This window comes from Vogesella oryzagri (genome assembly GCF_040148885.1).
GTDB classification, from domain to species: Bacteria; Pseudomonadota; Gammaproteobacteria; order Burkholderiales; family Chromobacteriaceae; genus Vogesella; species Vogesella oryzagri.
In genome coordinates this window covers 303582-357581 of record NZ_JBEFLD010000001.1, presented here as the reverse complement: position 1 = coordinate 357581, position 54000 = coordinate 303582, and the positions used below count along the sequence as shown (strand labels likewise).

The 54000-nt window shown below is 62.1% G+C and carries 63 protein-coding genes and 1 tRNA gene (1 of these 64 cut by a window edge); 20 read left to right on the top strand and 44 right to left on the bottom strand.

Features of this window, described 5'->3' with window-relative positions; translation table 11 throughout:
• Positions 1–158: 158 nt before the first annotated feature.
• Genes ABNW52_RS01810 through ABNW52_RS01795 form a run of 4 tightly spaced genes read left to right on the top strand, consistent with a single transcriptional unit; the run spans position 159 to position 2325 of the window.
• Entirely contained in the window at positions 159–611 is a 453-nt protein-coding gene (locus ABNW52_RS01810) for a MarR family winged helix-turn-helix transcriptional regulator (protein WP_349583188.1), read from the top strand.
• The gene (locus ABNW52_RS01805; RefSeq protein WP_349583185.1) at positions 612–1151 is read left to right on the top strand and encodes a cytochrome b; all 540 of its coding nucleotides are present in this window, start codon (positions 612–614) and stop codon (positions 1149–1151) included. It abuts the gene before it with no gap.
• Between the two features lie 20 nt (positions 1152–1171).
• On the top strand, positions 1172–1711 hold the full coding sequence (locus ABNW52_RS01800; RefSeq protein WP_349583183.1) for a YceI family protein: 540 nt from the start codon (positions 1172–1174) through the stop codon (positions 1709–1711).
• A 26-nt stretch (positions 1712–1737) separates the two neighbouring features.
• Entirely contained in the window at positions 1738–2325 is a 588-nt protein-coding gene (locus ABNW52_RS01795; protein WP_349583180.1) for a YceI family protein, read from the top strand.
• A gap of 85 nt (positions 2326–2410) precedes the next feature.
• On the opposite strand, the gene ABNW52_RS01790 is transcribed toward ABNW52_RS01795, so the two are convergent.
• On the bottom strand, positions 2411–4051 hold the full coding sequence (locus ABNW52_RS01790) for an EAL domain-containing protein (RefSeq protein ID WP_349583178.1): 1641 nt from the start codon (positions 4049–4051) through the stop codon (positions 2411–2413).
• Positions 4052–4131: 80 nt separating this feature from the next.
• Entirely contained in the window at positions 4132–4785 is a 654-nt protein-coding gene (locus ABNW52_RS01785) for a HugZ family pyridoxamine 5'-phosphate oxidase (RefSeq protein ID WP_349583175.1), read from the bottom strand.
• Positions 4786–4917: 132 nt separating this feature from the next.
• On the opposite strand from ABNW52_RS01785, the gene ABNW52_RS01780 reads away from it, so the two are divergent.
• Positions 4918–4993: transfer RNA gene (locus tag ABNW52_RS01780), tRNA-Thr, on the top strand.
• Positions 4994–5221: 228 nt separating this feature from the next.
• Here ABNW52_RS01780 and ABNW52_RS01775 read toward each other — a convergent pair.
• The 3 genes from ABNW52_RS01775 to cysS all read right to left on the bottom strand — a co-directional run bounded on the left by ABNW52_RS01775 (position 5222) and on the right by cysS (position 8716).
• Positions 5222–6868 (bottom strand): ArnT family glycosyltransferase, encoded by a 1647-nt coding sequence (locus tag ABNW52_RS01775; protein ID WP_349583172.1) that lies wholly within the window; start codon positions 6866–6868, stop codon positions 5222–5224.
• A gap of 132 nt (positions 6869–7000) precedes the next feature.
• Entirely contained in the window at positions 7001–7216 is a 216-nt protein-coding gene (gene rpmE / locus ABNW52_RS01770; protein ID WP_349583169.1) for a 50S ribosomal protein L31, read from the bottom strand.
• Positions 7217–7342: 126 nt separating this feature from the next.
• A complete protein-coding gene (cysS, locus tag ABNW52_RS01765; RefSeq protein ID WP_349583166.1) occupies positions 7343–8716 on the bottom strand; it encodes a cysteine--tRNA ligase in 1374 nt (457 codons plus the stop codon).
• 129 nt (positions 8717–8845) lie between these two features.
• Here cysS and ABNW52_RS01760 point away from each other — a divergent pair, with 129 nt between their 5' ends.
• The 6 genes from ABNW52_RS01760 to ABNW52_RS01735 all read left to right on the top strand — a co-directional run bounded on the left by ABNW52_RS01760 (position 8846) and on the right by ABNW52_RS01735 (position 15818).
• Positions 8846–10636: an ABC transporter ATP-binding protein/permease gene (locus ABNW52_RS01760; RefSeq protein ID WP_349583164.1), complete on the top strand. Its 1791-nt coding sequence runs from the start codon at positions 8846–8848 to the stop codon at positions 10634–10636.
• Positions 10637–10932: 296 nt separating this feature from the next.
• Complete coding sequence (locus ABNW52_RS01755; RefSeq protein WP_349583162.1) at positions 10933–12024, top strand: PfkB family carbohydrate kinase; 1092 nt, start codon at positions 10933–10935, stop codon at positions 12022–12024.
• Positions 12025–12039: 15 nt separating this feature from the next.
• Positions 12040–12963 carry a pseudouridine-5'-phosphate glycosidase gene (locus ABNW52_RS01750; protein WP_349583159.1) on the top strand — a complete coding sequence of 308 codons (924 nt, stop codon included), beginning with the start codon at positions 12040–12042 and terminating at the stop codon, positions 12961–12963.
• A 202-nt stretch (positions 12964–13165) separates the two neighbouring features.
• Positions 13166–14026 (top strand): flagellar motor stator protein MotA, encoded by an 861-nt coding sequence (gene motA / locus ABNW52_RS01745; RefSeq protein ID WP_349583156.1) that lies wholly within the window; start codon positions 13166–13168, stop codon positions 14024–14026.
• Positions 14027–14147: 121 nt separating this feature from the next.
• The gene (locus tag ABNW52_RS01740) at positions 14148–14792 is read left to right on the top strand and encodes an HD domain-containing protein (RefSeq protein ID WP_349583153.1); all 645 of its coding nucleotides are present in this window, start codon (positions 14148–14150) and stop codon (positions 14790–14792) included.
• A 111-nt stretch (positions 14793–14903) separates the two neighbouring features.
• A complete protein-coding gene (locus tag ABNW52_RS01735) occupies positions 14904–15818 on the top strand; it encodes a glutaminase (protein WP_349583150.1) in 915 nt (304 codons plus the stop codon).
• A 105-nt stretch (positions 15819–15923) separates the two neighbouring features.
• Here the strand turns inward: ABNW52_RS01735 and ABNW52_RS01730 are convergent, their stop codons facing one another.
• From ABNW52_RS01730 to uvrB, 19 genes are all read right to left on the bottom strand, one after another.
• Positions 15924–16649, bottom strand: coding sequence for a YebC/PmpR family DNA-binding transcriptional regulator (locus ABNW52_RS01730; protein WP_349583147.1), 726 nt, complete (start codon positions 16647–16649; stop codon positions 15924–15926).
• An 80-nt stretch (positions 16650–16729) separates the two neighbouring features.
• Positions 16730–17506 carry a flagellar biosynthetic protein FliR gene (gene fliR / locus ABNW52_RS01725; RefSeq protein ID WP_349583144.1) on the bottom strand — a complete coding sequence of 259 codons (777 nt, stop codon included), beginning with the start codon at positions 17504–17506 and terminating at the stop codon, positions 16730–16732.
• 13 nt (positions 17507–17519) lie between these two features.
• Positions 17520–17789: a flagellar biosynthesis protein FliQ gene (fliQ, locus tag ABNW52_RS01720; protein ID WP_349583141.1), complete on the bottom strand. Its 270-nt coding sequence runs from the start codon at positions 17787–17789 to the stop codon at positions 17520–17522.
• A gap of 9 nt (positions 17790–17798) precedes the next feature.
• Positions 17799–18539 carry a flagellar type III secretion system pore protein FliP gene (fliP, locus tag ABNW52_RS01715; RefSeq protein ID WP_349583139.1) on the bottom strand — a complete coding sequence of 247 codons (741 nt, stop codon included), beginning with the start codon at positions 18537–18539 and terminating at the stop codon, positions 17799–17801.
• Entirely contained in the window at positions 18536–18961 is a 426-nt protein-coding gene (gene fliO / locus ABNW52_RS01710; protein WP_349583136.1) for a flagellar biosynthetic protein FliO, read from the bottom strand. Before fliO ends, fliP begins: the two co-directional genes overlap by 4 nt.
• 2 nt (positions 18962–18963) lie before the next feature.
• A complete protein-coding gene (gene fliN, locus ABNW52_RS01705; protein ID WP_386106709.1) occupies positions 18964–19416 on the bottom strand; it encodes a flagellar motor switch protein FliN in 453 nt (150 codons plus the stop codon).
• Positions 19409–20419 carry a flagellar motor switch protein FliM gene (gene fliM / locus ABNW52_RS01700; RefSeq protein ID WP_349583133.1) on the bottom strand — a complete coding sequence of 337 codons (1011 nt, stop codon included), beginning with the start codon at positions 20417–20419 and terminating at the stop codon, positions 19409–19411. Before fliM ends, fliN begins: the two co-directional genes overlap by 8 nt.
• Before the next feature lie 9 nt (positions 20420–20428).
• On the bottom strand, positions 20429–20965 hold the full coding sequence (locus tag ABNW52_RS01695; protein WP_349583131.1) for a flagellar basal body-associated FliL family protein: 537 nt from the start codon (positions 20963–20965) through the stop codon (positions 20429–20431).
• 86 nt (positions 20966–21051) lie between these two features.
• Positions 21052–22230 (bottom strand): flagellar hook-length control protein FliK, encoded by a 1179-nt coding sequence (locus ABNW52_RS01690; RefSeq protein WP_349583128.1) that lies wholly within the window; start codon positions 22228–22230, stop codon positions 21052–21054.
• 53 nt (positions 22231–22283) lie between these two features.
• Positions 22284–22712 carry a flagellar export protein FliJ gene (fliJ, locus tag ABNW52_RS01685; RefSeq protein ID WP_349583125.1) on the bottom strand — a complete coding sequence of 143 codons (429 nt, stop codon included), beginning with the start codon at positions 22710–22712 and terminating at the stop codon, positions 22284–22286.
• A gap of 17 nt (positions 22713–22729) precedes the next feature.
• Positions 22730–24124 carry a flagellar protein export ATPase FliI gene (gene fliI / locus ABNW52_RS01680; RefSeq protein ID WP_349583123.1) on the bottom strand — a complete coding sequence of 465 codons (1395 nt, stop codon included), beginning with the start codon at positions 24122–24124 and terminating at the stop codon, positions 22730–22732.
• Positions 24117–24761 carry a FliH/SctL family protein gene (locus ABNW52_RS01675; RefSeq protein ID WP_349583120.1) on the bottom strand — a complete coding sequence of 215 codons (645 nt, stop codon included), beginning with the start codon at positions 24759–24761 and terminating at the stop codon, positions 24117–24119. Before ABNW52_RS01675 ends, fliI begins: the two co-directional genes overlap by 8 nt.
• Positions 24762–24894: 133 nt before the next feature.
• Complete coding sequence (gene fliG, locus ABNW52_RS01670) at positions 24895–25893, bottom strand: flagellar motor switch protein FliG (protein WP_349583118.1); 999 nt, start codon at positions 25891–25893, stop codon at positions 24895–24897.
• Entirely contained in the window at positions 25886–27619 is a 1734-nt protein-coding gene (gene fliF, locus ABNW52_RS01665) for a flagellar basal-body MS-ring/collar protein FliF (RefSeq protein WP_349583116.1), read from the bottom strand. The genes fliG and fliF overlap by 8 nt, the downstream gene beginning before the upstream one ends.
• Positions 27620–27673: 54 nt before the next feature.
• Positions 27674–27994 carry a flagellar hook-basal body complex protein FliE gene (gene fliE / locus ABNW52_RS01660; RefSeq protein ID WP_349583114.1) on the bottom strand — a complete coding sequence of 107 codons (321 nt, stop codon included), beginning with the start codon at positions 27992–27994 and terminating at the stop codon, positions 27674–27676.
• A gap of 32 nt (positions 27995–28026) precedes the next feature.
• The gene (locus tag ABNW52_RS01655; RefSeq protein ID WP_349583112.1) at positions 28027–29373 is read right to left on the bottom strand and encodes a sigma-54-dependent transcriptional regulator; all 1347 of its coding nucleotides are present in this window, start codon (positions 29371–29373) and stop codon (positions 28027–28029) included.
• Between the two features lie 20 nt (positions 29374–29393).
• Positions 29394–30089 carry a chemotaxis protein CheB gene (locus ABNW52_RS01650; RefSeq protein WP_349583111.1) on the bottom strand — a complete coding sequence of 232 codons (696 nt, stop codon included), beginning with the start codon at positions 30087–30089 and terminating at the stop codon, positions 29394–29396.
• A gap of 30 nt (positions 30090–30119) precedes the next feature.
• Complete coding sequence (locus tag ABNW52_RS01645) at positions 30120–30590, bottom strand: low molecular weight protein-tyrosine-phosphatase (protein WP_349583108.1); 471 nt, start codon at positions 30588–30590, stop codon at positions 30120–30122.
• 22 nt (positions 30591–30612) lie between these two features.
• Positions 30613–32628 carry an excinuclease ABC subunit UvrB gene (gene uvrB / locus ABNW52_RS01640; RefSeq protein WP_349583105.1) on the bottom strand — a complete coding sequence of 672 codons (2016 nt, stop codon included), beginning with the start codon at positions 32626–32628 and terminating at the stop codon, positions 30613–30615.
• A 143-nt stretch (positions 32629–32771) separates the two neighbouring features.
• Here uvrB and ABNW52_RS01635 point away from each other — a divergent pair, with 143 nt between their 5' ends.
• Complete coding sequence (locus tag ABNW52_RS01635) at positions 32772–33626, top strand: serine hydrolase (RefSeq protein WP_349583102.1); 855 nt, start codon at positions 32772–32774, stop codon at positions 33624–33626.
• 68 nt (positions 33627–33694) lie between these two features.
• Here ABNW52_RS01635 and ABNW52_RS01630 read toward each other — a convergent pair whose 3' ends face one another.
• The 5 genes from ABNW52_RS01630 to ABNW52_RS01610 all read right to left on the bottom strand — a co-directional run bounded on the left by ABNW52_RS01630 (position 33695) and on the right by ABNW52_RS01610 (position 39612).
• A complete protein-coding gene (locus ABNW52_RS01630; RefSeq protein WP_349583099.1) occupies positions 33695–34738 on the bottom strand; it encodes an ABC transporter ATP-binding protein in 1044 nt (347 codons plus the stop codon).
• Positions 34738–36360: an ABC transporter permease gene (locus ABNW52_RS01625; RefSeq protein ID WP_386106810.1), complete on the bottom strand. Its 1623-nt coding sequence runs from the start codon at positions 36358–36360 to the stop codon at positions 34738–34740. Before ABNW52_RS01625 ends, ABNW52_RS01630 begins: the two co-directional genes overlap by 1 nt.
• 144 nt (positions 36361–36504) lie before the next feature.
• Positions 36505–37497, bottom strand: a complete 993-nt coding sequence (locus tag ABNW52_RS01620; RefSeq protein WP_349583093.1) for an extracellular solute-binding protein — start codon at positions 37495–37497, stop codon at positions 36505–36507.
• 81 nt (positions 37498–37578) lie between these two features.
• A complete protein-coding gene (locus tag ABNW52_RS01615; RefSeq protein ID WP_349583090.1) occupies positions 37579–38883 on the bottom strand; it encodes a flagellar assembly protein T N-terminal domain-containing protein in 1305 nt (434 codons plus the stop codon).
• Between the two features lie 6 nt (positions 38884–38889).
• Positions 38890–39612 (bottom strand): LPP20 family lipoprotein, encoded by a 723-nt coding sequence (locus ABNW52_RS01610; RefSeq protein WP_349583087.1) that lies wholly within the window; start codon positions 39610–39612, stop codon positions 38890–38892.
• Positions 39613–39782: 170 nt separating this feature from the next.
• Between ABNW52_RS01610 and ABNW52_RS01605 the strand changes: the two genes are divergently transcribed.
• From ABNW52_RS01605 to mscL, 5 genes are all read left to right on the top strand, one after another.
• The gene (locus ABNW52_RS01605) at positions 39783–40346 is read left to right on the top strand and encodes a peptidylprolyl isomerase (RefSeq protein ID WP_349583084.1); all 564 of its coding nucleotides are present in this window, start codon (positions 39783–39785) and stop codon (positions 40344–40346) included.
• 19 nt (positions 40347–40365) lie between these two features.
• Complete coding sequence (locus ABNW52_RS01600; RefSeq protein WP_349583081.1) at positions 40366–40863, top strand: peptidylprolyl isomerase; 498 nt, start codon at positions 40366–40368, stop codon at positions 40861–40863.
• Between the two features lie 53 nt (positions 40864–40916).
• Positions 40917–41651: a UDP-2,3-diacylglucosamine diphosphatase gene (locus tag ABNW52_RS01595; protein WP_349583078.1), complete on the top strand. Its 735-nt coding sequence runs from the start codon at positions 40917–40919 to the stop codon at positions 41649–41651.
• A gap of 249 nt (positions 41652–41900) precedes the next feature.
• On the top strand, positions 41901–43568 hold the full coding sequence (locus ABNW52_RS01590; RefSeq protein WP_349583075.1) for an L-lactate permease: 1668 nt from the start codon (positions 41901–41903) through the stop codon (positions 43566–43568).
• 207 nt (positions 43569–43775) lie between these two features.
• Positions 43776–44237 carry a large conductance mechanosensitive channel protein MscL gene (mscL, locus tag ABNW52_RS01585; RefSeq protein ID WP_349583072.1) on the top strand — a complete coding sequence of 154 codons (462 nt, stop codon included), beginning with the start codon at positions 43776–43778 and terminating at the stop codon, positions 44235–44237.
• A gap of 83 nt (positions 44238–44320) precedes the next feature.
• Here mscL and bfr read toward each other — a convergent pair whose 3' ends face one another.
• On the bottom strand, positions 44321–44806 hold the full coding sequence (bfr, locus tag ABNW52_RS01580) for a bacterioferritin (protein ID WP_349583069.1): 486 nt from the start codon (positions 44804–44806) through the stop codon (positions 44321–44323).
• Between the two features lie 179 nt (positions 44807–44985).
• On the opposite strand from bfr, the gene dcd reads away from it, so the two are divergent.
• The 3 genes from dcd to ABNW52_RS01565 all read left to right on the top strand — a co-directional run bounded on the left by dcd (position 44986) and on the right by ABNW52_RS01565 (position 46741).
• Positions 44986–45555 (top strand): dCTP deaminase, encoded by a 570-nt coding sequence (gene dcd / locus ABNW52_RS01575; RefSeq protein ID WP_349583067.1) that lies wholly within the window; start codon positions 44986–44988, stop codon positions 45553–45555.
• A 269-nt stretch (positions 45556–45824) separates the two neighbouring features.
• A complete protein-coding gene (locus tag ABNW52_RS01570) occupies positions 45825–46301 on the top strand; it encodes a glutathione peroxidase (RefSeq protein ID WP_349583065.1) in 477 nt (158 codons plus the stop codon).
• Positions 46298–46741, top strand: coding sequence for a MarR family winged helix-turn-helix transcriptional regulator (locus ABNW52_RS01565; RefSeq protein ID WP_349583062.1), 444 nt, complete (start codon positions 46298–46300; stop codon positions 46739–46741). The genes ABNW52_RS01570 and ABNW52_RS01565 overlap by 4 nt, the downstream gene beginning before the upstream one ends.
• Positions 46742–46800: 59 nt before the next feature.
• Here the strand turns inward: ABNW52_RS01565 and ABNW52_RS01560 are convergent, their stop codons facing one another.
• The 14 genes from ABNW52_RS01560 to ABNW52_RS01495 all read right to left on the bottom strand — a co-directional run.
• Positions 46801–47109 (bottom strand): hypothetical protein, encoded by a 309-nt coding sequence (locus ABNW52_RS01560; RefSeq protein WP_349583060.1) that lies wholly within the window; start codon positions 47107–47109, stop codon positions 46801–46803.
• A gap of 91 nt (positions 47110–47200) precedes the next feature.
• Positions 47201–47614 carry a YchJ family protein gene (locus ABNW52_RS01555; RefSeq protein WP_349583058.1) on the bottom strand — a complete coding sequence of 138 codons (414 nt, stop codon included), beginning with the start codon at positions 47612–47614 and terminating at the stop codon, positions 47201–47203.
• Entirely contained in the window at positions 47611–48045 is a 435-nt protein-coding gene (locus ABNW52_RS01550) for a hypothetical protein (RefSeq protein WP_349583056.1), read from the bottom strand. The genes ABNW52_RS01555 and ABNW52_RS01550 overlap by 4 nt, the downstream gene beginning before the upstream one ends.
• 46 nt (positions 48046–48091) lie before the next feature.
• Entirely contained in the window at positions 48092–49024 is a 933-nt protein-coding gene (cysK, locus tag ABNW52_RS01545) for a cysteine synthase A (RefSeq protein ID WP_349583650.1), read from the bottom strand.
• 114 nt (positions 49025–49138) lie between these two features.
• Positions 49139–49675 (bottom strand): O-acetyl-ADP-ribose deacetylase, encoded by a 537-nt coding sequence (locus tag ABNW52_RS01540; protein ID WP_349583053.1) that lies wholly within the window; start codon positions 49673–49675, stop codon positions 49139–49141.
• Complete coding sequence (locus tag ABNW52_RS01535) at positions 49669–50793, bottom strand: glycerate kinase (protein ID WP_349583050.1); 1125 nt, start codon at positions 50791–50793, stop codon at positions 49669–49671. The genes ABNW52_RS01540 and ABNW52_RS01535 overlap by 7 nt, the downstream gene beginning before the upstream one ends.
• Before the next feature lie 87 nt (positions 50794–50880).
• Entirely contained in the window at positions 50881–51063 is a 183-nt protein-coding gene (locus ABNW52_RS01530; RefSeq protein WP_349583047.1) for a hypothetical protein, read from the bottom strand.
• 172 nt (positions 51064–51235) lie between these two features.
• A complete protein-coding gene (gene rplI, locus ABNW52_RS01525) occupies positions 51236–51685 on the bottom strand; it encodes a 50S ribosomal protein L9 (protein WP_349583045.1) in 450 nt (149 codons plus the stop codon).
• A 23-nt stretch (positions 51686–51708) separates the two neighbouring features.
• Positions 51709–51936 carry a 30S ribosomal protein S18 gene (gene rpsR, locus ABNW52_RS01520; protein ID WP_088966962.1) on the bottom strand — a complete coding sequence of 76 codons (228 nt, stop codon included), beginning with the start codon at positions 51934–51936 and terminating at the stop codon, positions 51709–51711.
• Positions 51937–51940: 4 nt separating this feature from the next.
• Entirely contained in the window at positions 51941–52240 is a 300-nt protein-coding gene (gene priB / locus ABNW52_RS01515; RefSeq protein ID WP_349583042.1) for a primosomal replication protein N, read from the bottom strand.
• Between the two features lie 18 nt (positions 52241–52258).
• The gene (rpsF, locus tag ABNW52_RS01510) at positions 52259–52627 is read right to left on the bottom strand and encodes a 30S ribosomal protein S6 (RefSeq protein WP_349583039.1); all 369 of its coding nucleotides are present in this window, start codon (positions 52625–52627) and stop codon (positions 52259–52261) included.
• Between the two features lie 143 nt (positions 52628–52770).
• Entirely contained in the window at positions 52771–52980 is a 210-nt protein-coding gene (locus ABNW52_RS01505) for a heavy-metal-associated domain-containing protein (protein ID WP_349583036.1), read from the bottom strand.
• 29 nt (positions 52981–53009) lie between these two features.
• The gene (locus ABNW52_RS01500) at positions 53010–53312 is read right to left on the bottom strand and encodes a metal-sensitive transcriptional regulator (RefSeq protein WP_349583033.1); all 303 of its coding nucleotides are present in this window, start codon (positions 53310–53312) and stop codon (positions 53010–53012) included.
• Between the two features lie 2 nt (positions 53313–53314).
• A protein-coding gene (locus ABNW52_RS01495) for a multicopper oxidase family protein (protein WP_349583031.1) crosses the window boundary here: on the bottom strand, positions 53315–54000 show its 3' end. 808 nt of this gene lie beyond the right edge of the window; only the last 686 of its 1494 coding nucleotides appear in the window; its start codon lies beyond the right edge, outside the window; it ends in the stop codon at positions 53315–53317.

Sequence of the window (54000 nt, the reverse complement as noted above, 5' to 3'; positions counted from 1 at the left end):
CCTACCTCCCCGTCAGTCCCCTGCACTACCGCTGGCCACACGGCCACCACTTCGTCTTTATTCTGAATTTCTGAATAAGCATCTCAAAAAAGCTTGATTGCCATTAGTTTGAACCAGAACTATTCTTGTCGGAACTAATCAGGCAGCCAGGAATCCATATGCCACAAGCCTCCATGGTGCCGCGTACCCGCGATCTGATTCGCGAACTGGTACGTGCTTACCAGGCGTTCGAGCAGCGCTCCAACAACCGCATCCGCCTGCATGGTCTGACCCATGCCCAGTTCGATGTGATTGCCACCCTGGGCAATACCCAGGGCATGAGCTGCAAGACGCTGTCGGAAAAGACGCTGATCACCAAAGGCACGCTGACCGGCGTACTGGACCGGCTGCTGGAAAAAGCGCTGATCAGCCGCACCGTGGATGCCAATGACCGCCGCAGCCTGTTTGTGGCGCTGACCCCGGCAGGCGAGACCCTGTTCCACACCGCCTTTCCGGATGTGGCCGGCCATCTGCGTGCTGCCTTTGACCACATGAGCGATGCGGAACTGGCGCAGGCCACCGCCCTGCTGCACCAGCTGCGCACTGCGCTTGATAACCACCAGGAATCCTGAATGAGCACCACCCGAACACGCTACAGCACCGCGCAAATTCTGCTGCACTGGCTGATGGCCGCCCTGCTGATCGGCACCTTTCTGTTTGGCAACTACCTCGCCGACCTGCCGCTGTCGCCGGCCAAGTTTCATCTGATCAGCTACCACAAGTGGCTGGGCATCAGCCTGCTGGCTCTGCTGCTGCTGCGCGTACTGGTTCGCCTGAGCAAGCGCGCCCCGGCGCTGCCCGCCGGTATGAGTGCCGCCGCCCGCGCACTGGCGCATATCGGCCACGCCACACTGTATCTGCTGATGCTGCTGATTCCGCTATCCGGCTGGCTGATGAGTTCGGCCTACGGCTTTCCGGTGGTGCTGTTTGGCGTCCTGCCGCTGCCGGACCTGATTGCGGCCAACCCTGCGCTGGCGGAACAACTGAAAGCCGCACATGGTCTGTTGAACAACGTGCTGGTGATCGTGGTGGTGGCGCATGTGCTGGCCGCCCTGAAACACCAGTTCATCGACAAGGACGGCCTGCTCGAACGCATGAGCCTGCGCCGCTGACACCCACAGGAACCCGACTGATGAAACACGCACTACTGCTGCTGCCGTTGCTGGCCACCCCCGCTTTCGCCCAATCGGTAGACCAGGCCAAGAGCCAGATGGTCTTCACCATGAAACAGATGGGCGTGCCGGTTTCCGGCAGCTTCAAGAAATTTGCGGCCAACGTGTCGTTCAACCCGGCACAGCCGGAGACCGGCAAGGCCGATATCAGCATCGACATCAACAGCATCAGCCTGCCCACCGCCGAGGCCAATGCCGAAGCGCGCAAGAAAGACTGGTTCAACAGCGCCCAGTTTCCGCAGGCCCGCTTCGTGTCCAACAGCATCAAGCCACTGGGCAACAACCGCTTCCAGGTAAACGGCAAGCTGACGCTCAAGGGCATCACCCGCGACATCAGCGCCCCGTTCCAGGTAACGGCGCAAGGCAAGTTGCTGACCGTGGATGGCGCCATTCCGCTGTCGCGCCTGGCCTTCAAGATTGGTGAAGGCAGCTGGAGCGACACCAGTACCGTTGCCGACAACGTCGACCTCAAGTTCCGCCTTGTGCTGAACAACGCATGATTATCCTTACCCACTGGAGAAACCCGATGATCCGTACCGCCCTGTTCGCTGCCCTGTTTGCTTCCGCTGGCGTGGCCGTTGCCGCCCCTGCCAACTATGACGTTGACCCGACCCACACCTTCGCCGGCTACGAAGTGAACCACCTGGGCCTGTCGCTGCAGCACGGCACGTTCACCAAGGTCAGCGGCAAGCTGAGCGTGGACGAAGCCGCCAAGAAAGGCAGTGTGGATGTCAGCATCGACGCCAACTCGCTGCAGACCTTCCTCGGCGACCGCGACACCCACCTGAAGAGCGCCGATTTCTTCAACGTGGCCAAGTTCCCGACCCTGACCTACAAGTCCACCGCCGTGGTATTCAAGGGTGACAAGCCGGCCACCGTGCAAGGCAACCTGACCCTGCTGGGCGTGACCAAACCGGTCACCCTGACCCTGGCACGCGTCAGCAAGGGTAAGAACCCGATGACCGGCGTGGAAACCTGGGGTGCCAACGCCGTGGCTACCATCAAGCGCTCCGACTTCGGCATGAAGACCTTCGTACCGGCCATCGGCGACGAAGTGAAGCTGAACATCACGCTGGAAGCCACCGCGGCACAGGGCGCCCAGGCCGCCCAGTAAGCAGCCCGAGTGCCATGAAAAAACTGCAGCACAATGCTGCGGTTTTTTTACATCCGGCACCAAGGTTGGCCGCAAGCGGCAGCGCTCATGGCCCGACCAGGCCCTGCAACAGTTCATCCAGCAGCATCGGCCGGTAGAAATGGTAACCCTGCGCGTACTGGCAGCCCAGCTCGCGCACGCAGTCGGCCTGCTCTGCCGTCTCCACCCCTTCTGCCACCACGCTGCAACCGAGCGCCTGCGCCAGCCCCACCAGGCCCTGCACGATCTGGGCATCAATACCGCGGCGCGCGATGTCGGTAACAAAGCTGCGGTCGATCTTGATCACCCCGGCGCGCAGTCGCTTCAGGTACGACAGCGAGGCATAGCCGACGCCGAAGTCATCCACCGCCAGCCGGGTGCCCATCTCGCGCAACCTGGCAATCGCCTGCTCCACGCCAGCATTGAGCGTGGCCATCGACGTTTCCGTCACCTCGATCTCGATATTGGCGGCCAGATCCGGCTGCTGCTGCAACAACTGGTACAGGTACGCCGGCACATCGGCATCCAGACTCTGGCCGGACAGGTTGAACGACAGCACAAAATCCGGCTGCCGCGTCACCAGCTGCCGCGCGGCGGCCAGCATGCGGCTGATCACCCAGCGATCCAGTTCGGCCGCCAGACCCATGCGCTCGGCGACCGGCACAAAGAATCCGGGCGACAAGGCGCCCACGGTGGCACCGGGCCAGCGCAGCAGTGCCTCGGCTCCCACGATGCGGCCGCTGGCTACCGCCACCCGCGGCTGAAACAACAGCTCCAGCTCGCCGTTGCGGATCACTTCCGCCAGGTTATGCTCGGCATAGCGCGCCGCCTGCAGCGCGGGATAGTCCGCTGCCTGCAACTGCAGCAGGCGACGCGGGTTACCGGCACTGGCAAAATTCAGGTGCAAGGCGCTGGCCTCAAGCAATGTCGCGCCATCCAGCCGATAGAGATCGGCCTGCGCCCAGTCGATCTGCAGTCGCAACACACTGGTGGTGTAGTTAAGGCTGATGCTGCCCAGCGCGATGCTGTAACGCTGTTGCAGCTGGTCGAAATCGCCCTCGCTCAGGTGCGGCAACTCGATCAATGCCCAGCACCCATCCGACCAGCTGTATACCTGCCCGTGCTCCGCCAGTGGCTGCAGGCGGGTATACAGCGCCTGCTGCAGTTGCTGCAGCTCCTGCGGCCGCAGCCGCATGGACAGCGCCAGGTAACTGTCCAGCTTCAACAACGCCACCCGCTCCGGTTTCCCCCCCCGTTGCCCGGCCTGCAGCCTGGCCTGCAACTGCTGGCGGTTGAGCCAGCCGCCAGCGAGCGGCGCCGCCACCGTCTGCCGCGGGTGGCGAATGCACGTTGCCACCGCCGTCAGCAGCCGGTCCAGATCGACCGGTTTGCTCAGCAAATGCTGCGCCGCCAGCTCCCGGCTGCGCAGCTGCTGCCGGCTGTCAGCCTGCGCCGTCAGCAGGATGAAAGGGGTGTCAGCGATGTCGGCATCGGCCCGCACCGCCTCCAGCAAGGCCAGGCCATCCATGTGCGCCAGAGCAATATCGCTGATGACCAGCTCCGGCCGCTCGCCGCGAATCAGCGACAGCGCACTGCGGCCGTTATCCGCCTCCAGCACCCGATAGCCGGCAAACTGCAATTCCTCGCACAGCAGCAGGCGGGTCGTGTCGTCGCCTTCGACGCAGAGCACGGTCTGCAGATCAGACATGGTTTTCTCCCGGCCGGGAAGCCGCGACACAGGTTGGCCGCAGTCCCGGTGGTAACACAATCAGTGGCCAGCTGCCCGTATCAGGTGGCCAGTCCTTCAGCCTGCAGCCTGGCCCGCGCCACGGCACCCACATCATCGACACTGGCCACGGCGGCGAAATCCAGTCGCAGGCGGCTATCGCCCTGACGACAATCCAGGCCGTAGCGGTCGATACCGAGCAATACCAGACTGCTCAGCGGCTGCAATGCGGTTAGCAATTCGGCCTCTCGCGCCGCGGGCAACAGCGCCGCCGCCTGCCAGTCGCCCTCCTCCACCCAGCCCATGCGGCCAAAGCCGCCAATGAAGCGCACCCGGCGCGGCTGCAGGCGGAAAAAATGAAAATCCCCCAGCGCCAGGTAATCGGCAAAGTCGGGACAGTAACGCAATAAACGCGCCAGGGTATCGGCATCCGGCTGTGCCGGCTGCAGATCGCCCAGCAGCGTCATGCGCTCGGCCGCCAGCACATCGGCGCCGTCGGCCCGTTGCAGCAACAAGCTGACACGGCCATCGGCACGCACGTTGCGGCAATGCTCGGCAAGATCGCTCATCAGCAGCCATGGCGCATGATCCGGACCCAGTGCCAGCGGCACGCTGGTCACAAACGGATAGCCTGGCAGCGACAGGGCATGGCTTGCCAGCGCGGCATTAGCGCAGGCATGCAGCAGGGACAGACAGTCGGAAACAGCAATTTTCATGGCAATGGTCACGGCAAGCAGAAGGTGCTTTCACGATAGGGCCAGCGCGCGTCACAGGCAATATCCGCCCGTATTTCCAAAGCCGGCGGCTACCGCTATAATCGCTGCCGCTTCAGCCGATGCTGACGGTGTGCCGGTATAGCTCAGTTGGTAGAGCAGCGCATTCGTAATGCGAAGGTCGGGGGTTCGACTCCTCTTACCGGCACCAAAGAATCAATGGGTTAGGTGACTATCACCTAGCCCATTTCCTTTTGTGCCATATTTGTGCCACCGCCTCTCAGGAGAGCTCGATCTGCCGCGCGCGTGCAATCAAGTCCGAAGGCGCCAAGACGCATACATGCCGACCGTTTTGATGCGCCATTACCGTCTGCAGCACCAAGTGCGGTACTGCAGTGCGTCACACTAGCAAAAGACCACCATGCGGTGGCCTCTGTGTTTATCCCTGTTTCTGCAGCAATACGTACTGCTCATGCCGGTCGCGGGCGCGGTTGCCCTGCCAGCGTTGCTGCCAACCAGCCGGCAGGGCAAGCCCGTGACTCGGGTCGCGCACCTGCAGCCACAAACGGCACGGCAGCGGCTGGCCTGGCTGGAACGGGCGCAATTGCAGATTGGCATAGTAGCTCCAGCTAATGCGTGCCATGGTCTGCCCCCGCTCTACCGCCACACACTGATCACCGGCGGGCAAGGCGCGTACCATGCCCTGCACAACCGGCTGGTAGCTCTTGGCCGCATCCAGGAACGGCAGCCACAGGGTAAGCAGCAGCCCCCAGAACAGGGTCAGCCCGGCCGCCCAGTTGGTCACCGCCTGTCGCCCACGCAGGTGACGACGCGTGACCGCCCACACCCACAGTGCGGTAGCAATCACCGCCAGTATCACCGCCAGGGTGGATACCTGCGGCGTATAGTACGGACTGAAGTATGCCGCGCGACGCGCCAGTCGTTCCGGCCAGCCAAAGTTCATTGCCGCCCAGCCCAGCCACACCAGCAAGGCAAAGAAGCCGAAAGCCATCAAGCCGAACCAGTTGAGGAATGACGACGCCCCCCGCCGCAGGCTGTCCAGTTCCACTGCGGCCAACAGCGCCAGCGGCAACAGCAGCACCATGGCGTCTTCACTCAGACTGCGGCTGGAAAAAGTCAGCAACAGCAGCATCACCGCAAAACACAGCAGTGGCAGCTGCAGCACCGGCTGCTCGTAACGGCGATTCTTCCACAGCGTCCAGGCAGCCAGTGGCCACGCCGGCCAGCCATACCACAGCACCAGCTTGGGGTAGTAACCCAGTTCGTGGAACAAGCCCAGCTTGCCAAAGCCTTGCAGCGGGCCCAGCGCGTAGCTCTGCCACCACAACGCGAAAACCTGCGGGTAGTTCTTGTACAGTGCCCACGGCCACACCAGCAGCAAGGGCAGTGCGAACAGCAGTGCCATGGCGAGGGTGATGGCGTAATTCTTGTTGCGCCAGGCGCTAAAAGCCGGCAACAACAACGCCACACTGCTAATCAGCAACAGCTGCAGCAGGTTGGTGGACAAAAAGATCACCACAATGGCGGCGCCCAGCAAGGCACCGGCGATCGCGGGCGAGCGCCAGGTCAGTACCAGCCCGTACAGGGCGGCGGCAAAGCCAGCAAAACCGGCCACCACCGGGTTCATTTCATGGCCGGTGACAATCAGCCCCAGGCTGCCGATCAGGATCAGCACCACGCTGCGGCCGTGACGCTGCCCCACCAGCTCGCGCCCGAGGCCGCCGGCAAAGGCCAGCGCGATGGCCATGCACAATGGCGTCGCCAGCCGCGCGGCATCGTGTAACGGCAACAACCATGGCGACAGCAGCTTCACCAGCAATGCGGCCAACCAGTAGTACAGCGGCGCGTATTCCAGATAAGGCTGACCGGCCACGGTAGGCAGCATCCAGTGCCCACCGGCAACAAAGTGCTGCACCACGGCGGTGACAAACGGCTCGTCCGGTTTCCACGGCGTGTGGCCAAAGATGCCCGGCCACAGCCAGACAAAAGCCAGCAGCAGGAGCAGCCACGGTTTTTCGGTGGCGACCGGCAGGCGATTGGAATCGTAGGGGGTATAGGTCAGCATGCGGTGCAAACCGGGAAAATCGTTAACGGGAAAGAGACAGCGATCCTCGCGCATGGTGCCGCGATGACAAATCGCAGGCAACAAAAAAGGCAGCCGTAGCTGCCTTTTTCACTAGCATCCTGCAAGCAGCGCTTAGCGCTTGAAGAAGCCGCCGAACTTCTGGTTGAAGCGATCAACGCGACCAGCGGTATCAACGATCTTCTGCTTACCGGTGTAGAACGGGTGGCACTGGGAGCAAACTTCGATATGGAAGTTGTCTTTGCCCATAGTGGACTTGGTCACGAACTGGTTACCGCAGGAGCAGGCAACCTGTACTTCTTTGTAATTCGGCTGGATGTCAGCTTGCATGATTTTTCCTTTACACACGGGTACAGGGGGTTTTGCCTGTACTTCTTTAGAACACGCGATTATCCGACCATTAGCCGGAGTTGGCAAGGGGCAATTGCAGCCATGCCCCCTGCCGCGATGCCTTGCTCAGGCACGGCGCCAGCTGGTACCGGCGGCGCTGTCTTCCAGCACGATGCCGGCGGCGGTCAGCTCGTCACGGATGCGGTCGGACTCGGCCCAGTTCTTGGCCGCGCGCGCGTCCTTGCGCGCCTGGATCAGCGCTTCTACTTGCTCGGCGCTCAGGCCGTCTTCGCCTGCCTCGCCCTGCAGGAACACTTCCGGGTTGCGCTGCAACAGGCCCAGCACCCCGGCCAGATCCTTCAGCAGGCGCGCTTGCGCCAGATCACCACTCTTGTTCACTTCGCCGGCCAGATCGAACAGCACCGCTACTGCCTCAGAGGTGCCGAAATCGTCATCCATCGCCGCCTTGAAGCGCGCCGCGTACGGGTTGCTCCAGTCGATGCCGGTCGATGCCGGCAGCGTCAGGCCGCGCAGCGCGGTATACAGCCGGGTCAGGCCCTGTTTGGCGTCGTTGAGGATACCGTCGGTGAAGTTCACCGGGCTACGGTAGTGGCTGCGCACGATGAAGAAGCGGATCACCTCGCCATCGAAATGGCCCAGCACGTCGCGGATGGTGAAGAAATTGCCCAAACTCTTGGACATCTTTTCGCCATCGACATTGATGAAGCCGTTGTGCAGCCAGTAGTTCACGTACTGCTGCTCGTTTGCCCCTTCGCTCTGCGCGATCTCGTTCTCGTGGTGCGGGAACTGCAGGTCCTCGCCACCGCCATGGATGTCAAAATGCTCGCCCAGGTGATGACAGCTCATCGCCGAGCACTCGATATGCCAGCCCGGACGGCCGGCACCCCAAGGGCTCTGCCACTGCGGCTCGCCCGGTTTGGCGGCTTTCCACAGCACGAAGTCGTGCGCGTCGCGCTTGTTCGGGTCCACCTCGATACGCTCGCCGGCACGCAGGCTTTCCAGCGTCTTGCCGGACAGCTTGCCGTAACCGGTAAACTCGCGCACCGCGTAGTACACGTCACCGTTGGCCGCCGGATAGGCCTTGCCACGCGCGATCAGCTTGCTGATGATGTCCTGCATGCCACCGATGTGCTGGGTGGCGCGCGGCTCAAAGGTTGGCCGCAGCAGACCCAGCGCCCCGGTATCGGCGTGCATGTCGGCGATGGTTTCTTCCACCAGCGCCTCCGGGCTGATGCCGCGCTCGGCGGAGCGCTTGATGATCTTGTCGTCGATATCGGTGATATTGCGCACGTAAGTCACCTCGTAACCGGAGGCGGCAAACCAGCGATAGATAACGTCAAAAGCGGTCAGCATGCGCGCATGACCGATGTGACACAGGTCATAGACAGTCATGCCACACACGTACATCTTTACCTTGCCGGGTGCTATCGGTTTGAATACTTCTTTTTGGCGGGTCAGTGTGTTGTAGAGATTGAGCATGGCGGGGGTATGGCCTGTTGCGTTGTCGACAAAACGCCATTGTAGCAAACCCGTCAAGCCCGCCACAGTCGGCGGCGGAACAGTTTCACGCCGCGGCTATCAATAGACCATTCCACACAATAAGGAGAAATGATGGATTGGAGTCAGGAATTACTCGGCAGCACGATCTGGCTGGGCGAGGCAATGGCGATCACGCTGTTGGCCAGCGCGCTGGCAATCTGGCTGCTGACACGCTTTACCGTGTGGGGGCGTCAGTTCTGGCGCCTGGCCGGCGACTTTTTCCAGCCGGCCAAAAATGGCTGGCGCCCGCTGCTGGCCATTTTGCTGATCCTGCTGATCACCCTGGCCGGCGTGCGCGTCAACGTGCTGTTTTCCAACTGGTACAACGGCATGTACACCGCGCTGCAGAAGTGGGATGCCAAGCTGTTCTGGACCTCGATGTGGATTTTCGCCGCCCTGGCAACGGTACACGTTGGCCGCTCGCTGCTGGAATACTACCTGCAGCAGGCGTTCGTGATCCGCTGGCGCCAGTGGCTGAACGAAAGCATGCTCAAACGCTGGTTGAACCGGCAGGCCTACTATCGCACCGCCCACCTGACCAACCCCAGCGACAACCCGGACCAGCGTATCCAGCAGGACATCGCCAGCTTCGTGTCCAGCTCGCTGTCGCTGTCGATGGGGGTGATCGACGCACTGGTGTCTACCTTCGAATTCACCCTGATCCTGTGGGGGCTGTCCGGCGTGCTGACGCTGCTCGGGGTGGACATCCCGCGCGGCATGGTTTTCATGGTCTACATCTACGTGATCATCGCCACCGTGCTGGCCTTCCGAATCGGTAAGCCATTGATCCGCCTTAACTTCCTCAACGAGAAACTGGGGGCCGATTATCGTTACTCGCTGATTCGCCTGCGCGAGTATGGCGAGAGCGTGGCGTTCTATCGTGGCGAGGCGGTGGAAGGCCGTACCCTGCGCCATCGCTTCGACAACATCATTGATAACGTGTGGCAGATCGTGTTCCGAAGCCTGAAATTCAGCGGCTTCAACCTGATTGTCAGCCAGACCGCAGCGGTGTTCCCGTTCCTGATCCAGGCCAAGCGCTTCTTTGCCAAGCAGATTTCGCTGGGCGACATGGTGCAGACGGCGCAAGCCTTCGGCCAACTACAGGGCAACCTGTCGTTCTTCCGCAGCGCGTATGACAGCTTTGCCGAATACAAGGCGGTGCTGGATCGTCTCACCGGCTTCATGGACGCAGTGGAAGCCGCCGCGCACCTGCCACAGCCCACCCACACTCTGCGCGACAGCGGGCTGACCCTGCACGGGCTGAACGTGCGCCGCCCAGACCAGCAACCGCTGCTGAGCAAGCTGGACCTAACGCTGGATGGCGGACAGGCATTGCTGATCCGCGGCCCATCCGGCAGCGGCAAGACCACGCTGCTGCGTGCCATCGCCGGCCTGTGGCCGTACTGCGACGGCCAGATGCAGCACCCATGGCCCGACCAGCTGCTATTCCTGTCGCAGCGCCCTTACCTACCGCTAGGCACCTTGCGCGATGCGCTGTACTACCCTAACCAGGCCGGCCATGACGACAGCGCCGCCATGGCCACCCTGCAGGCCGTGCACCTTGGGCACCTGACCACCAAGCTGGATGTGGACACAGACTGGAGCCACACGCTGTCGCTGGGCGAGCAGCAGCGGCTGGCCTTTGGCCGCCTGCTGTTGGCCGCACCGCGCGTGGCCTTCCTCGACGAGGCCACCTCGGCCATGGACGAGGGGCTGGAAGACACCCTGTACCGCCTACTGCGCGAACGGCTGCCACACACCACGCTGATCAGTGTTGGCCACCGCAGCTCGCTGCTGGCGCACCACGACCGGCAACTGCTGCTGCAGGGCGGCGGCGGCTGGCAACTACAAGCCTGCTAAGCCCGCTTGCGGATACACCACGGCCGGATGCCATGCCTCCGGCCGTTTTGCATGCAGCGGCAACCGCTACCGCACAAGCTAGCGTGCCGCCCGCAACACGCCACCCGCCGGATGTTGCCCGCCCGGCCGCCGGCCATCGCCGCATCACGTCACCGCCACACAGCAGCAACGGCTCTCGGCTGACCACAGCCATTGCGGCCAACCTTTGCGCGGCCCCGCCCGTGGCACCGCACTTGACAGCACCAGCCACGGCACCCACAATTCAAACTTAAGTTTGTACAACAAACATTTGTTAAATGACCGAACGCGAACAACAAATCCTCGCCATCCTGCGCGACGAGCCGCTGATCCCGCAGCAAGAGCTGGCCGAGCGCCTGGGCATCAGCCGTTCCGCCGTGGCCGGCCACATCATGAACCTGATGCAGAAGGGCCGCATCCTGGGCAAAGGCTACATCCTGGCGCAGCAGCAGTATGTGCTGCTGATCGGCGGCGCCAATATGGACATCTGCGGCAGTACCCAGCGCACGCTGCACAGCGGCGACTCGACCCCAGGACGCATCCGCTGCTCGCCCGGCGGTGTGGCACGCAATATCGCCGAGAACCTGGCACGGCTGGGCAACGACGCCCGCCTGCTCGCCGTGGTCGGCGACGACCTGTACGGCCGCACGCTGCTGGATGCCAGCCACAAGGCCGGCGTGGACGTACGCGACTGCTGGATATTGCCGGACGAAGCCACCTCCACCTATTTGTCGCTGCACGGCCCGGACGGCGATATGGCGGTGGCCGTCAACGATATGGACATCCTGCAACGACTGGGGCCGGAGCGGCTGGCCGACAAGCTGGAGCGGCTGCGCAATGCCGCCGCGCTGGTGATCGACTGCAACCTGCCGGAAGACTCGCTGCAGTGGATTTTTGCCCACCGTGGGGACACCCCGGTGTTTGCCGACACGGTATCGGCACACAAATGCCAGCGCCTGCGGCCGTGGCTGGCCCACATCCACACCCTGAAGCCCAACCGGCTGGAAGCGGAGACCCTCAGCGGCCTGCCGCTGCACTCGCCCGCCGATGCCGGCAAGGTCGCCGACTGGTTCCACCGCCAAGGGGTACAGCAACTGGTCTTGAGCCTGGGCGAACAAGGCACCTGCTGGAGCCACATCGATGGCAGTCGCGGCCAACTAGCGGCCACGCCCATCAGCGTGGTGAACGCCACCGGCGCCGGCGACGCGCTGATGGCCGGCATCGTGCACGGCCAGCTGCAGGGCTGGCGCCTGGCCGATAGCCTGCCGTTTGCCCAGGCCTGCGCCGCGCTGACGCTGGCCTCCCCCGCCACCAATCACCCCAGCCTGTCCACCACCGCGGTGGCCAACTGGCTGGCCCAACATGCCTGACACGGAAGCCAAACCATGAACACCACGCCTTACCTCGACATTCACCCGGACGTGGCCGCCGCGCTGGCCGCCGGCAAACCGGTCGTCGCGCTGGAGTCCACCATCATCTCGCATGGCATGCCCTACCCGCAGAACGTGGAAACCGCGCTGCGCGTGGAGGCCGAAGTGCGTGCCCACGGTGCTGTGCCGGCCACCATCGCCATCATCGACGGCCGCCTGAAGGCTGGCCTGAGCCATGACGAGATCGAGCAGCTGGGCAAGGCCGGCCGCGAGGTGGTGAAAGTCAGCCGCCGCGACCTGCCCTTCATCGTGGCAGCCAAGCGCACCGGCGCCACCACCGTGGCCTCCACCATGATCATCGCCGCCATGGCCGGCATCCGCGTGTTCGCCACCGGCGGCATCGGCGGCGTGCATCGTGGCGCGGAAAAAAGCTTCGACGTGTCCGCAGACCTGCAGGAACTGGCGCAGACCCCGGTGGCGGTGGTATGCGCCGGCGCCAAGTCCATCCTGGACCTCGGACTGACGCTGGAATACCTGGAAACCCACGGCGTACCGGTGATCGGCTACCGTACCGCGCGCCTGCCGGCGTTCTTTACCCGCGACAGCGACTTCGGCGTGGACTACCAGCTGGACGAGGCCGCCGACATCGCCGCGGCGATGCAGGCCAAGTGGCAACTGGGGCTGCAGGGCGGCATGGTGATTGCCAACCCCATCCCCGAGCAATACGCGATGCCGCGCGACAAGATCGACGCCGCCATCGAACAGGCGCTGCGCGAAGCTGGCGAGCAAGGCATCGGCGGCAAGGAATCCACCCCCTTCCTGCTGGCCCGCGTCTGCGCGCTGACCGGCGGCGACAGCCTGGCGGCCAACATCCAGCTGGTGCTCAACAACGCCAGGTTGGCCGCAGCCATCGCCAGCGCCTACTGCCAACAGCGCTGAGCCAAGCACACTTCCCCGCCGCGCAGGCACCGCCGTGGTTGGCAGTGCCTGCGCAATCGCGGTAGCATCCCGTGTTTGCATTCACTTGAAACAGAATGCCACCCAACCATGCGAAAGGCATTAGCCACGCAGCTGGCAATCGCCAATGGGCTGGCCCTATAGTGAAACCACTTGCCTTGCACACTCGGGAGAAAGCAGGCTCATGAACGTAGGTATCGGTTACGCCATCGCGCTGGTCTGTATCTTTGGCGCCTACATCATTCACGGCGGCAATCTGGAAGTCATCATCCATGCCTTGCCGACGGAATTGCTGGCCATTTTCGGCGGCTCGCTGGGCGCCTTCGTCGTTACCAACCAGGGCAAGACCCTCAAAGCCGTCAAAAGCGCCCTGCCGACCCTGTTCAAGGGTTCGCGCTACACCAAGGCCCGCTACATGGACCTGCTGGGCATGCTGTTCGAGATTCTGGTCAAGATCCGCAAAGAAGGCCTGATGTCGGTGGAAAAAGACGTGGACGACCCGCACAGCAGCCCGGTGTTTTCCAAGTACGAAGCCATCTCCAGCGACCATCACATCATGGATTTCATCACCGACTACCTACGCATCATGGTGTCCGGCAACCTGAACGCGATGGAAATTGAAAACCTGATGGATATCGAGATCGAAACCCATCACCACGAAGGCCACGCGCCGGCGGCCGCCATTACCCGTCTGGGCGATGCACTGCCGGCCTTCGGTATCGTGGCGGCGGTGCTGGGGGTAGTGAACACCATGGGCTCGGTTGGCCAGCCACCGGCAGTGCTGGGCGGCATGATCGGCTCGGCGCTGGTGGGTACCTTCCTGGGCATTCTGCTGGCCTACGCCTTCGTCGGCCCGCTGGGCACCCTGCTGGAGCAGAAGCTGGACGAAAGCTCCAAGGAATTCCAGTGCATCAAGACCGTACTGCTGGCCAGCATGCAGGGCTATGCCCCGCAGACGGCAGTGGAATTCGGCCGCAAGGTGCTGTACTCCACCGAGCGCCCGAGCTTTGCCGAGCTGGAAGAAAGCATCAAGAGCAAGAAATAAGCCGGCAGTTTATTGCCCCCACAAGGCGCCCCATGCGGGCGCCTTTGCTTTTCTGGCCACGCCGATTGACAGCGCCCGGCCCGGCTTTTTAAATGGGCGACCTTTCCCGCCCGGACCTGACATGACCTCCCTGCTTGCCACCTGGCAACCGCGCTGCGCCGAGCTGGCCCGCCAGCATGCCGACGACGATGGCGCCCACGACCTTAACCACCTGCAACGCGTATGGCGTACAGCCCAGCAGCTGCTGGCCAGCCACCCCGAGGCCGATGCCTTGGTGGTAATGGCTGCCTGCTACCTGCACGATCTGGTCAACCTGCCGAAGAATCACCCCGAACGCCAGCTGGCCTCGCGCCAGGCCGCGGCGCTGGCCAGCCGCGAGCTGGCCGCGCTGGGCTTTCCTACCGGCAAGTTGGCCGCAGTGGCACACGCCATCGAAGCGCACAGTTTCTCCGCCAATATCGCCCCGCAGACGCTGGAGGCGCAGCTGGTGCAGGATGCCGATCGGCTGGATGCGCTGGGCGCAGTGGGGCTGGCGCGGCTGTTCTACACCGCCGGGCGCATGAACAGCCGGCTGGCCCACCCGGACGACGTACTGGGCAGCCGCCGCGCGCTGGACGACCGCCAGTACGCGCTGGATCACATCGCAGTAAAGCTGGCCACGCTGCCGGCCAGCATGCAAACCGAAGCCGGCAAGGCACTGGGCGCAGCCCGTCTGGCCTGGCTATACCAGTTCCGCGACGACTTTGTCGCGGAATGGGGCAACTGACAGCGCCTGCGGCCAACCCTGGCTGCGGCACTGCCCCCCCACCTGCGCACACAGCCACACAGAGGGCAGCGCGGTGGGACTTGCACACATAACAACACCTGACAGAGCAATATGGACATTCAGAACCTGATCAACAGCATCGCGCACGATGTCGAACCCTACCTGGCCCAGGGCCGGCCAGCCGACTACATCCCGGCGCTGGCGATGGAAAGCCCGCAGCAATTCGCCATGGCGGTAGCCACGCTGGATGGCGGCCTGTACGCCACCGGCCTTGCCGACAAGCGCTTTTCCATCCAGAGCATCTCCAAGGCCTTCATGCTGGCGCACACGCTGCAGCGCCATGGCGAAGCCTTGTGGCAGCGAGTGGGCAAGGAGCCATCCGGTAACCCGTTCAATTCGCTGGTGCAGCTGGAGTACGAACACGGTATCCCGCGCAACCCGTTCATCAATGCCGGCGCGCTGGTGGTAACCGACATCGCCATCAGCGAGTTTGGCGACAGCAGCAGCGCGCTACGGGACTTCCTGCGCGAGGAAAGCGGCGAACCGGCCATCGACTTCGACTACGTGATTGCCGCCTCGGAAGCCGAGCACGGCCATCGCAATGCCGCGCTCGGCCACTTCATGAAAAGCTGCAACAACATCACCGGCGGCGTAGAACCGCTGCTGGCGCATTACTTCCGCGCCTGCAGCATGCGCATGAACGTGCGCGAACTGGCACGCGCCGGCCTGTTCCTGGCCAATCACGGCGTCTCTCCGGTCAGCGGCCAGCAGCGTCTGAGCCGCAGCCAGGCCAAGCAGGTCAACGCCATCATGCTCACCTGCGGCACCTACGACGCTGCCGGCGAGTTCGCCTACCGCGTCGGCCTGCCATGCAAGAGCGGCGTCGGCGGCGGCATCCTGGCCGTACTGCCGGGCAAGATGAGCATCGCGGTGTGGAGCCCGGGGCTGGACGCGCGCGGTAACTCGCTGGCCGGGCTGGAGGCGCTGGATCGTTTCACCACCCGCAGCGGTGAGTCGGTGTTCTAGCTCCGCGACAAGGTTGGCCGCATGCGGCCAACCTTCAGCCAGCCGCCACCACATGAAAAAAGCCTGCATCATGCGATGCAGGCTTTTTGCTGAGCGTGGCTGGCGTCAGTCTTCCAGCACCGCCGAGGTATACACCTCTTGCACGTCATCCAGGTCTTCCAGCGCATCCAGCAGCTTCTGCATGCGCACGGCGTCGTCACCGGCCAGCACGCTTTCGTTCTGCGGACGCATGGTCACTTCGCCGTCCTCGGCCTTGAAGCCGGCGGCTTCCAGCGCAGCCTTGATGCGGCTGAATTCGTATGGCGGAGTGATCACCTCCAGCGAACCGTCGTCGTTGCTGACCACGTCGTCGGCACCGGCTTCCAGCGCCGCTTCCATCAGCGCGTCTTCATCCACGCCCGGGGCGAACAGCATGTAGCCGCAGTGCGTGAACTGGAACGCCACGCAGCCATCGGTGCCCATATTGCCGCCGTACTTGGAGAAGGCATGACGCACGTCGGCCACGGTACGGGTCTTGTTGTCGGTCAGACAGTCCACCATCACGGCGGCGCCGCCAATACCGTAACCCTCGTAACGGCACTCCAGGTAATCCACGCCTTCCAGCGTGCCGGCGCCACGGTCGATGGCACGCTGGATATTGTCCTTGGGCATGTTGGCATCCCAGGCTTTATCCACTGCCAGACGCAGGCGCGGGTTGGAGTCGATATCGGCGCCGCCCATCTTGGCGGCAACGGTAATTTCCTTGATCAGGCGGGTAAAGATCTTGCCGCGCTTGGCGTCGGCGCGTTCTTTCTTGTGCTTAATGTTCGCCCATTTGCTGTGGCCAGCCATAAAAGCCTCGGTATATCAATGGTTTACGGCCAACACAACGGCAGGCCGGGAAATAACTAACGCGACATTCTAGCAAAAAGCTAGGGCGCCTTCAGCAGCGCCGCAATAAACTCGAATGCCTCGCGATAAATCTGGCTCACCGCCGGCTCCAGCAGCGGCAACGCCAGGTACAGCGCAAAAAAGCCGATCATCAGCGTCAGCGGGAAACCGAAGGTAAAAATATTGAACTGCGGCGACGCGCGTGTCATCACGCCAATGGCCAGGTTCACCACCAGCAGGCAGCCCACCACCGGCAGCGACAGCCAGATACCCCAGGTAAACAGCTTGCCGCCCCAGATCGCCACTTCGCGCAGGCTGTCCACCCGCAGGCTGGTGCCGATCGGAAAGGTCTGAAAACTGTCCGCCAGCGCGGAGATCAGCACGTGGTGGCCATCGAAACTCAGGAAGATCAGGGTAGCGAACACGGTCAGCACCCGCGATACCGCCGGCACCTGCGACGAATGTTGCGGATCAAAAAACATGGCAAAGCCCAGGCCCATCTGCGTCCCCATCAGGAAACCGGCCATTTCCACACCGGTAATCACGATGCGCATTGCCATGCCCATGATGATGCCGATCAGCAGTTGCTGAATCACCAGCAAGGTGCCGGCGGCAGACAGCACCGGAATCGCCGGCAGTGGCGGCAGAATCGGCGCCAGCAACAGGGTCAGCATCAAGGCGAAGCCAGCCTTGTAGCGGCGCGGAATGCTGCGCGAGGACAACAGCGGTTCGGACAGCATCAGCCCGACGATGCGGGCAAACGGCCACAGGAAATACGCCAGAAAGGCACTGATCTGGGTATCGCTGAACGTCAGCATGCGTCAGTCACGCTCAGCCGATGACGCTGGGGATGCTCTGGAACAGCCGCGTCATGTAATCCAGCAAGGTGGTCAGCATCCACGGCCCGGCCAGCACCAGCACCAGAAACATGGCCAGCAGCTTGGGGATGAAGGTCAGCGTCATTTCGTTGATCTGGGTCGCCGCCTGCAGAATACTCACCAGCAGACCCACCAGCAACGACACCGCCAGCGGTGGCGCCGATACCAGGATCAGCACATACAGTGCGTTCTGTACCAGGTTGATGACGGTTTCTGGAGTCATAGTGTTACCTCAGCGCCCGGCAAAGCTCTGCACCAGCGAACCCAGCAGCAGGGTCCAGCCATCCACCAGCACGAACAGCATCATCTTGAACGGCAGCGAGATGATCACCGGCGACACCATCATCATCCCCATTGCCATCAGGATGCTGGCCACCACCAGATCGATAATCAGGAACGGAATGAACACCATGAAGCCGATCTGGAACGCGGTTTTCAGCTCGCTGACCACAAATGCCGGCACCAGTGTCTTCAGCGACACGTCGGCACGCGTGGCCGGTGGCGGCGACTGCGAGATTTCGATGAAGAACGCCAAGTCCTTCTCCCGCGTCTGCGTCAGCATGAAGGCCTTCATCGGCTTGGCCGCCTCGTCCGCCGCCTGCTGGAAGGTAATCTTGTCCTCGGACAGCGGCACCCAAGCCTTGGTGTACACCTCGTCCAGCGTCGGCGCCATCACGAAAATACTCAGGAACAATGCCAACCCCACCAGTACCTGGTTGGGGGGGGACTGCATGGTACCCAGCGCCTGGCGCAGCAACGATAGCACGATGATGATGCGGGTGAACGAGGTCATCATCAGCACCATGGCCGGGATGAAGCTCAGCCCGGTCATCAGCAGCAGCATCTGCAGGCTGAGCGAATAGTTCTGCCCGCCCCCCGGCGACGGCGTACTGGTCATCATCGGCAGCCCGGCGGCCCACACTGCCGCCGGCAGCAGCGACAGCAGCAGACCGAAACTCAACTTCCATTTCATTTGTCGCCGTCTCCCTGGCGCTTGCGGGCCTTGTCCATCGCCGCCGCCAGCCACTGCGCAAACGGCGGGTTGGCCGCAGGCTGGCCGGCGTCATAGCCAGCCGGCTTGGGCATGCTCTTGAGCAGGTTGACGTTGCGGGAGGTGACCCCCAGCACCAGCCACTCTTCTGCCAGCTCCACGATCACCACACGTTCGTGCGGCCCGACCATGACGCCACTGACCACCCGCGCCGGCTGAAAACGGCCCAGCATGGCACCCATCGAAAAGCGACGGAACAGCCAGGCAATACCGACAATGGCCGCCAGCACCAGCAACAAGCCAAAGATCACCTGCAGCATGCCCCATAACGGCGACGGCCCCTCGGTGGGAGGGGCCGCCAGCGCCGGGGCGGCAAGCAGCAAACAAAACAGGATACGCAGCATGATTATTTTTGCAGCCGGCGCAAACGCTCGGCCGGGGTAATGATGTCGGTCAGGCGGATACCGAATTTGTCGTTGACTACCACCACCTCGCCCTGGGCGATCAGGCAGCCATTCACCAGCACATCCATTGGTTCACCAGCCAGGCCATCCAGCTCCACCACCGAACCTTGCGCTAGTTGCAGCAGGTTGCGAATGGCAATCTTGGTACGCCCCAGCTCCACGGTAAGCTGCACCGGGATGTCCAGGATCATGTCCAGGTTCTGTGGCACCGATTGCGCGCCACCCGCTGCCGAGAAATCCGGGAACAGCGCGCTGGCAGGCTTCACCTCGGCAGCAGCCGTTTCCACCTGCTCCTGTTCGGCCATGGCCGCGGCCCAGTCATCCATGACATCGTTGCTGTCGCCATCCACGGCGCCGGCAACGGAATCCGGGTCAAAGCCTTGTTCTTCAGCCATCTTCGTTTTCTCCATTCGGCATATCGGCCAGGTCGTGCGCCCCAGCCAGGATTTCTTCCACCTTCAGCGCGTAATTGCCCGCAACCGTGCCGTAACTGCAGGACAGCACCGGAATGCCCGAAACATCGGCCACGATTTTCTCCGGCACCTCCACCATCACCACATCGCCCTGCTTCAGATTGAGAATCTGCCCCAGCGTGATCTTGGCTTGCGCCAGAGTGGCGACCAGCTCCACTTCCGCCGCCTGCACCTGGCGTTGCATCAGGTTGACCCAGCGATTGTCCACTTCGGTACGGTCGGCCTGCATGGTGCTGGACAAGATGTCGCGCAGCGGCTCGACCATCGAATACGGCAGGCAGACATGGAAGTCCCCGCCACCAGCACCCAGCTCGATATGGAAGGTCACCGCCACCACCACTTCGGTAGGCGTGGCAATGTTGGCGAACTGGGTGTTCATCTCGGAGCGGATATAGCCGAACTCGATCGGATACACCGGCTCCCACGCCTTCTGGTACTCGGCGAACACCACTTCCAGCAGTTTCTGGATGATGCGCTGCTCGGTGGGGGTGAAGTCGCGCCCCTCGACGCGCACGTGGAAGCGGCCATCACTGCCAAACAGGTTGTCCACCACCAGGAACACCAGGTCCGGGTCAAAAATCAGCAGCCCGGTACCGCGCAGCGGCTTGATGTGCACCAGGTTGAGGTTGGTGGGAACGACCAGATTGCGGATGAACTCGCTGTACTTCTGTACCCGTACCGGCCCTACCGAGATTTCGGCATTGCGGCGGATAAAGTTGAAAAAGCCGATACGCAGGTTGCGAGCAAAACGCTCATTGATGATTTCCAGCGTCGGCATACGGCCACGGACGATACGTTCCTGCCGACCAATATCGTAGGAACGTATCGAACTTCCGTCGCCGGAATCGCCATCATCTTCCTCTTCCCCGGTAACGCCCCGTAATAGCGCGTCTACCTCTTCCTGGGACAGGATCTCGTCGGCCATGACTCAGCTTTATTGTTGCTGGATGATGAAGGAAGTGAACAGCACGCCTTCTACCGGTTCGGTATCGGCAGCATCCATGGCTTCGTTCATGATGCGCTTGATCTGCGCACGCAGTTTTACCTTGCCATCGGGTGTCGCCAGCTCTTCCTCGCCCTTGGAGGACAACAGCAGGATCACCGCGCTGCGGATCTTGGGCATATAGGCCTTGAAGTTATTCTTGGCTTCTTCGTCCGCCAGCTCCGCCTGCATTTCCACTTGCAGCATCGGTGCCGTTGGTCCTCCGGTCAGGTTGACCACAAAGGAATCCATTTTTTCAAAAATGGGCGGACCGTCCTTCTTCTCTTTCTTGGGCGCCGCTTCTTCAGCGTGCGCAGCAGACGCCGCATCCGGCGCATGCGACTGCCCCAGAATCAGATACGCAGCCAAACCACCAATGGCGGCCAAAAGCACCACCAGCAGCACGATGACGATCATGATCAGCTTCTTGTTGCCACCTGCAGGCGCGGACGCCGCAGCTGCCTTGGTTTCTTCCTTTTTTTCAGCCATCTCTTGGTCAACTCGCTAGCGGGAAATTATTTCGACTATTTTCTCCATTTCCACGCCTGTTGAACAGGGCTGCTATAGAAAAGCTGTCACGCGCGAATACTTAATTGCTCGGAAACGGCTGCCGCCACGCTGCCAGCCAACGAATCGCCGCTCAACGCCGGGACGCCCGACTCAGTTTGCGGCAAGAATGGCTCCTGCTGCTGGCCACGGTGTTGCCCCTGTTGCTGGCCCTGCTGCCACTGGGCGCCCGAATCACGGCCCTGTTGTTGCTGCGATTGCGAGCTTACCTCGACGCTGCCGACCTGAATGCCTGACTGCTCCAGCATCTTGCCCAGCTGCGGCAAGCCGCTTTCTACGATTTCACGCGCCGCATGGTTGGCCGCAACCACGGAAATCCGCGCTTTGTCCTGCGGATCAAAGGTAATGGAGATATCCAGCGGCCCCAAGTGCTCTGGCGACACTTTTATGCTGGCGGAATCGAGCTTGAACTGCACCAGATTGCCCAGCTTCTCGGCAAACTCCTGCCGCCAGGCACTACTGCCCGGCGTCATCGGCTGGCGAATTTCCTGCCAGTTATCGTGTCCGCGATGCGGCAGCAGGCTGTTGGCCGCCTGGGAAAGCATGCTCTGGCTGCTATCGGTCTGCGCAATGGCATTGCCGTCGCTCAGCTCATTCACATCGGTGTGCTGTTCAGGACGGAACAGCAGCCGGACATTGCTCGGCAACACATCACTGCGGCGTGCGCCATCTGTCGCCGGCGGAGTCGCAGGCGCTGATTGCTGTTGCAACGCTTCAGACAGCCGGCCTAGCGCCTGCTCGATACCTTGCTGGCCCGGCGCTTGCGGTTTAGCCGCAGCAGCCTTGTCACCGGCGGTTTGCTGCAGATGCAGCGCATTGAGAATCTGGGCCGGCATGGCAGCCTGATCCGGCAAGGCCTGATCGGCAAATGCTGCCGCCTCTGGCAATTGCTGCCGGCTACCGGCAAGTTGCTGCTGCGGGTTGTAGCCCTGCATCAGCAGCTGCAGCGCGGCCATGGCATCCGCCCCCGGCTGCACCGCCAAATCTCCGCTAAGCGCCTTATCATCACCACCGGTCAGCAAGTCACCCAGCGTAGATGACAGGCCGTCTTCGGCACTGCCGGCAGGCTGCAGCTGGGAGAGCAGCATCGTGAAAATACTATTGTCGGCCGGCTGCCCGGCGGCAGCCGAGCTGGCGGTCGGTGCCGATGGCACGGCCTTGTTGGCAGGAGAAATTGCATGGGCCATGTTGAGCGCCCCCAGAGACAGGATGCCTCCATAAAGCAGGTTGCGTGCCAGCTCTAGTCAGGCTTTTTCAGGCGTGCGGAAAACTCGTCCAGCGTCTTTTGTTCGCGCCGTTTCTGCGCCAGATCGGCACGCTTTTGCTCGCGTTTTTGCAGCACTTCGTAAGACTTGAGCTTGCGCCGCTCCTGCAGCCAGCCCTGCTTTTCCACCGCGAAGCGCTGCAGGCTCCGCTCCAACTCCTGCTGCTGCTGCGCGCGAGCATCGTCCAGTTTCTGCATGAACAGCCGGTAGTCTGCCCACTGCGTCACCGACATGCCCACCTGCCCCTTGTGCAGCATTTGCTGCTGGTAATCGGCGATGAAGCTGTCCAGCTGCTGCAACGTCTGCTGTGCCTGCAGCTGCTGTTGCTGCGCCTTGCGCATGCGTTCCGCCGCGGCGTCCACACGATCACCGGCCAGCCGCAGTAGCAGTTCAAACTTGCTCATGGCTTACTGGCTCCACATCAACCGGCAAGGGTATCGCCCAGCAGGCTGCTGCAGGTAGAGAAATCCACGTTTTCATGCATGGACTGGGTCAGGAAGGCAACCAGCTGATTATGGCGACGGATGGCCTCGTCGAGCATGGGGTCCGAGCCCGGCACATACGCGCCAACGCTGATCAGGTCGCGACTGCGCTGATAGCGGGAGAACAGCTGCTTGAAGCGCCGCGCCGAATCCATGTGTGAGCGGCTAACCACATCCACCATCACCCGCGAAATGGACTGTTCGATGTCGATAGCCGGGTAATGCCCGGACTCGGCCAGCTCGCGCGACAGCACGAAGTGACCATCCAGAATCGCCCGCGCCGAGTCGGCAATCGGATCCTGCTGGTCGTCGCCTTCTGACAACACCGTGTAAAAAGCGGTAATCGAGCCACCGCCGGCTTCGCCGTTACCGGCACGCTCGATCAGCTGCGGCAGCTTGGCAAATACCGACGGCGGATAGCCCTTGCTCACTGGCGGCTCGCCGATGGCCAGCGCAATCTCGCGTTGCGCCATCGCGTAACGGGTAACCGAATCCATCAACAACAGCACATCCAGCCCCTGTGCGCGGAAGTACTCCGCCAGCGCCGTGGCGTAGGCCGCGCCGTGCAGGCGCATCAGCGGCGGCATGTCGGCAGGCGCCGCCACCACCACCGCGCGCGCCAGCCCCTCCTCGCCCAGGATGTTTTCGATGAAGTCCTTGACCTCGCGGCCACGCTCACCGATCAGCCCCACTACCACCACATCGGCGCGGGTGAAGCGCGCCATCATGCCCAGCAACACCGACTTACCGACACCGGAGCCAGCAAATAGGCCCAAACGTTGGCCGCGGCCAACGGTCAGCAGGCCATTGATGGCCTTGACGCCAACGTCCAGCACATCGTGTACCGGGGTGCGGTGCAAGGGATTAAGCGGTTGGCTGTACAGTGGGAAATAGGCATCGGGAAACACCGGTCCCTTACCATCCAGCGGCCGCCCCAAGGAGTCGAGCACGCGCCCGAGCAGGCTGGCCCCTACCGGCACCTGGCGCCCCAGCGGACCATTGAGCTCGGCCTTGACCGTGCTCTGCTGATAATCCGGTGGCTGAAACGACACCACCGGCTTCACCGGCGTCCCCGGCAGCAGGCCCTGAATATTGGTCAACGGCATCAGAAACAACCGCTCTTCGGCAAAACCGACGACCTCGGCTTCCACCACATGCCCTGGCGCCACTTCCACGCTGCAGGCGCTACCCACCGGCAGCCGCAACCCGACTGCCTCCATCACCAAGCCGGTAACCCTGACCAGCTGGCCTTGCACCTGCCACAGTGGCACTTGTGCTGCCGCCTCACGGCAGGCCTGCAGGTAACGGCGCTGTGCGGCCAACAGTTCAGACATCGCCCGCTCCCAGCGCGCGACGCAGCACCTGCAACCGCTGTGGCAGCCCCAGATCCAGCCGGCGCTGGTTGGTTTCAATAACACAACCACCGCGCGCCACCGCTTCGTCCGCCAGCCACTGCCAGCTCACGCCGGGATAGGCATCGCTCGCGAATGCCTGAATCACCGCGATGTCTTCCGGGTGCGCCTTTACTCTTGCCTGCAGCAGGCCAAGCCCCAGCTCATCCAGCGCTTGCTGCAGCAGGGGCAGAATGGCCGCACGCTCCAGCTCGATATGCGTGGCGACGATACGCTCGGCCAACTCTACCGCCAGGGTCAGCACGTCGCCGGATAGCGACTCACCCAGTAGCGACAGCTGCTGCTCAAATGCCCGCTGCAACTCGGACAATGGTTGCCAGTATTCGGTAAAGCGCGCCGATGCCTCCTGCAATGCCTGGCCGGCACCTTCGCTACGACCTTGCTGCAGGCCACTCTGCAGACCTTCCTGATGTCCGGCATCAAAACCGGCTTGCCACGCCTCCTGGTGAATTGCCTCCAGCTCCGCTGCCGTGGGATAGGCTGGCGGCGCCTCCTCTGGCTCGGCCAGTTGCGACGGCAGATCAGCAACCTCCGCCGGCACTACCTGCGACGGCTCCAATGCAGAAACCCCCTCTGCAGGGGGTTCGCTGATGTCAGGCTGTGACTCAGGCTGCGGTGTCCCGGGCTGCGCCCCCAGCTCACCAAACCGCCAGGACTGCCACTGGCCCAATGCCTCGGCCGGAATTACATTGTTATTCGACAAGGCCTTCGTCTCCACCCTTGCTTGCTAGTACGATCTGACCTTCGTCGGCCAGTTTGCGCACGATCTTGAGGATTTCTTTCTGCTCGGCTTCCACTTCCGACAGCTTGACCGGCCCTTTGGACTCCAGGTCGTCACGCAGCATTTCCGCCGCACGCGACGACATATTGCGGAAGATCTTGTCCTTGAGCTCCTGGCTGGTGCCCTTGAGTGCGATGACCAGCGAGTCGGACTGTACTTCGCGCAGGATGGTCTGGATCGAGCGGTCGTCAATTTCCAGCAGGTTGTCGAAAACGAACATCTTGTCCTGAATGCGCTGCGCCAACTCCGGATCGTATTCGCGAATGTAGGACAGCGCCGAGGCCTCCACGTTGGAGCCGAGGAAGTTCAGGATTTCCGCCGTCATGCCCACGCCACCGGCGGCGCTCTTCTTGATGCGATCAGAGCCGGACAGCAACTGGGTAAGCACATCGTTCAGTTCGCGCAGCGCCTGCGGCTGCACCCCTTCCAGCGTGGCGGTACGGATCAGCACCTCGTTGCGCAGCCGCTCCGGGAAATACGCCAGGATCGCGCTGGACAGATCGGGATCCAAGTGCACCATGATGGTGGCGATAATCTGCGGGTGCTCGTTGCGGATCAGATCTGCCGCCGAGGACGGGTCCATCCACTTCAGGCTTTCGATACCGCTGTGGTCGTTGCCCTGCAGAATCTTGTCCAGCAGGTTGGCCGCCTTGTCCGGCCCCAGCGCCTCGATCAGCACATTGCGCAAGTATTCGTCAGTGGCGCCAAAGTTAGCGCGGGCAGCATATTCTTCCTCGAACTGCCCCACCACCTTTTCCACTTCGTCATGACTGAGGTTGCTGAGACCGGCCATGGCCAAGCTCAGCTTCTGCACTTCCTTCGGCCCGAGGTACTTGAAAACCTCGATCGCCTCGGCCTGCCCCAGGCTGAACAGCAGCACGGAGCTGCGACGGATACCGGCATCACTCATCGGACGCAATCCATTCTTTTATGATCTGAGCCGCCATACGCGGATCGGCTTTCACCAAATCACGCGCCGCCTGAATATTGGTTTCGTACTGGCGGCGCGACTGTTCTTTCGGATCCAGTGCATCAAACGGCACCTCGCCGCTGGTTGCAGCCATGCCCTCCCCCTCTTCACCGGCTACGGCCAACAAGCGGCCACCGGTCGCGGCTGCGGTCTCTTCACCCTCTGGCAAGGCAGGGGCAGGCGGCTTGACCACGTCGCGCATGATCGGGCGCACCACACCGAACAACAGATACAGCACCGCAATCAGCAGTAAACCGTACTTGACCAGATTACCGGCATTCTCGGAGGCATATTCAACCAGGCGGTCCTTCGCGGACACCACTGGCACCGCCTCGGCAAAGCTGGCATTCACCACATTGACCGAGTCGCCACGCTCCTGATTATAGCCAACGGCCTCTTTCACCAGATTGTTAATCTGCTGATACTCGCGCTCGGACATCGGCGTCGGCTTCGACTCGCCATTCGCATCCGGCACCATTTTATAGTTCACCACTACTGCGGCAGTCAGGCGCTTGATATTGCCCTGCGGCAGCTTGGTGTGCTGAATGGTCTTGTCGATTTCGTAGTTGGTAGTGATCTCGCGATGCACGGCACCGGAAGCATTACCCATCGGCAACCCGGACAAGGTCGCCGTGCCTGGCGCGGCGCCCGGCGGCAGGGTCAATGGGGCCGATGCCGCGTTTGGCGGCTGATTGGTCATCGCCCCCGGCACCCCGGATGGCAGGCTTGCCTCTTTGCCCAGCGATTCGACGATCTGCTGGCTGCGGGTAGCCGAAGGATTGGGCGTGGAGTTGGGGCGATACGTCTCCGAGGTCTGCTCCACCTCGGAAAAATCTACCGTCGCGGTTACCTGGGCACGGGCGTTGCCCTTGCCAAAGATCGGCTCCAGAATGGTTTCCACCCGCTTGGCGTAATCGGCCTCAATCTGGCGGATATAGGCGAGCTGGCGACGGTCCATGCCGGAGTTGCCGTTCAGATCCGGCAAGGCTGACAGCAAGTTGCCATCCTGATCGACAATGGAGACATTGCCTACCGGCAAGTTGGGCACCGAACTTGAAACCAGGTGCAGGATACCGGCAATCTGTCCGGCATCCAGAATGCGCCCACCACGCAGTGTCAGCATCACCGATGCCGTCGGCAGCTGCTGGTCACGCACGAATACACTTTGCTTGGGCATCGCCAGGTGCACCCGCGCGCTGTCCACTGCCGCCACCGACTCAATGGTGCGCGCCAGTTCGCCTTCAATGGAACGCTGGTAGTTGACCTGCTCGGCAAACTGGCTAATGCCGAACTTCTGCTTGTCCATCAGCTCGAAGCCGACGCCCCCCGCCTTGGGCAGACCTTGCGACGCCAAGCGCAAACGTGCGTCATAGACCTTGTCATTGGGCACCGAAATGACACCACCGTCACCCAACTGGTAAGGAATATTCATCTGCTGCAAAGCAGCCGTTATCTGACCACCATCACGGTCGGCCAGCCCGGTAAACAAAATCTTGTAACTGGGTTCACGATTGAATGCCATTAGTGCAATGGCAATGGACAACACTGCGGCAACCGCGGTGAAGAGGAGGATCTTGCGATTATTTGGGAGAGCATTAAAGCGCGCCGTCATTTCATTGACGCGCACTCTCCAGGCAGGCGTAGCGTTGTCTACCAGATCAGCCATACAGTGGTTGTTTCGTTATTGGTTTACCGCTGCAGGCCAAGCCGGACAGCGGGGCTACACTTGCGTATTCATGATTTCCTGGTAGGCCGAAACCAGTTTGTTTCTAGCCTGCACCATGGTTTGGAAGCTCAGGCTGGCTTTCTGCATGGTCACCATCACGTCCTGGATGTTGACCCCTTCTTCCCCCAGCTCAAAGCGCTTTTGCAGCTCCTGGGAGGTTTGCTGTACTTGATTGACCTGCTCCAGCGTTGACTGCAACACCGAGGAAAAGTCAACTTCCGGTGCCTGGGCTGGCGCCGCGGGCTGCTTGCCGGCAGCCAGTGCCGACATCGCCTGCAGTTCACCCAGCAGCTGGTTAATGCCTTGCGTAGACATGTTGATTTCTACCTGTCTGTTACCGCCCTGCTTCAGGCGGAGTCACCATCTTCTTCCCGGTAGCGCTGCAGCTTGTAACGCAGGGTGCGTTCGCTGATCCCCAATCGTTCTGCGGCCAACTTCTTGACACCGCCAACGGCTTCCAGCGCATCCAGAATGTGCTTTTTTTCGATGGACTTCATGTCCATCGCCTGCTCGACAGCGGATGGTTCCGCGAAAATATCGGGCAAGGCAACAGGCCGTTCAGGCGAGACAGACTCCAGCATAAGATCGGCGGCAAAAACCTCCGTTCCGGCGGCAAGAATTGCCGCCCGCTGCATCACATTATCTAGCTCGCGGATGTTACCTTCCCAACTATAGGCAGTCAATTCTCGTTCGGCATCCCTGCCAAGGGTCAAATTCGACTTACCCACTGCGTCGGCATACTTTCGCAGCAATTTCCGTGCCAAAGGCAGAATATCCTCCGGCCGAGCAGCCAAACCGGGCAGCTGCAGCGGGAATACATTCAGTCGAAAATACAGATCCTCCCGGAAGCGACCCGCGGCAACCTCGGCCTGGATATCGCGGTTGGTGGTGGCCAGCACGCGAATATCCAGTTTGATGGTACGCGTCGCGCCGACACGCTCCACCTCCCGCTCCTGCAGCACCCGCAACAGCTTGGCCTGCAGAGGCAACGGCATTTCGGTGACTTCATCCAGCAGGATGGTGCCGGCCTGCGCCTGCTCGAACTTGCCGGGCAGACTGGCCGTCGCGCCGGTAAAGGCGCCTTTCTCGTGGCCAAACAGCGTGGATTCCAGCAGGTTGTCCGGAATGGCCGCACAGTTTACCGCCACGAACGGCCCATCTTTGCGCCGGGAATACTGATGCATGAAACGGGCCAACACCTCCTTGCCAGCACCACTGGGGCCGCTGATCAACACACTGGCGTCGCTGGGTGCTACCCGGCTGGCAATCGACAGCAGTTTGCGCATGGCCGGCGACTCTGCCACCAGCGTGTCGGCACTGACTTCCGGCGCATTCAGCACAAAACGCTCCACCTCGGCGATCAGTTGCTGTGGCTCGAACGGTTTGAGCAGGTAGTGGCTGGCGCCGGCACGCAGCAGTTCCACCGCACGCTCGATTACGCCATACGCCGTCATCAGCACGAACGGCAGGCCGGGGTAACGGTCCTTGATCGCAAAGAACAACTGGTAGCCATCCATCGGCTGCATCTGCGCATCCGAAATCACCAGCCCGACCGGTTCGCGCTGCAGCACCTCCAGTGCCGCCGTACCATCGGCCGCCTCCACCACCTGGAAGCCGGCCAACAGCAGCGTATCCACCAGCGCCTCACGCAGGTCGGCATCATCCTCAACCACCAAAACAGGCAAGCGTTTCATTTATTGTTGTATTCCATCCTTCAGCCGCCAGCCCCCTGGCGGTTGGCACACAGTGCCATCAAACGATTGGCGATACCCTGCAGCGGCAGCACTTCGTGCACGCCGCCGGTGGCAATCGCTTCCTTGGGCATACCGAACACCACGCAGGATGCTTCGTCCTGCGCAATATTCAACGCCCCGGCTTCCTTCAATTCCAGCATGCCGGCAGCACCGTCCCGCCCCATACCGGTAAGAATCACCCCAATGCAATGCTTGCCCGCCACGTTGGCCGCAGAGCGGAACAGCACATCGACTGACGGCTTGTGCCGGTTGACCGGCGGTCCCTGGTGCAAACTGGCGGCATAGCCGATGCCATTGGTGGACTTGACCAGCAGGTGCGAATGACCGGGAGCGACGTAGACGGTACCGGCTTGCAGGCGCTCGCCGTCCTCGGCCTCTTTCACCGCCAACTTGCACAGCGAATCCAGCCGCGCAGCAAACGATTTGGTGAACATCTCCGGCATATGCTGGGTGATGACGATCGGCGGCATGTCGGCCGGCAGGCTGGTCAGCAGTACCCGCAAGGCCTCGGTACCACCCGTGGAAGAGCCGATCGCGATCAGCGACTGCCGACCCAACGCCATCTTGCCCGGCTGCCGCGGCAGGATCACATCGGCGGAATGACTGGGCGCCACGGACATCGGCTTGATGTCTGGCATCTTTTGGGTATGCGGCATAGTGTTCTCTTGTGACGACGGCATGGTGCACTACAACGACTGTTGCAGATGACGGCACCAAGCATCGCAGGCCTCTTCTACCAGATCCAGCACCTGCTCGAACCCTTGCGGCCCGCCATAGTAAGGATCAGGCACCTCGGCTTGCTGCCCCAGTATCGACAATAGCAGCTGCGGCGCCACGCCACGACCGCCACGCACACGCTCCAGATTGGCCAGATTGTCGCAGTCCGCGGCCAGCAGGTAGTCGAAGCGGGAGAAATCCGCGGCCGTCACCTGCCGCGCCCGCAACGCGCTCAGGTCATAGCCGCGGCCGGCGGCGGCGGCCACGCTGCGCGGATCCGGTGCGCGGCCAACGTGGTAATCGTGCGTGCCGGCGGAGTCCACCTCCACCAGCGCATCCAGCCCGTAATGCTGCAGTCGGGCGCGCATCACCCCTTCCATGGTGGGCGAGCGGCAGATATTGCCCATGCAGATCATCAAAATCCGTAGTTTGCGTGCCATGCTTCCCCCTTGCCTTTCGGCATTACAACTCGCTGAACCAGGCTTTTTCTTTCAGCGCCTTCAGCTCGTCGCGCAGCTTGGCGGCCTGTTCGAACTCCAGATTGCGCGCTGCCTCCAGCATGGCTTTTTCCAGCCGCTTGATTTCCTTGGCCAGCGTCTTTTCGTCCATCATCGCAATACGCGCGCTTTCCGCCAACGCTTTCCGATCCACCGACTTGTCGTGGTACACGCCGTCGATAATGTCCTTGATCTTCTTATTGATGCCCTGCGGCACAATGCCATGCTCGGTGTTGAACGCCATCTGCTTGCTGCGGCGGCGCTCGGTTTCATCGATGGCACGGCGCATGCTGTCGGTGATGCGGTCGGCGTACAGCAGCGCCAGACCATTAAGGTTACGCGCGGCACGGCCGATGGTCTGGATCAGGCTGCGTTCGCTGCGCAGGAAACCTTCCTTGTCGGCATCCAGAATCGCCACCAGGCTCACCTCCGGAATATCCAGCCCTTCGCGCAGCAGGTTGATGCCGATCAGCACATCGAACATGCCCAGCCGCAGATCACGGATGATTTCCACCCGCTCCACAGTGTCGATGTCGGAGTGCAGGTAGCGCACCTTGATGCCGTGCTCGGTGTAGTAATCCGCCAGCTGCTCCGCCATGCGCTTGGTCAGCGTGGTCACCAGCACCCGCTCACCACGCTCGATGCGCAGATGGATCTCCGACAACAGGTCGTCGACCTGGGTGGATACCGGGCGAATCACGATCACCGGATCCACCAGCCCGGTTGGCCGCACCACCTGCTCCACCACCTGGCCGGCATGCTTGGCCTCGTAGTCCGACGGCGTGGCGGACACGAAGATGGCCTGCGGAATCAGTTTTTCGAATTCGTGGAATTTCAACGGTCGGTTGTCCACCGCCGATGGCAGGCGGAAGCCGTAGTCCACCAGATTTTGCTTGCGCGCGGCATCGCCCTTGTACATCGCCCCTACCTGCGGCACGGTGACATGGCTTTCGTCGATGAACATCAGCGCGTTCTTGGGCAGGTAGTCGATCAGTGTCGGCGGCGCTTCACCGGGCGCACGGCCGGAGAAATGCCGCGAGTAGTTTTCGATGCCCTTGCAGAAGCCCATCTCGTACAGCATTTCCAGATCGAAGCGGGTGCGCTGCTCGATGCGCTGCGCCTCCACCAGCTTGCCTTCCTTGTGATACCACTCGATGCGCTCGCGCAGCTCGGTCTTGATCTTGTCGCAGGCGCGCAGCACGGTGTCGCGCGGCGTCACGTAGTGGCTGCCCGGGTACACGGTATAGCGGCCCACTCTTTGCTTGGTCACCCCGGTCAGCGGGTCGAACAACGTCAGCGTTTCCACCTCGTCGTCGAACAGGCTGACCCGCAGCGCGGTGTCGTTGCTTTCCGCCGGGAAGATATCGATCACGTCGCCGCGCACGCGAAAGGTGCCGCGGGCGAAATCCATGTCGTTGCGGTCGTACTGCATCGCCGTCAGCCGGCTGATGATCTCGCGCTGCGGCGTGGTCTCGCCTTCTTTCAGATGCAGAATCATCTGGTGGTATTCGGTGGGATCACCGATACCGTAAATAGCCGACACCGTCGCCACGATCACGCAGTCCGGACGCTCCAGAATGCTTTTGGTAGCTGATAGCCGCATCTGCTCGATGTGTTCGTTGATGCTGGAGTCTTTTTCGATGAACAGATCGCGGCTGGGAACGTAGGCTTCCGGCTGGTAGTAGTCGTAGTAGGAGACGAAATACTCGACGGCGTTCTCCGGAAAGAACTCGCGCATCTCGCTGTACAGCTGTGCGGCCAACGTTTTGTTATGCGCCATGACGATGGCCGGGCGGCCGGTCTGCGCAATAACGTTGGCCATGGTGTAGGTTTTGCCGGAACCGGTGACGCCCAGCAAGGTCTGGTAGCTCAGGCCGTCAGACAGCCCTTCAACCAGACTGGCAATGGCTGTCGGTTGGTCACCCGCAGGGGGAAAAGGCTGGTGCAGCCGGAACGGGCTGCCGGGATAGGTAACAACCATGGCATCTCACTCATTTGTCACGCAGATTGTAGCCGAAAACCGCGCCAATCATGGCTTGCAGCGCAATTTCGCCCGCACAAACAGTTTATTTCAATTTAAAATTGAGATATCGAATCGCAACATCTTCGCATCGGAGTCATTACATGATGCTCAGAACCCTGGCCTTGCTGGTTTGCCTGGCCGGCGCCCCGCTGATGGCGGGAGCCGCCCAACCGGTAAACCTTGCCACCATGGCCGCATCACCGCGCCTGAGTTCGCACGCGGTAGCCGTCGTGGACGCCCAGACCGGCCAACTGGTCTACGAAAAGAACGCCAACCAGATTCAGCCGTTTGCCTCCATCACCAAGTTGATGACGGCCATGGTGGCACTGGATGCCAACCTGTCGCTGGATACGCCGATCACCATCAGTGATGACGAGATCGATCGCCTGAAGAACACCAGCTCGCGCCTGGCCGTCGGCTCCACGCTGACCCGCCGCGAGATGCTGCTGCTGGCGCTGATGTCGTCGGAAAACCGTGCCGCCGCCTCGCTAGCGCGCACCTATCCGGGCGGCAAGGCGGCCTTCATCGCGCAAATGAACCGCAAGGCGCGTTCGCTGGGCATGACCAACACCGTGTTCCACGACGCCACCGGCCTGGATATGCGCAACACCTCCACCGCGATGGACCTGGTGCGCATGGTAAAGGCCGCGGCAAACTACCCGTTGATCCGCCAGTTCACCACCACTGCCGAATACTACGCCCATCCCACCGCCACCCGGGTGCTGCATTACAAGAACAGCAACCCGCTGGTGCGTGAAGGCGAATGGGACATCGGCCTGTCCAAGACCGGTTACATCGAAGAAGCCGGCCGTTGCCTGGTGATGCAGGCCACGGTGGGCAGCCAGCACCTGATCCTGGTGCTGCTGGCAGCCAATGGCTCGGCGGCGCGGGTCAACGACGCCAAGTCGATCAAGACCTGGCTGGAATCGCATCCCAATACCTGGCTGTCGGGTTAATCCCGGCTGCCGCCACCATGAAGTTGGCCGCCCCGTTTCGGAGGCGGCCAATTTTTTTTGCTGGTGCGCTACGCTTGCCGGAAAGCGATCAGGTGATCCAGCTCCAGCCGGATGCCGATCGCCTCACCGATGGCATGGTTGTGATGGCTGGGCACCTGCGCCAGTACGCTACGGCCGGATGCCAGCTGCAGGGTGTACAGGAACTCCGAGCCGCGGAACACCTTGCCCAACACCAGGGCCTTTACCTCGCTGGCATCGTCGTGCACCACGTCATCCGGGCGCAACAGCACGTCGACGGCATCGCCGATCACAAACTGCCGCGGCACCGCGCTGCAGTATTCACCCAGCTCCAGCGTCACGCAGCGCGGGCCGGTTACCGTGCCCGGCACGAACGCGCCCTGACCGATAAAATCGGCCACATAGCGGCTCTGCGGCTCATGGTACAGCTCATACGGTGCCGCCCACTGCAACAACCGCCCCTGCGACATCACCCCCACCTTGTCGGCCATGGCAAAGGCTTCATGCTGATCGTGCGTCACCAGAATGGCGGTGGTGCCCTGCGATTTCAGGATGTCGCGCACCTCGCGCGACAGCCGCTCGCGCAGGTCGACATCCAGGTTGGAAAACGGCTCGTCAAGCAGCAGCAGGCGCGGCTGCGGCGCCAGTGCCCGCGCCAGCGCCACCCGCTGCTGCTGGCCACCGGACAGCTCGTGCGGGTAGGCCTTGCCGTATGCGGCCAACCCTACCACCTCCAACATGGCATCCACCCGCTGCGCACGCGCGCGGCGCGGCAGACTACCCAAGCCAAAGCCGATGTTTTCCGCCACCGACAAGTGCGGAAACAGCGCGTAATCCTGAAAAACCATGCCGATTTCGCGCTGATGCGCCGGCACGTTGGCCGCAGCGCTGGCGATACCCCGCCCGGCCAGGCGGATTTCGCCGTCCAGCAGGTTTTCAAAGCCGGCAATGCAGCGCAGCACGGTGGTCTTGCCGCAGCCGGAACTACCCAGCAGGCAGCCGATCTCGCCGGCCTCCAGCGCAAACGACATCTGGTCAATGATTTTCTTGTCGCCGTACGACTGCGACACCGACACCAATTCAAGCAAACTCATCAGGCAACATCCTGTTGACGCGACAGCAAAATGGTTGGCAACAGACCCGCCAGCACAATGGCGATGGCCGGCAGCGCGGCCTGGTCCCACATGCCTTCGCTGGTCATGTTGTAGACCCGTACCGACAGCGTGTCCCAGCCGAAGGGCCGCGTCATCAGCGTGATCGGCATTTCCTTCATCACATCGACAAACACCATCAGTACCGCGGTGAACAGCCCGCCGGACAGCAGCGGCAGATAGACGCGGTACAGCAGCGCCCAGCCGGCAACGCCCAGATTGCGCGCCGCCTCGTCGTGGCTGCGGGTGATGCGGTTCATGGCGGCATCTACCGCCGAATGCCCCACCGCCAGGAAGCGGGCGACAAAAGCCAGCAACATGGCCAGCAAGGTGCCCTTGAACACGGCGGTGACTTCGCCCCCCAAGCCCAGCAGCGCGATGATCTGGTTGTCCAGCCACGCCACCGGCACGAACACCCCCACCGCCAGCACGGTGCCGGGAATGGCATAGCCGATGGTGGCCACACGGGCGGCCAGCTTGACCACGGCACCGCCATCACGGCGCACCAGGTAGGCCAGCACCAGCGCGATCAGCGTCACCAGCACCGCGGCCAACAGTGACAGCAGCACCGAGCGCCAGGCGTAGCCGAGAAAGTCGGCACTGAACTGATTGGCAAAATCACGCGACGCCCAGTAGCCCAGTTGCAGCAAAGGCAGCACGAAGGCCAGCAGCAACACCAGGCTGGCGGCGGCACACGCCGCCCAGCCACGCCAGCCTGTCAGCGTCAGGCGCGGCAACGGCGCCGTGCGTCCGGCCTGCGAGTAAGCACGGCGCCCGCGGCTGTACTGCTCCAGCAGCAGCAGCACGAGCACCATCACCACCAGCAGCGAGGCCAGCTGCTTGGCGGTATCCAGCGAGAACAACGCGAACCACGCTTTGTAGATGGCGGTGGTGAAGGTGTCGTAGTTAAATACCGCCACGGTGCCGAAATCGGCCAGGCTTTCCATCACCACCAGCAGCAGCCCACCCATGATCCACGGCCGCGCCATCGGCAGCGCGATGCGCCAGAAGCCCTGCCGCGGCGACAGGCCCAGGCTCTGCCCTACTTCCAGCGCGCGGCGCCCCATGGTGGCGAAGGCATTGCGCGCCAGCAGGTAGACATAGGGATAGAACGCCAGCGACATCACCAGCAGCAGGCCCCAGGTACTACGGATCTCCGGGAACCAGCGCATATTGTCGAAGTGCGGCCGCAACAGGCTCTGCAGCGGTCCGGTAAATTCAAAGATGCCCACCTGGGCAAACGCCAGCACATAGGCCGGCATCGCCAGCGGCAGCATCAGCGCCCAGCTGAAGAAGCGCCGCCCGGGAAACTGGTACACCGCCACCAGCCAGGCCAGCGACACGCCGATCAGCAGCACGCCGGCGGACACGCCCAGCAGCATCACCAGCGTGTTGCGCAACAGCTCGGGCAAGGCAAATTCCAGCAGATGCTGCCAGATGGCGGGATCGGGGCTGAGCGAAGAGGTCATCACCACCGCCAGCGGCACTACGGTGAACAGGCTGATCGCCAGCGCCAGCAGCCGGCCCGGCCAGCTCGCCAGGCGCCGGCTGATGCCGGCGGGCATGGCCGCCCCCGGCGGTGGCGAGCGCTCGGCGCTCGGCAGGGATTTTTCTAACTGCATTGCGTACGCAACTCCGTTATAACAAGCCTGAAAGCGAAAAGCCGACAAGGGCAGCGAACTGCCCTTGTCGGCCAGATTGGCTAATGCTTACTTATAGCCAACGCGATCCATCAGCATCACGGCCTGCGCCTGCTTGGAGCCGGCCTCGGACACGTTGATCAGGTCCTGCTTCGGCTTGCCCCACGAAGTCACCACCGGGTTCGGCGCCACCTTCGGGTTGGCCGGGAATTCCATGTCGATATCGGCGAACAGCTTCTGCGCCTTCTCGGCCGACAGCCATTCCAGCAGCTTCACCGCCCCCTTGGCGTTCTTGGCATGCTTGGTGACACCGGCACCGGATACGTTCACATGCACGCCGTCCAGCTTCTGGTTGGCCCAGAACAAGCCCACCGGCAGGTTGGGCTGGGTTTTCAGCAGGCGGCCGTAGTAGTAGGTGTTGGCGATGCCGACATCGCACTGGCCGGCGCCAATGGCTTCCAGCATCTTGGTATCGTCGGCAAACACCGGCGCCGCCAGGTTGTCGACCCAGCCTTTAACGATGCGCTCGGTTTTCACCGGGCCATAGCTGCCGATCATGGTGCCGACCAGCGACTGGTTGTACACCTTCTTGGAAGTGCGCAGGCACAGCTTGCCCTTCCATTTCGGGCTGGCCAGGTCTTCGTAGCTGGACAGCTGTTCCGGCTTCACCGTCAGCTTGTTGTAGAAAATGGTACGGGCGCGCACCGACAGGCCGAACCAGTTGTTGCCCGGATCGCGCAGATGCACCGGCACGTTGGCCGCAAGCGCAGCGGACTTCACCGGCTGGAACAGACCCAGGTTGTTGGCCTGCCACAGGTTGCCGGCATCCACGGTCATGAAGATGTCTGCCGGGGTGTTGGAGCCTTCGGCTTTCAGGCGTTCCATCAGCGGGCCTTCGCTACCGCTGACCACGTTTACCTTAATGCCGGTTTCCTGCTCGAACACGCCCAGAATGGGCTTGATCAGCTGCTCGGCACGCGCGGTGTAAACGGTAATTTCTTCCGCCGCTGCCACGCCGCTCAAGGCGGCCAGCACTGCCATCAATGCGATTTTCTTGTTCACGACCCGTCCTTTTCTGCAATACAAACCGATACAAACGCAAAAAAGTATAATCGTGACAAGAATTATTATCAATAACTATTCTTAATTAGGCCGCACGGGGAAGCGCACCCAATCGCCGGTCGCGGCTTGCTGGCTGTTGTTGCGCAGCCGGGCCACGGCAAAGCGCGGTTGCACCTGCTCGATTTCCAGATCGCCGATCAGCTGCTCCGGCACCCCCAGCACCTGGCCATCCAGCCGCCGCACCTCGGTGGCCGGTCGCGGCTTGTACAGCAACAGCCGGTCGCGCACCGCCAGGCCATCCAGCGCCCCGGCGGCCAGGTACACGCGGTCGCCCTCCACCCGCGCCACCCGGGTGGTAAACGGCAGGCACTGCATGGTGTCGCGCAGCTTGTCGGCAATGCCGCCCAGCGTCTGTTCGATCAGGCGGCCGTAGTCGGACTGGGCCAGCACCGCGGTATCGAACAGCCGCGCGGAATCGACATGCACATCGCCGCGCGCCTCGCGAGTCAGCACATCGCGCAGCAACACCCCGCCACTGATGGCGTCATACAACCAGTACTCCACCACCAGCCGCCGCTCGACCGGCACCTGCCGCACCGACAAGCCCAGCAAGCCGGCAAACGGCCCGGTGTAGTACACCCCTTGCTGCATATCGTTGCCACTGCCGAATACCGTTGCCCGCGGTTCCTTGCGCGTCACCGCGCTATCGACGATGCGCCCGGCCAGCACGAACTGCACGCCTTCCCGGCGGCCAACGTCGCGCACCGCATCGCTGGCCTGCCACGGGTCCTGCACCTTGCCGTCGGGAAACAGCGTCACATTGCCGGCGTCCAGCGCCTGTACGTCACGCTGCCGGTTGAGACGGCGCACCAGCTCGGCCGGAAACCAGGTGGAAATGCCGCCCAGGTCCGTCGCTTGCTGCGGCTGCTCCACGGTGAAGTAGGTCGCCACCAGCCGGCGCGCCAGAAAGCGGCCGGGCGGCAGCGTGGAACGCTGGCAGGCCGCGGCGGCCTTGTCGTTGTTGGCCGCAGCCTCGGCCGGCGTGGCCGGCGGGTCGGTATCATGCTGCACCGTGACAAACAGCAGGCCGTCACGCTGGCTTTCACTGATCACCCGCGTCTTGCCCGGCAGCGACACTGGCCCCAGCATCAGGCTTTCCGCCGCTACCGCACCATTGTTCATCTCGCTGCTGCCTTGCAGTCCGCCCTGGTGGGTAATGGCAATTTGCCGCAACGCGTCTTCGATGGCCGCCTGGCGAGCCGCCACGCGGCCGGCCTCCAGTGACGCCATGCCCTCGGCCTGATATATCTCGGCCATGGCTGCCGGCGCGACCAGCAAAACAAACGCCGCCCCGAAGGCGGCGCGTAACAGACTGGATGTTTGCATTATGTCTCAGTGTGCAACGTAGAAGTCTCCACCGTACACGCAGCCGCTGTCAGTGCAGCCAAGCTTGCTGCCATCGCTGGCCGGCATCACGCGGGCTGCGGTGGCCACGTTGCCGGTGGTCGCCAGAGCCGTACGGTAAGCCTTGAAGAAGCCCTCGTCCAGCACCATCTCGGCAATGCTTTCACTGCTGCCATCCGGTTTGAACTCGGTGGACAGCAGGCGTACGCCACGCAGATAGGCATCGACATACACGCGGAAGCTGTCGTTGCTGGCCACCAGGTTGCCGACCGAGCTGTTGCCGGACAGTTTGAAACCCTGCACCTGCTCGGCTACCGCGCGGTAGGCATCCAGTTGCGCCGCCCGCATCGCCAACAGGCGACGCTGCACCGGCGACAGGTCCTTGCCGGACGGCGGCGCACCGCGGCCAACCACGCGGATACGCAAGGCGTTGTAGGCTTCTTCTTTTGCGGCCGGCGGGTCGGACAGCGGACCGACATAACCGCCGCCCATCATCACCCCACCCTGCGTCATCACCGGCTGGCGCGCGATACCCAGCTGCTCGTGGCTACCTGCCACCGCCGGTGCCTCTTCGACATTGGTTCCCTGCGCAGGCGCGGCAGCCACCACCATCCATTGCTGGCCATCGGCCTGATTGGCAGGAGGAGTAGCGGCGCAGGCAGTCAGCGCGGTAACGGCCAGCAGGCCGGGCAACAGTCGGGTTAAGTTCATGGAATGGCTCCGCATGCTATGTATATCGTTGTACAGCGTGTCAGCTTTATCGGCTCCGGTTCACAAAGCTTGAGACTATTTGCAAGCGATGCTTCAAGACCGGCAACGGCTGCCGCCCGGCGGAGGCCATGCTAAACTGCCGGCCATTGTCACACCCCGGAATGCCGCGCATGAAAAAACTGCTGACCTCGCTGTTGTTGCTGCTGCCCCTGAACGCCCTGGCCGCCCCGACAGTGGAACTGACCACCAACAAGGGCCCGATCACCATCGAACTGAACCCGGCCAAGGCGCCGAAGACGGTGGAAAACTTCGTTGCCTACGTCAAGGCCGGCCATTACAGCAACACCCTGTTCCATCGCATCATCGATGGCTTCATGATCCAGGGCGGCGGCTTTACCGTGCAGAACGGCAGTCTGGTGCAGAAGCCGACCCGTGCGCCGGTAATGATCGAGGCCGACAATGGCCTGAAAAACGTGATTGGCACCATTGCCATGGCGCGCACGCCGAACCCGAACTCGGCTACCTCGCAGTTTTTCATCAACCTGGTGAATAACGAGTTCCTCGACTTCCGCGGCAAGACGCCGGAAGGCTGGGGCTATACCGTATTCGGCAAGGTAACCGCCGGCATGGATGTGGTGAACCGCATCTCCAAGGTACGCACCGGCTACGTTGACGGCATGCAGGATGTGCCGCTGGAATCGGTGGTGATCACCAAGGCCACCTATAAACCCTGATAGACGCAAGGATTGACCCATGATCAAGCTGACCACCAACCACGGTGACATCGTGCTGGAAATGTTCGCCGACAAGGCCCCGAAAACCGTGGCCAACTTCGAACAATACGTACTGGATGGCCACTACAACGGCACCATCTTTCATCGCGTGATCAACGGCTTCATGATCCAGGGCGGCGGCTTCACCGCCGACATGGAGCAGAAAGATACCCGCGACACTATCCAGAACGAAGCCAACAACGGTCTGTCCAACAAGACCTACACCATCGCCATGGCTCGCACCCCGGATCCGCATTCCGCCAGTGCGCAGTTCTTCATCAACGTGTCCGACAACGACTTCCTGGACTTCCGCGCCGAAACCATGCAGGGCTGGGGCTACTGCGTATTCGGCCAGGTAGTACAGGGCCAGGACGTGGTAGACCGCATCAAGACCGTGGCTACCGGTCGCGCCGGCGGTCACCAGGACGTGCCGCTGACCCCGGTAGTGATCGAGAAGGCAGAGATCATCCAGGGCTGATGAGCGTTCACCCATACCAGGCCGCCATGTGCGGCCTTTTTTGACTGTTGACCATGGCCATTCATTTCATTTCCGACCTGCACCTGCACGACGAAGCCAGCTGGCTCGGCGAGCTGTTCACCCGCACACTGGCCGACTGGCGCGGCAAGATCGACGCGTTGTATATCCTGGGCGACTTGTTTGAATACTGGGTGGGCGACGACGACCAGCACCCGTTCAACGACGCCATGCTGGCCGCCATGCGCGACTTTGCCAGCGTCACGCCGCTGTACGTGATGCGCGGCAACCGCGACTTCCTGCTGGGGCCGGGCTTTGCCGCCGCCAGCGGCGCCACCTTGCTGGACGAACCGCACCTGCTGCGGGTGCATGGCCGCGACTATCTGCTGGTGCACGGCGACGGCGAATGCACCGACGATGCCGCCTACCAGCAGTTCCGCGCCATGGTGCGCCAGCCGGCGTGGCAGGCGGCGTTCCTGCAAAAACCGCTGGCCGAGCGCCATGCCATTGCCCGCCAGATCCGCGGCATGAGCGAACACAAGAAACAGACCCAGGGCATGACCGACATCAGCGACGTCAGCCCGGCCGCCATCGAGGCACTGCTGGCAGCCTACCCGGGCGCCACGCTGATTCATGGCCACACCCACCGCCCAGCGCGCCACGAGCACCGCGTCAATGGCGAAGAGCACGAACGCTGGGTGATCGCCGACTGGCACGATGGTCACGGCGGTTACCTGCGGCTGGACAGCATCGGCCTCAGCGCCCATCCGCTGACGCTGCAGCACCACTAAACGTTGGCCGCAGCGCAGACAACAGCACACGCCGCACCCGGCCCCACCGCCTGCGGCCAACCTTTACCGCCGCCACCAGCAATCGCGCCTTCCCGCGCGCTTTTCCATGCAGTTAAGGGTTTTCCCGCAAGGGGCAGCCCCAACAGACAAGCCGTTTCTCTCCCGCTACAGTCCGGCCGTGCGCAGTAAAACCCGCTTGCCAACAAGGACAAGCAACGCCGCATCCGACACAACAAGGAGAGAAAAACCATGTGGTCACACGTCTATGACCCGCTAGGCAACCCCTGGCTATCGACCCTCGCCGCCAGCATTCCCGTTATCGTGCTGCTGGGCGCGCTGGGCATTTTTCACGTCAAGGCACACAAGGCCGCGTTGCTGGGTCTGGCCACCTCGCTGCTGGTGGCGGTAGGCATCTTCGGCATGCCGGCCGACATGGCCGCCAGCGCCACGCTGCTGGGTGCCGCCAACGGTCTGCTGCCGATCGGCTGGATCATCCTCAACGTGATCTTTCTGTACCAGCTCACCGAGCGCAAAGGTCAGTTCGCCATCCTGCGCGAGTCGATCTCCGGCATCACCACCGACCGTCGTCTGCAGCTCTTGCTGATCGCGTTCTGCTTCGGCGCCTTCTTTGAAGGTGCCGGCGGCTTCGGCACCCCGGTGGCCGTGACCGGCGCCATGCTGATCGGCCTGGGCTTCTCGCCGCTGGCCGCCTCCGGCCTGTCGCTGATCGCCAATACCGCGCCGGTGGCCTATGGCGCGCTGGGCACCCCGATCACCACCCTGGCCAAGGTTACTGGCCTGGACGTGCTGCAGATTTCGTCCATGGTTGGCCGCCAGATGACCATTTTTGCCATCATCGTGCCGTTCTGGCTGCTGATCGCGTTCTGCGGCTGGCGCAACACCATGCGCATCTGGCCGGCGGTACTGGTAGCAGGTCTGTCGTTCGCCATTCCGCAGCTGATCGTGTCCAACACCATGGGGCCGGAGCTGGTGGCCGTCATCGCCTCGGTATGCTCCATCACCGTGCTGGTGGCCTTCCTGAAAGTGTGGCACCCCAAGGAGATCTACACCTCCACCGCCGGCACCATGGGCGGCGAAGCGGCCAACGGCGCCAAGGCCATCGTGGCTGACAAGCATCATGGCTACAGCACTGGCGAGGTGATCCGTGCCTGGCTGCCGTGGCTGATCCTGTCGGTAGCGGTGTTCGCCTTCGGTTCGCCGTCGGTGAAGAAGGTACTGGACAGCATCTTCACGCTGGAGATCCAGTGGCCGGGCCTGCATAACCTGATCTACAAGATGCCGCCGGTTGTCACCGCGCCGCACCTGGAAGCCGCCATCTACAAGTTCAACCTGCTGTCCACCACCGGTACCGGCATCCTGGTAGCAGCACTGATCTCGGCGCTGATCATGGGCTACCGTCCGGGCCAGATGCTGAAGGTGTACAAGGAAACGTTCTGGTCGCTGCGTTTCTCGCTGATCACCATCGTCGCCATGCTGGCGCTGGGCTACGTTACCCGCTTCTCCGGCGTGGACATCACCCTGGGACTGGCGTTCTCGCATACCGGCGTGTTCTACCCGTTCTTCGGCACCCTGCTGGGCTGGCTGGGGGTGGCACTGACCGGCTCCGACACTGCGGCCAACGTGCTGTTCGGCGGCCTGCAGAAAGCCTCGGCACAACAGCTGGGCCTGTCGCCGATCCTGATGACCGCCGCCAACTCTTCCGGCGGCGTGATGGGCAAGATGATCGACGCGCAGTCCATCGTGGTGGCCTCCACCGCCACCCAGTACTACGGCAAGGAAGGCGTGATCCTGCGCTTCGTATTCTTCCACTCGCTGGCACTGGCCTGCCTGGTGGGTCTGGTGGTGTCGGCCATGGCCTACCTGCCACCGTTCACCAGCCTGGTGATTCACCCGTAACAGCGCAGCGCGCAAGCAAAACCCCGGTCAGCCGACCGGGGTTTTTTGTTGTTGACCACGCGGCCAACGTTGGCCGCAGCGGCTTTCTCCGCACCAGGGCGAGCATTGCGTCTGGCATGCGGCCATGCAGTCAAGACTTCAAATTTGCATGATTTTTGCCGATACTGACCGCATTATTCATCCACCATCAATAACAAGGGGGGCTCCATGTCCATCATCAAGGAATTCCGCGAATTCGCCATGCGCGGCAATGTCATCGATCTGGCTGTCGGTGTGGTAATCGGCGGTGCGTTCGGCGCCATCGTCAAATCACTGGTGGACGACGTAATCATGCCGCCCATCGGCATGCTGATCGGCAATGTCGACTTCGCCAACCTGTTCTTCGTGCTGAAGGAAGGCGCCAAGGCCGCCGCGCCGTATGCCTCGGTGGCCGCCGCCAAGGAAGCCGGTGCCATCACCCTCAACATCGGCCTGTTCATCAATGCGCTGGTCAGCTTCACCATCGTGGCGTTTGCCATCTTCATGCTGGTAAAAGTCATCAACCGCTTGAAGCGCGAAGAAAAAGCCGATGCCCCGGCCGAAGTCACCAGCAAGGAATGCCGCTACTGCCTGTCCAGCATCCCGCTGAAGGCCAGCCGCTGCCCATGCTGCACCTCGCAGCTGGATTGACCAGCTCGCCGCCATGACAAAGACCGCCCACGGGCGGCCTTGTTGCTGGATGCGGCCAACGTTGGCCGCAGGCGGGAGCCGGCTTAGCTGGCCTGGCTGCCGCCCAGCTGCGACTGCTGATAGTTGGCCAGCCCGGTCAGCTCGATCAGCTTCAGTTGCTGCTCCAGCCAATGCGCGTGATCGTTCTCGGTTTCTTCCAGCAGCACCATCAGCCCGTCGCGGGTCACGTAGTCGCGCTCTTTCTCACACACCGCGATCACATCCTTCAGCGCGCTGCCGACGCGGTATTCCACCTCCAGATCGTTGCGCAGCATGCTGGGCACATCCTCCCCCACCGCAATCGCCACCCGCTTGGCCACGTTCGGCTTGCCACCCAGAAACAGGATGCGGGCGATCAGGCTGCGGGCGTGCTCCAGCTCGTCCTCACGCTCGTGATCGATGCGCTCGAACAGCTTCATCAGGCCCCAGTCCTTGTACATCTCGGCATGGATGAAATACTGATCCGCCGCCGACAGCTCTTCTGCCAGTAGTTCGTTAAGCAGATCGATGATTTTGGGATGGCCTTGCATAGGGGTTTCCTTGTCTTTTTATCGTGACGACTGTGCCCGGATTCTAGACCAGTGCCGGAAAGATGTCTGTGTCCTTTCGCCGCCCCGGCACCGACCGACTAGGCCTTTCGGCGGTGGCGCGGGCAGGTTGGAGCCAGTACAATCGGGCGATCACGAGATTAAAGAATGCAGAACTGACGATGACTATCAAATCGGACAAGTGGATTCGCCGCATGGCGGAAGAACAGCGCATGATCGAGCCCTTCGTCTACGATCAGGTGAAGAATGTCGACGGGCAGAAGGTGATTTCCTTCGGCACCTCCAGCTATGGCTACGATATCCGCTGCGCCGACGAATTCAAGGTGTTCACCAACATCAACAGCACCATCGTCGATCCCAAGAATTTCGACCCGGACTCCTTCGTGGAAGTCTCCGGCAAGGGCTATTGCATCATCCCGCCCAACAGCTTCGCGCTGGCGCGCACCGTGGAGTACTTCCGTATTCCGCGCTCGGTGCTGACCGTGTGCCTGGGCAAGTCCACCTATGCCCGCTGCGGCATCATCGTCAACGTCACCCCATTCGAGCCGGAATGGGAAGGCTACGTGACGCTGGAGTTTTCCAACACCACCCCGCTGCCGGCCAAGATCTATGCCAACGAGGGCGTGGCGCAGGTGCTGTTCTTCGAGTCCGACGAAATTTGCGACGTGTCCTACAAGGACCGCGCCGGCAAGTACATGGGCCAGGTCGGTGTGACCCTGCCGCGCCCATAACGACAGACATTATCAAGAAGCGGCCACTTGGCCGCTTTTTTTATTGCGCAGGCGTTTCCCACTCGCATTTTGGGCGGCCTGTTCTAGGATGAAAGTCAGAGTCGGTCAGCTTTTTTTCCCGGCTTGGGCACAGCAAGCCGTTTCTTCCTGAGCGTTGTGGTTCCCCCTTGCCGCATCGCTCTTTTTTTAGCCCCAAGCCTATTAAGCAATTAAATTGCATACAATTTTTATTGCGCTACACTGCCGGCAAACCACCGCCAACATCGTTTATGACACTCTACCAATATCCACTGCATGGCCTGAATGGCCAAGACATCAATCTGGCCGACTTTCAGGATAAGGTTCTGCTGCTGGTCAACACCGCCAGCGCTTGCGGCTTTACCCCACAGTACGCCGAGCTGGAACAATTGCACCGCCAGTTTGCCGACGAGGGGCTGGTCGTTATCGGCTTCCCCTGCAACCAGTTCGGCGCCCAGGAGCCGGGCAGTGCTGCCGAGATCGGGGCGTTTTGCCAAAAGAATTACGGAGTCAGCTTTCTGCTGAGCGAAAAGATCGATGTCAACGGCCCGCAGGCGCACCCGCTCTGGCAGTACCTGAAGCAGCAACAGGCCGGCGTACTGGGCAGCCGCAACATCAAGTGGAATTTCACCAAGTTTCTGGTCGACCGCCACGGGCGGGTAGTTGGCCGCTACGGCTCCATCACCAAGCCACAGGCACTGGCCGAACACATCAAGGCACTGCTATGAAGCCGCAACTGCAACTGGACAAGCAACTGTGCTTTGCGTTGTATGCCGCCAGCCGCGCGATGACGCAGGCCTACCAACCGCTCCTGGCGCCACTGGGGCTGACCTATCCGCAGTATCTGGCGATGCTGGTGCTGTGGGAACAGGATGACATCAGCGTGAAACAACTGGGCGAGCGGCTGCATCTGGATTCCGGCACACTCACCCCGCTGCTGAAGCGGCTGGAAAATGCCGGGCTGCTGCAACGTCAGCGCAGCAGCGAGGATGAACGCAGCGTCGTCATCCGGCTCACGCTCGCCGGCAAGACGCTGGAGGAGCAAGCCGCGGCGATTCCGGCCACCCTGCTCTGCCGCTTTGGTGACGTCGGCAGCGACCACAGTGCGCAATTACGCGACACCCTGCACCAGCTTACCCGCCTGCTACAAGGCGGCACGCTGCCATAAACGCCGATGGCGCCCGCAGGCGCCATCTTCTTTATCGTGCGGCCACGTTGCTGGTGGCATCAAATGGATTCGCTGGCCCGCTGGCAGGGGCTATCGACCATCTGGCTGGCCATGGTCGCCAGATCGTCCAGATCTTCATCCAGGTGCGCCTGCATATGGCGTAGCGCGCCACGCAAGATGGCACCAGCCAACAATGCCTCATCGCACTGGAACACCTCGGCCATGGCGCGCAACTCGGCGCAGCATTCATGGCACAGCGGCACCGACAATTGCCGTACCGCCGGAGCATGCAGCAGCGGCACCAAGTCCTTGCCATCGGCCCGGTGCGCTTCCAGTTGTTTCACAAAATCGTAGAGAACGTCGGTCATAGCGAGCCTCCTGGTGAGAATGTTCACCACCAGCATGGCACATCAAGACAGGAAGCCAAGGCACAATTGGTTATAGCTTGATAACAGGCAATCAGCCCTCGCTGACCTCGCCGTCCAGGTAGCGCCAGGCACCCTCTTCCCGGATAAAACGGCTGTTTTCCTGCAGGCGGAATGCCCGACCGCCGACCTTGTAGCGCGCCACGAAGCGCACCGTGCCCGTGTTGTCGGCCGCCTGCCCGGCGCTCGTGTCCAGCAGCTGCAGCCCAAGCCACTTCACGCCAGCGTCGTCCGCCAGATCCAGTGTCGACGGGCGCGTGCTGCTGGCCCAACTTTGCAGCAGGTAGGCCTCGTCGCACCGCACGTAGGCACTGTAACGCGAGCGCATCAGCTGTGCCGCCGTGGCGGGCAAGGCGCCGAGATGAAACCGGCCACAACATTGGGCATAGGCTAAAGGTTGGCCGCAGGGACAAGCGTCGGCGGCAACGGATGGGACGGCCTTCTTCATTTGCCAACCGGCAGCGGTGGCAGGCCGTACACCTTGAACATGAACTGGGTAAACGCCGGATTGGCAGGTTTGCTCTGCAAGCCCGGCCAGCGGCGCTGCCAGTATTTCAGCCGGTCTTCCATTTGCTTGCGCGCGCTATCGCTATCGAGCTTGCCGGCATCGCGTAGTTGGGCAATCTGGTAGTAGAGGCGGTAAACATCGTCATCGACCAGGTTGCGCCCCACCAGTCGAATCCGCATCTCGCCCAGCTTTTCCGCCGCATCCACCCGCGTCAACTCGCCATTGCCTACCCTGTCAGCCAGACGGTTGGCTTCAGTCAGCAAGCTGTCCGCCGCGTTGGCGGTGCGCGATTGCGGCGTGGGCGCCGAGGAAGGGAAAGAGAATTGCGGCAGGTTGGCGCAGCCGGTCAGCACGCCAAGCAAAACGGCCATGAATAGTCTGTTCATGGCCGTTATTGTAGCGCGCTTTCGCCGTTTGTCAGGCCAGATGCTCGAACAGCGGGGTGGACAGATAACGCTCGCCGAACGACGGAATCACCACCACGATCAGCTTGCCGGCGTTTTCCGGACGCTTGGCCAGTTCCAGTGCCGCCCACACCGCCGCGCCGGACGAAATGCCGGTAAGAATGCCTTCCTGTGCCGCCATGGCGCGGGCAGTCTCGAACGCGTCATCGTTCTTCACGCGGATCACTTCGTCGTAGACGGTAGTATTCAGGATGGCCGGCACGAAACCAGCGCCGATGCCCTGAATCGGGTGCGGACCTTTCGCGCCACCGGACAGTACCGGCGATGCATCCGGCTCGACCGCCACGATCTGCACGCCCGGCTTGCGGGCTTTCAATACTTCGCCAACACCGGTAATGGTGCCGCCGGTACCCACGCCCGCCACGAAGATGTCCACCTGGCCATCGGTATCGACCCACACCTCTTCGGCGGTGGTGCGACGGTGGATCTCCGGGTTGGCCGGGTTCTCGAACTGCTGCGGCATGAAATGGGTGTCTGGATTGCTGTCCACGATTTCCTTGGCCTTGGCGATGGCACCGCCCATGCCATCCGGCCCCGGCGTCAGCACCAGCTCGGCACCGTAGGCGCGCAGTAGCTGGCGGCGTTCACGGCTCATGGTTTCCGGCATGGTGATCACCAGCTTGTAGCCACGCGCAGCACACACCATGGCCAGCCCGATACCGGTGTTGCCGGAGGTCGGCTCCACGATCACGGTATCCGGGCCAATCTTGCCGGCCGCTTCCGCCGCATCGATCATCGACACCGCGATACGGTCTTTCACGCTGTGCGCCGGGTTGTAGAACTCCAGTTTGGCAACCACGGTGGCGCCCACGCCAGCAGTGATGCGGTTCAGGCGGACCAGCGGGGTATTGCCGATCAGATCAGTTACGGTAGCGGCGATGCGCATGAGCATATTCTCCAATCCTGTTAACGGCCAATCCGTTATTCTCGATAATTCTAAACAGCCGGGGCAAGCTTAGCTAATACCAATTGCTGCTATGTTTTTTCCTAACTGCCAGCTTTAGCTGATGCCGGGCATTACCCGGCAGCCAGCCTGCCACACGGCTTCGTCGTACGCCACCAGCACAATGCGCTGCAGACTGTGCTCTTGCTGGTCTGTCAGCCAGTCGCTGATCTGCTGCCAGGCGATATTCATCGCCGATAGCGCCGGAAAGCCATACACGCCGCAGCTGATGGCCGGAAACGCGATGCTGCGCACGGCATTCTCCGCCGCCAGCTGCAGGCAGTTGCGGTAGCAGTTAGCGAGCAGGGTTTCTTCGCCCTCATCGCCGCCACGCCAGACCGGGCCCACGGTGTGGAACACATAGCGGCACGGTAGGCGAAAACCCGGCGTCAGCCGGACCTCGCCGGTCGGGCAGTGGCCGATATGCATGCAGGCCTGCAGCAGCTCCGGCCCGGCGGCACGGTGGATAGCGCCATCCACCCCGCCGCCGCCACGCAGGCCATTGTTGGCCGCATTGACGATGGCATCCACCTCCAGCCGGGTAATGTCGCCGCGCCATAATTCAATGGTGACGCCGTGCTTGCGTGTCAGCATGCCTGCCTCCTGGCGGCCAACCTTAGCCGCAACATCTGTTCTGCCGCCTGCGCCAGCCACGCTGTCGCGTGCTGCATGGCCTCTGCCAGGCTGGCCGGCTGCGGACACAGCGAGAAGCAGCCATCAAAGCTGGCCGCCAGTGCCGGGTTGTCCTCCACCGCGCCGGACAGCAGGCTGACCGGCACGCCTGCGGCGCGCGCCAGCTGCGCCACCAGCGCCGGCGCTTTGCCGTGCAGGGTCTGACTATCGCTGCGGCCTTCACCGGTAATCACCCAATCTGCAGCCGCAATCCTCTCCGCCAGCCCGGTAACCTCGGCCACTGCGGCAGCACCAGACTGCTGTCTTGCCCCCAGCCACTGCAGCGCAAAACCCATACCGCCGGCAGCACCGCCGCCAGCGACCTCCAGCGGCAAACCCGGCCGTTGTCGCAGCAGTGCCTGCGCCAGCGTCTGCAGTGCCGCATCAAATTGCGGCAGTTGCGCGGCGGCCAGCCCCTTCTGCGGGCCGAATACCGCGCTGGCGCCCTGCGGGCCGCACAGCGGATTGCTCACATCCGACCACACGACCAGTTCAAGCGTAGCCAGGCGCGGGTCGAGTCCGCTTTCATCAAAGTAGACTGCCTGCGGCCAACTTGCCGGCAAAGGCGGCAGCGGCTGGCCATCACGATCTCGCCACACGCCACCCAACGCGGCCAGCAGCCCGGCGCCGCCATCGTTAGTGCTGGAGCCGCCCAAGGCAATCGCCACCCGGCGGCAGCCCTGGTCCAGCAGCAGACGCAGCAGTTCACCCACGCCACCGCTATGGCGCTCGGCCAGCGTGCTGCGGCCAACGTCCGGCAGCCCCACCACCTGCGCCACCTCCAGTACCGCCAGGTCATCGCTGTGCAGCCACTGCACCTGCCGTGGCAGGCCTTCGGCATCGTGCACCAGCGCAGACTGCAGAGCGCCGGCACCGGCGCTGGCCAGCGCCTGCAGCGTGCCCTCACCGCCATCGGCCATCGGGCAGATATCCAGCACGATGTCCGGCAGAACGCGGCGCAGACCGCTTGCCACCGCGGCAGCAACCGCTGGCGCGGCCAGACTGCCCTTGAATGAATCCGGTGCCAATACACACCTCATGCGCCCTCCTCCAGCCAGCAAAACGTTGGCCGCAAAAAAACAAAAGCCCCGCGAATGCGGGGCTACAGTGTAAGGCGCAACAAGGGGTCAGCGCTTGCCGAAATGATACGGGGATTGCGCGTAGTACGGGTTCAGCGGGTGCCAACCGGACAGCGTCTTGCCGCCATTGCCCAGCCGGGCACGCACTGCGCCGGCAAAAAACGCCAGCACGCCACCCAACAACGGCAGGATAAAGAAATACAGCAGCACCAGGGCCAACAGGGTTTGCATGATCTGCTCCTTGAATAATGTGTATACATTATCCGTCATCCCGCCAACGCTGGCGTTCAGAAACAGGACATTGGTTTTGTGCAGTGCGACATAAAGCCCTCCGACCGCACCGTTAGCAGCAAACAAAAAGCCGCCCGAAGGCGGCTTTTTAGGATTGTCGTCCAGTCTGCGATTAGGCAGCGGAAACAACCACGATCTTCACGGCGGAAACCACGTCGTGGTGCAGAGCGACTTCCAGATCGTACTCACCGATGGCCTTCAGCGGGCCGTTCGGCAGACGAACTTCGAAACGCTTCACTTCAACGCCAGCAGCGGTAATGGCTTCGGCGATGTCAACGTTGGTTACGGAACCGAACAGACGGCCGTCAACGCCGGCTTTCTGAGCGATGGTGAAGGAAGCATCAACCAGTTTTTCAGCGCGAGCTTTAGCGTCGGCCAGAATGGCAGCCTGTTTGGCTTCCAGTTCGGCACGGCGAGCTTCGAACTCTTTCAGGTTGGCTTCGGTAGCGCGCTTGGCTTTACCGGTCGGGATCAGGAAGTTACGGGCATAGCCGTTCTTCACTTTAACAACGTCACCCAGAACGCCCAGGTTGGCTACTTGTTCGAGCAGAATGATTTGCATCTTGTCGTATCCTTATCCCGTTATTAGTGCTGGTCGGTGTACGGCAGGAAGGCCAGGAAGCGCGCGCGCTTGATGGCTTCGGACAGCTGGCGCTGGTAGCCAGTCTTGGTGCCGGTGATACGAGCCGGGATGATTTTGCCGTTTTCGGCGATGAAGTCTTTCAGGAGATCAACGGATTTGTAGTCGATTTCCTTGATACCTTCTGCCGTGAAGCGGCAGAACTTCTTGCGCTTGAAGAGTTGACGAGCCATTTGATTAACCTTTTACAAATTCAACGTATTCGATGTGTAGAACCAACCGCGGATTACGCAGACTGCGCTGACTCAGGAATCCGGCGCATTGCACCGTATTACCTGCCAGTCTGCCAGCAAACCGTTTTGCCATCTCACCCAGCAATACAGCCTGTATTTCACAGACCACATCGCGTTCCAGATTGGCGGCGCTTTGCCGGGACTGGTGTCTGAGCCACAATTCCAGCACCGGCAAGCCGGCGGGGGTGTATCTCAGACTGTCTTCGCGTTCGACCGTAGCGGTCAGTTCAAGTCGGTTCTGCAAGGATGCAGTAACGCCCGATTAGGCGGAAACTTCTGCTTCGGCTTGGCCTTCCAGCAGGTTCTTGGCCTTCTCGTCCTTCATCATCGGAGATGCTTCGGTGATAGCACGATTCATCTTGATGGTCAGGTGACGCAGAACGGCGTCGTTGAATTTGAAGGCGTGCTCGATCTCGGCCAGGGTTTCCGGAGCGCACTCAACGTTCATCAGAACGTAGTGAGCTTTGTGAACCTTCTGGATCGGGTAAGCCAGTTGACGACGGCCCCAATCTTCCAGACGATGGATAACGCCGCCAGCGTTCAGGACCATGCCCTTGTAACGCTCAACCATGGCGCCAACCTGTTCGCTCTGATCCGGATGGACGATGAACACGATTTCGTAATGCCGCATGTGAACTCCTTGTGGCTATAAAGCCCTTCGTCATGCGCGATAGCCGAAGGGCAAGGGTTAAAACCTGCAGATTATACGCAGTTGGCCGCAACAGGGCAAACAAAACCGTCCGTTACGGCCAAGCCGCCAAAATCGGCTGTGGTTTAATCCGCGATCACGTCGAAACCGGCATCCTCCACCGCCTGCTGCCAGGCCGCCGGCTGCGCGGCGCCGTGATAGTCCACCGTCACCGCCTTGCTGGCCAGATCCACCGTCACCGCGTCTACACCGGCCACCGCCAGCAGCGCGTTCTTCACCCCGTTGGCGCAACCGCCGCAGGTCATGCCATCCACTTTCAGTACTTGCTGCGTCATGATTTCTTGCTCCCGGTACCTGCGCTGTCTCAGCGCATCTTTTTCAGTAACTGCATCACCTCGGCGATCGCCTGCTCGCTATCACCCTCGCCGACGGCGCGGGCGACACAGCCCTTAAGGTGGTTTTCCAGCAACTGGTCGGCCACCGCATCCAGCGCCGAGCGCGCGGCGGCGATCTGCGTCAGCACGTCCACGCAGTAGCGGTCGGCCTCGATCATGCCGGCCACGCCGCGCACCTGACCTTCCAGCCGCGCCAGCCGCTTGAGCAAGGCCGCCTTGTCCGGCTGCACCACCTGCTTGTGGCTGCAGCAATCATCATGTTGATCTGTCATGTCTACTCCGTCAGAAAATCGATCTGCGCCATCATGCCCTGATCCTCATGCTCCAGAATATGGCAATGGAACATGCGCAGGCCCGGCTGCTGCTGGACAAAACGCAGCCGTACCGACTCGTTCGCCGCCACATTGACCACGTCACGCCAGGCCAGGAACGGCTCGTCCTCCCACACCCCGTCCACGGTACGTGCCAGCACCTGGAACTGGGTGCCATGCAGGTGGAACGGGTGATCCATGTGGGCATTGCCCTGCACCTCCCACTCCTCGATGCGGCCAACCTTGCCGGTGCCGTCGATGCGATTCATGTCATAGCTGCGGCCGTTGATCAGGAACATGGCCTTGGGGTCGGCCATGTTTTCCGACAGCACGATGCGGCGGCGGAAGCCCGGCTCAGCCAGCGGTGCCAGCGGACGCAACCGCGCCGGCAAGGCCTGCGTCGGCCTCATGCCGTGCGGCATGATGCCCGCCAGCACCTCATCGCGCTCCTGCTCCGGGTGCATCATCTTGCCGCGGCGATACGGCTGGCTGATCAGCCCGGCCGTCACACCATCGCGGAAGCGCCCGGTCACCACCAGCTCGGCGCGCGCGCCCGGCGGCAGCAGCAGGCTGTCGATCGGCTGCCCCTGCTCCAGCAGGCCGCCGTCGCTGCCGACCAGCAGCATGTCGTGTGCCGGCAGCGCCAATT

What these genes read in the sequence shown, in the direction of transcription:
- ABNW52_RS01810 (WP_349583188.1), top strand. Translation starts at nt 159, where the DNA reads ATGCCACAAGCCTCCATGGTGCCGCGTACCCGCGATCTGATTCGCGAA.
- ABNW52_RS01805 (WP_349583185.1), top strand. Translation starts at nt 612, where the DNA reads ATGAGCACCACCCGAACACGCTACAGCACCGCGCAAATTCTGCTGCAC.
- ABNW52_RS01800 (WP_349583183.1), top strand. Translation starts at nt 1,172, where the DNA reads ATGAAACACGCACTACTGCTGCTGCCGTTGCTGGCCACCCCCGCTTTC.
- ABNW52_RS01795 (WP_349583180.1), top strand. Translation starts at nt 1,738, where the DNA reads ATGATCCGTACCGCCCTGTTCGCTGCCCTGTTTGCTTCCGCTGGCGTG.
- ABNW52_RS01790 (WP_349583178.1), bottom strand. Translation starts at nt 4,051, where the DNA reads ATGTCTGATCTGCAGACCGTGCTCTGCGTCGAAGGCGACGACACGACC.
- ABNW52_RS01785 (WP_349583175.1), bottom strand. Translation starts at nt 4,785, where the DNA reads ATGAAAATTGCTGTTTCCGACTGTCTGTCCCTGCTGCATGCCTGCGCT.
- ABNW52_RS01775 (WP_349583172.1), bottom strand. Translation starts at nt 6,868, where the DNA reads ATGCTGACCTATACCCCCTACGATTCCAATCGCCTGCCGGTCGCCACC.
- rpmE (WP_349583169.1), bottom strand. Translation starts at nt 7,216, where the DNA reads ATGCAAGCTGACATCCAGCCGAATTACAAAGAAGTACAGGTTGCCTGC.
- cysS (WP_349583166.1), bottom strand. Translation starts at nt 8,716, where the DNA reads ATGCTCAATCTCTACAACACACTGACCCGCCAAAAAGAAGTATTCAAA.
- ABNW52_RS01760 (WP_349583164.1), top strand. Translation starts at nt 8,846, where the DNA reads ATGATGGATTGGAGTCAGGAATTACTCGGCAGCACGATCTGGCTGGGC.
- ABNW52_RS01755 (WP_349583162.1), top strand. Translation starts at nt 10,933, where the DNA reads ATGACCGAACGCGAACAACAAATCCTCGCCATCCTGCGCGACGAGCCG.
- ABNW52_RS01750 (WP_349583159.1), top strand. Translation starts at nt 12,040, where the DNA reads ATGAACACCACGCCTTACCTCGACATTCACCCGGACGTGGCCGCCGCG.
- motA (WP_349583156.1), top strand. Translation starts at nt 13,166, where the DNA reads ATGAACGTAGGTATCGGTTACGCCATCGCGCTGGTCTGTATCTTTGGC.
- ABNW52_RS01740 (WP_349583153.1), top strand. Translation starts at nt 14,148, where the DNA reads ATGACCTCCCTGCTTGCCACCTGGCAACCGCGCTGCGCCGAGCTGGCC.
- ABNW52_RS01735 (WP_349583150.1), top strand. Translation starts at nt 14,904, where the DNA reads ATGGACATTCAGAACCTGATCAACAGCATCGCGCACGATGTCGAACCC.
- ABNW52_RS01730 (WP_349583147.1), bottom strand. Translation starts at nt 16,649, where the DNA reads ATGGCTGGCCACAGCAAATGGGCGAACATTAAGCACAAGAAAGAACGC.
- fliR (WP_349583144.1), bottom strand. Translation starts at nt 17,506, where the DNA reads ATGCTGACGTTCAGCGATACCCAGATCAGTGCCTTTCTGGCGTATTTC.
- fliQ (WP_349583141.1), bottom strand. Translation starts at nt 17,789, where the DNA reads ATGACTCCAGAAACCGTCATCAACCTGGTACAGAACGCACTGTATGTG.
- fliP (WP_349583139.1), bottom strand. Translation starts at nt 18,539, where the DNA reads ATGAAATGGAAGTTGAGTTTCGGTCTGCTGCTGTCGCTGCTGCCGGCG.
- fliO (WP_349583136.1), bottom strand. Translation starts at nt 18,961, where the DNA reads ATGCTGCGTATCCTGTTTTGTTTGCTGCTTGCCGCCCCGGCGCTGGCG.
- fliN (WP_386106709.1), bottom strand. Translation starts at nt 19,416, where the DNA reads ATGGCTGAAGAACAAGGCTTTGACCCGGATTCCGTTGCCGGCGCCGTG.
- fliM (WP_349583133.1), bottom strand. Translation starts at nt 20,419, where the DNA reads ATGGCCGACGAGATCCTGTCCCAGGAAGAGGTAGACGCGCTATTACGG.
- ABNW52_RS01695 (WP_349583131.1), bottom strand. Translation starts at nt 20,965, where the DNA reads ATGGCTGAAAAAAAGGAAGAAACCAAGGCAGCTGCGGCGTCCGCGCCT.
- ABNW52_RS01690 (WP_349583128.1), bottom strand. Translation starts at nt 22,230, where the DNA reads ATGGCCCATGCAATTTCTCCTGCCAACAAGGCCGTGCCATCGGCACCG.
- fliJ (WP_349583125.1), bottom strand. Translation starts at nt 22,712, where the DNA reads ATGAGCAAGTTTGAACTGCTACTGCGGCTGGCCGGTGATCGTGTGGAC.
- fliI (WP_349583123.1), bottom strand. Translation starts at nt 24,124, where the DNA reads ATGTCTGAACTGTTGGCCGCACAGCGCCGTTACCTGCAGGCCTGCCGT.
- fliG (WP_349583118.1), bottom strand. Translation starts at nt 25,893, where the DNA reads ATGAGTGATGCCGGTATCCGTCGCAGCTCCGTGCTGCTGTTCAGCCTG.
- fliF (WP_349583116.1), bottom strand. Translation starts at nt 27,619, where the DNA reads ATGGCTGATCTGGTAGACAACGCTACGCCTGCCTGGAGAGTGCGCGTC.
- fliE (WP_349583114.1), bottom strand. Translation starts at nt 27,994, where the DNA reads ATGTCTACGCAAGGCATTAACCAGCTGCTGGGTGAACTGCAGGCGATG.
- ABNW52_RS01655 (WP_349583112.1), bottom strand. Translation starts at nt 29,373, where the DNA reads ATGAAACGCTTGCCTGTTTTGGTGGTTGAGGATGATGCCGACCTGCGT.
- ABNW52_RS01650 (WP_349583111.1), bottom strand. Translation starts at nt 30,089, where the DNA reads ATGCCGCATACCCAAAAGATGCCAGACATCAAGCCGATGTCCGTGGCG.
- ABNW52_RS01645 (WP_349583108.1), bottom strand. Translation starts at nt 30,590, where the DNA reads ATGGCACGCAAACTACGGATTTTGATGATCTGCATGGGCAATATCTGC.
- uvrB (WP_349583105.1), bottom strand. Translation starts at nt 32,628, where the DNA reads ATGGTTGTTACCTATCCCGGCAGCCCGTTCCGGCTGCACCAGCCTTTT.
- ABNW52_RS01635 (WP_349583102.1), top strand. Translation starts at nt 32,772, where the DNA reads ATGATGCTCAGAACCCTGGCCTTGCTGGTTTGCCTGGCCGGCGCCCCG.
- ABNW52_RS01630 (WP_349583099.1), bottom strand. Translation starts at nt 34,738, where the DNA reads ATGAGTTTGCTTGAATTGGTGTCGGTGTCGCAGTCGTACGGCGACAAG.
- ABNW52_RS01625 (WP_386106810.1), bottom strand. Translation starts at nt 36,360, where the DNA reads ATGCCCGCCGGCATCAGCCGGCGCCTGGCGAGCTGGCCGGGCCGGCTG.
- ABNW52_RS01615 (WP_349583090.1), bottom strand. Translation starts at nt 38,883, where the DNA reads ATGCAAACATCCAGTCTGTTACGCGCCGCCTTCGGGGCGGCGTTTGTT.
- ABNW52_RS01610 (WP_349583087.1), bottom strand. Translation starts at nt 39,612, where the DNA reads ATGAACTTAACCCGACTGTTGCCCGGCCTGCTGGCCGTTACCGCGCTG.
- ABNW52_RS01605 (WP_349583084.1), top strand. Translation starts at nt 39,783, where the DNA reads ATGAAAAAACTGCTGACCTCGCTGTTGTTGCTGCTGCCCCTGAACGCC.
- ABNW52_RS01600 (WP_349583081.1), top strand. Translation starts at nt 40,366, where the DNA reads ATGATCAAGCTGACCACCAACCACGGTGACATCGTGCTGGAAATGTTC.
- ABNW52_RS01595 (WP_349583078.1), top strand. Translation starts at nt 40,917, where the DNA reads ATGGCCATTCATTTCATTTCCGACCTGCACCTGCACGACGAAGCCAGC.
- ABNW52_RS01590 (WP_349583075.1), top strand. Translation starts at nt 41,901, where the DNA reads ATGTGGTCACACGTCTATGACCCGCTAGGCAACCCCTGGCTATCGACC.
- mscL (WP_349583072.1), top strand. Translation starts at nt 43,776, where the DNA reads ATGTCCATCATCAAGGAATTCCGCGAATTCGCCATGCGCGGCAATGTC.
- bfr (WP_349583069.1), bottom strand. Translation starts at nt 44,806, where the DNA reads ATGCAAGGCCATCCCAAAATCATCGATCTGCTTAACGAACTACTGGCA.
- dcd (WP_349583067.1), top strand. Translation starts at nt 44,986, where the DNA reads ATGACTATCAAATCGGACAAGTGGATTCGCCGCATGGCGGAAGAACAG.
- ABNW52_RS01570 (WP_349583065.1), top strand. Translation starts at nt 45,825, where the DNA reads ATGACACTCTACCAATATCCACTGCATGGCCTGAATGGCCAAGACATC.
- ABNW52_RS01565 (WP_349583062.1), top strand. Translation starts at nt 46,298, where the DNA reads ATGAAGCCGCAACTGCAACTGGACAAGCAACTGTGCTTTGCGTTGTAT.
- ABNW52_RS01560 (WP_349583060.1), bottom strand. Translation starts at nt 47,109, where the DNA reads ATGACCGACGTTCTCTACGATTTTGTGAAACAACTGGAAGCGCACCGG.
- ABNW52_RS01555 (WP_349583058.1), bottom strand. Translation starts at nt 47,614, where the DNA reads ATGAAGAAGGCCGTCCCATCCGTTGCCGCCGACGCTTGTCCCTGCGGC.
- ABNW52_RS01550 (WP_349583056.1), bottom strand. Translation starts at nt 48,045, where the DNA reads ATGGCCGTTTTGCTTGGCGTGCTGACCGGCTGCGCCAACCTGCCGCAA.
- cysK (WP_349583650.1), bottom strand. Translation starts at nt 49,024, where the DNA reads ATGCGCATCGCCGCTACCGTAACTGATCTGATCGGCAATACCCCGCTG.
- ABNW52_RS01540 (WP_349583053.1), bottom strand. Translation starts at nt 49,675, where the DNA reads ATGCTGACACGCAAGCACGGCGTCACCATTGAATTATGGCGCGGCGAC.
- ABNW52_RS01535 (WP_349583050.1), bottom strand. Translation starts at nt 50,793, where the DNA reads ATGAGGTGTGTATTGGCACCGGATTCATTCAAGGGCAGTCTGGCCGCG.
- ABNW52_RS01530 (WP_349583047.1), bottom strand. Translation starts at nt 51,063, where the DNA reads ATGCAAACCCTGTTGGCCCTGGTGCTGCTGTATTTCTTTATCCTGCCG.
- rplI (WP_349583045.1), bottom strand. Translation starts at nt 51,685, where the DNA reads ATGCAAATCATTCTGCTCGAACAAGTAGCCAACCTGGGCGTTCTGGGT.
- rpsR (WP_088966962.1), bottom strand. Translation starts at nt 51,936, where the DNA reads ATGGCTCGTCAACTCTTCAAGCGCAAGAAGTTCTGCCGCTTCACGGCA.
- rpsF (WP_349583039.1), bottom strand. Translation starts at nt 52,627, where the DNA reads ATGCGGCATTACGAAATCGTGTTCATCGTCCATCCGGATCAGAGCGAA.
- ABNW52_RS01505 (WP_349583036.1), bottom strand. Translation starts at nt 52,980, where the DNA reads ATGACGCAGCAAGTACTGAAAGTGGATGGCATGACCTGCGGCGGTTGC.
- ABNW52_RS01500 (WP_349583033.1), bottom strand. Translation starts at nt 53,312, where the DNA reads ATGACAGATCAACATGATGATTGCTGCAGCCACAAGCAGGTGGTGCAG.